We start from the raw sequence: 57671 nt of genomic DNA, 5'->3' as shown, positions 1-57671 counted from the left end.
GCCATTGTATAAAAAGATAGTGCCCTCAGGAATAAAGCCGACCCCTTTACGTTATTATAAGCCTTCGTTCCCGGCGTGGTGTTAATGCCCGTAAGTGTTTCCAATACAAGGTTAGAATAATTGATCCTTGTATATCCTCCCCAGTCTAATGTTAGATCAGTTGCGGTAAAGATCTCATTTCCCCATATGTATGCATTGCGTTGTCCATTTGTTGACAATGAATTAAATCGTACATCCGTTATGTAGTAGTTGTCAGCGCCAGCTTCCGTATATGCCGGTATGTTATTATTATTAGCATCTGTATTATCCAGCAATGCCTGCAGATCTTCCAGGGTCTCTGGAATAAGCCTCGACTCATCAGGTTTGAGATCTAATTTTTTCGTACAAGCCTGAAGAAACAGATACATAAAGAGAAAGAAGAGGTATTTGTACATGATCCTATATTTAAATTAGAAACTGAGCTTACAGCCCAGCGACAAAGTACGGGAGACCCGGTTTCCTATAAGGTAGTCAGGATCTATATCTGATTTATTAGCCTTCCAGATAAGCCCGGGATTATTGGCGTATAGGTAAACCTGTATATATTCTGCTCCGATTCGTTTTAACAGAACGTTATTCATATTATAACTCAGTCTGATATCCTGTAATCTGATATGATCTCCTTTCTCAATGAGGGCAGCAGAATACTGATAAAACACATCTCTGTTTGCATCAGCAGGATATACCATTGAAGGTACATTTGTATGGGTTTCATCTCCCGCCTGCTTCCATCTGTCAATAAAATCTTCATGTCCGGACCAATTGCCGAAAAGGTTACTGTATGCAATAGAAGTACGTCTGAAGTAATACCTCATTTTAAATGCAAAATTTATTGACAGCGTTAATCCTTTATAGGCGATCGTGTTACGTAATGCACCAAATATGGTTGGTCTTGCCGGACCATAATACTCAATATCAGCAGCGTTATTCGTACGGGTGATATTATTGTATTCTTTACTGATCTTTCCATCCAGATAGCCTAAAGGATCACCGGTTTGCGGATCAAGCCCCGCCCACCTGTAAGCATAAATTCCATATACCGGTCTTCCCAACACAGGATATATAGTGGAGATAGTGCCATCACCACCTGCAATGGCTCCCCTATATGGTCTGACGTATTTAAAGCCGGTAATCTTATCCCAGTTATAGTTAAACAAAAAATCAGTAGTCCATGATATCCTACGGTTAATATTTATAGAAGATAAAACAATGTCTAACCCGCCTCCCTTCATGTTTGCTGAATTGTTGGTGATCACTGTAGTACCAACCTGACTTGGTAATAATTGATCTCCTATTAATTCTTCTCCCTTCTTTTTGTAAAATTCAATGCTTCCGTTTATAACATTATTTCTGGTTTCAAAATCGACTCCTACATTAAACATAGCCGACTTTTCCCAACGTAGATAAGGGTTAGGTTGCTGGCCGACTACCGCTGCAGGTATTCCAACTATAATGGGATTCTCATAATAACTAATCACCAGTTTACCAGACATATTCGGATCGTAATTCCCATTCTTACCATACGTTGTCCTTAATTTGATCAAAGGCAAGGCTTTCCATTTATAAAATTCCTCATTGCTGATATTCCAACCCAATCCCGCCGACCATAAAGGCACTCCCTTCTGATTAGTAGAGACTCCCCAGATATTACTCTGGTCCAGACGGGTGCTGGCAGTCACTATGTATCTGTCATTCAACTTGTATGACGCATCGCCATAGTAAGATATAAATACATTATTGTATCGGTTTATGCTCCTCTGACGAGGAATATAACCTGCTTCGCCGAGATACATATATCCATCATAATAACGGGAGTAATCCAATGCGGAACTATACGCATTTGTTTCCTTATTATAACCGAGATAATTGAAGCTTCGTCCCTCATTTATCGTCTCACGCTGTTCTACTCCAGCTATTGCAGCAATTACATGACGACGCCTGAAACTTTGGTTAAAATTCAATTGTGCCCGATAGTTATTGGTAGTAAGCTCATTACTAATCTCATCCAAAATAGCACCAACAGGTATAGGATGTAGCACTGTACCATTTTCCACCTGCGTAAAAATATTGATCATAGATCGGGGGCTATAACTGGCAAGGCTGTGATACTCCTTCGTTCTGGATAACTGTTTTTCAAACTGGTACCTGATCTCCGCAACCAGGCCTTTAAAGATGTTAACCTTCAATCCCGGATTCAGACGAATGTGGTATTGTCGTGTCATATTATCCGCCAACTTTAACTCGTCTAATGGTCTGTATGTCCAGTCCAACAATCCCTCCTCATGCAGATTACTGATAAAACTATAACGGAAATCCTTTGGTAAAGCCAGTGCATTGCCGTTAGCGTCTGCCAGTTGCGCATAAGGATAGTATACACTTTTTCCTCCACCCGGCGATATCAGATCCATCAGTCCCGCATTACTATTATTCATCACAAACGATACCCCTGTCGATAACTCCACCCTATTCCAAAAATTAAACGTACTGTAGTTATTCAGCGTAAACCTATCTGACGAAGCTCCCACCTTATTACTTAGATTCCTGTCATATCCTACCGACAACATATACGCGCTTCTGTCCCCTCCTGAAGTGATATTCACCGCATACTGCTGACTCACACTATTCCTGTACATATACTTTTCATAATCCTTTCTGATGTCCAGATGTCTATATTTATCAATGGCAGCATCGGCTTCCGCTGCAGATATTAATCCACTTCTCTTTTTATCCAGTAACTCTACTACCGGTGAGATAACAGGATAAGTAAATGTATTAGACAAATCATCATCGTAGAATCCCTTATCAAAAAGGAATTGCTCCACATCTATAAATTCATTCGCAGGCAGAAAAGCACGATTGTAATAAAGATCAGGCTTCGCGCCGACAGTAATGTTCATATTGGCTTCCACCTTAAGTGGCTGATTCAGTTTACCTCTTTTAGTCGTAATCACGATTACTCCATTTCCTGAAAACGCGCCCCAGATAGATGCGGCAGCCGCATCCTTCAATACGGTGATATTATCCACATCATTAGGGTTTAGCAGGTTGATATCGCCTGTGTAAGGAAAATTATCTACGACGATCAGTGGTTGCGCATTGGCAAGAATAGTGCTTCTGCCACGTACAGAAATATAGGCTTCATTGGAATAGGGAGGAATATTTTTATTGGGGAATAACACGCCACTGGCAATACCTTCCAGCCGTTCCAGTACAGTGGCACCTACTCTGCGGTTGAACAACTGATTATTGATCTGCACAAAAGATCCTGTTGCCCTTTCCTGTGGTATCTTCTCATAACCGTTGCTTCTCACAGCGACTACGGCCAGATCTGTGATCATGGGCTGTAGTACAACATTGGTTGAAACCCCTGATTTCAGGTTGATCTCCTGAGACTTAAAACCGGTATAACTTACGCGGATCAGCGTATCACTGCCATTTGTATTAAAGAAGAAAAGTCCTTTTTCATTGGTTCTTGTAATGGCTGCACCTGTAGCTGCTACACTGATACTGGCGCCTTCCAGTGGCGTACCATCGGACATACTGATGATACCTCTGGCAGTATACACCGGTGTTTTTACATCTTTGCGCTCACGTTTATTATCGTTCTCTCCTTTATAAATGAAGATCTTACCAGCCTTCACTTTCCACGCATATCCTTTTTCAGGTAAGATCTTTTCCAGCACCTGTTGTAACGGTACATTATCCATATGTACGGTCACTTTAAGTTGCCCGTTAACAATTTGATTATCGTAGAAAACAATATATCCTGTCTGTTGCGAAATGATATGGAAAAAATCAGCGAGTGGGATGTTATCATATTGCAGGGATACTCTCTGCTGGCTGCTTTGGTCCTGTGAATGTGCAGGATGAATAGGGATGATAAGTAAAACAAAGACCCCGAGGCTGTATAAAATACAGTCCCAACAACGGTGATACATAATTATCAGAAATTAGAGTGGTCAATAAAATCGTTTACTCCACAATTGCACTGGTCTGATCTGATGATACTTTACATGGTAACAGTGTGTCAAGTAGTATTGTGACATTTTATCCAAAAAAGCTTTAGCGAAAAAAATTTTCTTTTTTTGGGCAAACCTTAAATCCAACTCCGGTGTTTTAACGTATATATACTCAGTGCCATAACAATCTCAATAAAAGACATCCACGATTACTAGCTTTACCCAAAGAATTAGAAGACAAGCATTTACAAGACTGTAGCATTGTTAACGTACTTACATCAGGATCGTATTTACAAATCATTAACATGAGTACCCATAAGTTAATTTCAAAATAACATCTATGTGTTTAGTACTTTCGCCCCGCTTTTTAAACAGCAACATCAGCATACAACGGGCATTCAGCATCACATTCGTAAATAGTAAAGGGGTTATATAATGCGTCATGCGAATACTAACGATCTGCAAATGGCAGACGATAATGTCACATACGAGACTATATTCCAAAACCATGCAAAAGCCCTTTGGGCAGAAGCTTACAGGCTATTGAAAGATAGTCAGGAAGCCAAAGACATGGTACAGGACCTGATTATTGAAATATGGGAAAAACGTTCATTGGCAAACGTACAAACCAATATAAGGTCCTACCTGTTCCAATCTCTTCGTTACAAATGCTATAGGCATATCAGAACAAAAGACTCCGAAGAGCATAAGAAAAATGCATGGTCATTCTTCCAGGATTTTGTCACCAAAGCAGAAAGCAGCCTGGAAAGGGAAGAACTTAAACGTTCCATCTCAGCAGCAATTAAAACATTGCCGCTGCAATCCTCCAATATCTTTACACAAGTATATATTGAAGGAAAGAAAAGAAAAGAAGTTGCACTCGATATGGGTCTCTCTATTAATACTGTGAATGTACATATTCACACCGCCTGCAAAAAACTACAAGAGAAATTAAAAAAAATCTTATAAGTACTAAAGCTTTATTACTGGTATTGTCACATTGAGAAGTACATGCGCGAAAGAAATGACATATACGAGTTATTATTGCTTAAGCTTACAGGCGGTTTGAATGCCGAAGACGAAGCCAGAGTCGATGCGCTCATCCAAAAAGATGCAGCAGTAGCCGACAAATGGAAAGAGCTTCAGCAGTTCTTCCAGGAAGATGAGCAGCGCAGGAAAGATTTTGAGACAATGTCCTCCGCCGAAATCATGGAGGGCGTAATGGAAAGAAGGGCGTATTACAAACCTACCCCCTTTCCATTTAAAAAGCTATTAATCGCAGCCGCTCTCCTCGGAGCAGGGGCATTTGGAATATACCAATTCACAAAAACCAACCATACCTCTAAAGTCCTGGCTGACAGTCATAAGCAGATTCCGCCGAAAAGTGTCTACCTTGAACTCGAAAATGGTGAGATCTGTGATCTCTCCCGCAATGAGCAGCACTATAGCATTGAAGAAGGAAACGTGATACTCAACACCAGTAATAATACGCTGACTATCATTGCGGATAAAAACAACAGCGGACTAAATAAACTGATCGTACCTCCCGGTAAAGACTATTCCATCGTACTTGCAGACGGCACAGTAATTCGTATGAACGCAGGTAGTACCCTGCAGTTCCCCTTCGGATTCAATGGCCACACCCGTGAGATTACACTCAGTGGAGAAGCATATGTGAAAGTAGCCACAGCAGCAGAACAGCCGTTTACAGTACACACACCCACAGCCACCATACAGGTGCTTGGTACTGAATTTAATGTAAATACTTATAATGTGGATAAAGCGGCCATTTCCCTCGTACAGGGCGCCGTTAAAGTCCTGGCAGGTGAGCAGGAAGTAGTACTCAAACCCGGCTTTGAAGCAGAATATACTACTCAAAAAGGCATCAATACGCGTCCATTTGATAAAAACAACGTACTTTCATGGCTCGAAGGGAAATATACGTTTAACAAAACACCTCTCAAAGACATCATTCCTATATTAGAGAGGTGGTATGATGTTAAAATCGTACCTGACAATCCCGCCGTTGCAGAAAAGACCATTAATGGACAAATCGACAAGTCTGAAGGAATTGAGTCATTCCTGGAGACACTGAAGATCATCCGAAGTGCAGAATACTATTACAAAAATGATACTATACATATTAAATAGTAACTCCCGGTGTTTTACGGGGCAGATACTATAAACTTCGTTTACGAACAATGCAAAATGAAATACCGGTACTTTATTCCTTTAGTGCCGGTTTTTTTTATGCCCCTTCGTAAACGGATCTATATCAATCAATAAGCTGGTCGCTTTCTTTTGGTCTTCTTTTCAGGATTCTCTAATCGCTCGTCCAGTTGCTCATCTGTCATCTCCCACTCAGCTTCATCAGCGGCGGATTCAGTTTCATCAAATGCACCTCCCGATCCGGTATGTAGTATCTCTTCCTCATTACCGGTTGCGGATTTCTGCTCATTGTCCCTGTCTGAATATAAATAAAAATCTGTCATACACATATTGAATGGGCTATTCCTATCATTCAACTATTAATTTATGCTTTTTTTTCGTTACCTGAGCGCTTTTTTATCTCCGCCACTGAAAATGAAAACTACTTCCATGCCCCAATATGGACTCTACCCAGACCTTCCCACCCTGGGTTTCTACCAGTAATTTCAGGATGTTGAGCCCGATACCAGTGCCTTTGTCGTCCTCATTATCCACCTTTTCAAAAAGCTTAAAAATGCGCTCATTGTCCTTTTCCTCTATACCCGGACCATTATCCTTAACGTAAAATTCATAGAAATCCCCGTCCGGTTTTCCTCCGATCGTAATCTCTGTCTTCTCCTTATCATTGTACTTAATCGCATTACTCAGCAGATTCTGAAAAACCTGCTGTAACTTCTGGCGACTTGTATGTATCACCGGCATTTCCCCTTCCACCTGTATCTGCACCTTCGCAGGCGGGAACAACAGTTTTATCAGCTGCTGTAACAGCTCGTTCACATCCACATCCTCCTCCTTATGCCGGAACTGTGTCTCGCGACTGTAATCCAGTATAGCTGTGATCATATCTGCCAGCTGGGTAGTGGCGTCGATCGCCATATCCGTATATTCTGACAGGAATGTTGACCTGATAATCTCTTCTTCTTCCTTCATCAACAGTAAAAGACCGGCAATACCGGATAAAGGCGACTTCAGATCATGCGCCACCACATGCATAAAACGCTCCAGCTGACCATTGATCAGTTCTTTGTCTCTTAATGCCTGCTTTAATTCATGTTGAAAGAAAAAGAGTCGCTCGAAAACGTCTACCTTGGCACGGGTCACGTTAATATCTAAAGGCTTGGACAGGTAATCCACCGCTCCCTTCTCAAACCCCTTCAGCACATAATATTCGTCCTTATTGATCGCTGTAACGAAAATGATCGAAATATCACGGGTTTTCGGATTCGCTTTTAATAACCGTGCTACCTCAAATCCATCCATGTCGGGCATCTGCACATCCAGCATAATCAGTCCTATATCTTCATTCTTCAATACCTGCCTCAGTGCGTCATTTCCCGATGTAGCCTGCAAAAAAGCCCTGTTATCAGCAAGCAGCATCTGTTCCAGAGACAGCAGGTTTTCCATCCGGTCATCCACCAGCAGAATAGTAAATTTCTTAGTCATCCTTCTAAATTCTTTTAACGGCTATTTTGATCCTATATACGACGATTTATACATTTACGTTTCACCAATTATAAATTTTTTAATATCTTCCACCCCCATGGGCAGCACTCCCGGACACATATCTATAGCAGCCTGCGGCATCGCATCAAAAGAAGCCGTACGCGGATCCTGTACCAATCCGGTTCCTCCCGCCGCCATTATCTGACAGAGCCCTTCCGCTCCATCTTTATTGGCTCCGCTCAGCAAGATACCCAAAGTCCTCGCTCCATATACTTCAGCGATACTACTAAATGTCACGTCAATGGACGGACGACTATAATTCACCAGTTCAGAATAATCCAGCATAAAGGTCCGCTCCGCTTCCACCATCAGATGATAATTCTGTGGCGCAAGGTAAATACAATGCTCCCGCACAGGTTCTTTGTCCTCCGGTTCCACGATCTTCCTCCTGCTCGATAATAAACGGCCCATTTCACTCTGCACATTCCGGAGACGATGCAATACAATCACAACCGGAGGCGCCAGTTGATGAGGTAATGCATCAAGGATCTCAGTCAGCACTAACAGGCTACCTGCCGATCCACCAATGACTATAACGTCAAATCTGTTGTTCATACACGGTAATAATCTATAGTCTGCTACTCTTTACGCCGGTATATCTTATGCTGGGCATGTACTACTTCAAACTTCCGGTGAATATCCGCAAAACGCATCGTTTCCTTGATGCCCATCGCCAGATACCCACGGGGAGATAAACTGTCGTAAAACAACTGCAGGACGGCGTTCTGCAATTCCCGGTTAAAATAAATAAATACATTCCGGCAGCAGATCAGCTGAAATTCATTAAATACTTTATCTGTCACCAGGTTGTGCTGGAAAAATACGATATGCTCTCTCAGTTCTTTTTTGATCAGCACATTGTCATATCTGGCGGTGTAATAATTAGAAAAGTCTCCCAGTCCGCCGGACTGAATATAATTCTGTGTAAAGTCTTTCATGTTGTCCAGCGGAAGAATCCCTGTGACAGCTTTTTCCAGATTAACAGGATTTAAATCAGTCGCGTAAATCTTCGTACGGCTTAACAGCCCGGCCTCCTGCAGGAGGATGGCCATGGAAAACACTTCTTCCCCGGTAGAACAACCAGCATGCCATATTTTGATATTGGGGTAAGCTGCCAGTTTAGGCAATACCTGTTCACGTAATGTACGGTAGAACTGGGGGTCCCTGAACATTTCCGTAACATTCACTGTGATGTACTGTACCAGTCTTGAAAAGAATTCCTGGTCATTAACCAATCTGTGCTTCAGATCAAAAACGGAACTTAGCCGCATATGCCCCATAAAACGGAGTAAACGCCGTTTTATGGATGCCTGTGCATAGCCGGTGAAATCGTACCCGTATTGTAACCTGACAATGTTAATGATATCCAGGAAATCTGCATTTGAGATATCCTCTTTCATAACAAACAATAAGATTTACACCATCCACACACGCATGAGTGATAAAAGTTTACTGCTATCAATCGGTTTGGCAATATAATCAGAAGCACCTGCTGCAATACATTTTTCCCGGTCGCCGGCCATTGCCTTCGCAGTGAGGGCTATCACCGGCAACGACTTATAACGGGCATTTGCCCTGATCCTGCGCATCGCTTCATAGCCATCCATTTCAGGCATCATAATGTCCATGAGCACCAGCCGTATGTCATTGTGCTCTTCCAGCCGTTCCAGTGCTTCCTTGCCGTCTGCCGCTGTGATGACGTCGATTCCCTGTTCACCCAGAAGGGCACTTAGAGAAAAAACATTACGCATGTCGTCATCTGCCAACAGTATTTTCTGTCCTGACAATGTGTTTTCTGATGCTAACAGTTCTGCTTTCAACTGAGGGGTCGTCTCCTGCAACTTATACAGGAACAGTTCCAGTTCGTCCATTAGTCTGTCGGTCGAAAACGTAGAATTTCTTACAATAGCTGCTGCTTCCTTTTTCAGTTGCAGTTCATCTGCTTCTGAAATATCATGATCAAGATAAACAATAATAGGCATTCCTTTATTTGTAGCCAGCTCTCTCAGCCTGTGCAGTTTATTCAGACCATCGGCTATGTTGGTCCCTGCATCCAGTATGACCGCATCATAGCTCTTCTGCTTCAGTTCCCGGCCCGCCGCCTCCAGATCACTTACACGATGATACTGCGTATGCAACTGCCTTTCATCACTCATCGATTGTAAGGATGGATGATGCAACAATACGCCATCAGAGACAACCAGTACTTTCTTAAACCTTGCCTGCAACCGCTCACTGATACCAGTAAATACAGACTCCATATCTGTCACCTGCAAAGGCTTCTGCGTATAGCCTTCCACTTTGTCTCTTACCTGCAGAGAAACCTCCCCGGCCGATATGACATGAACGAGTATATGCTGCAGATCTTCATTGCTCTTCAGGATCTTCAGAATGCTGTTGCCATCTATCAGAGGTAAGGTCATATCTAATAATATGGCCGCCGGCAGATATTTACGGGCAAAGAACAATCCATCATTTCCGTTTAAAGCCACAATCGTCTTATATCCTTTCTCTCGTGCAAAGTCCCGCAGGATCGTTGCAAAACTGATATCATCTTCAATGATCAGTACCAGCTTATCCTGCTTACTCAGCCTATCCCTGTCATCATCCACCTGAGGCGCCTCTGTTGCAGGCGGCGGTGTTACTGTCACTGGCAGGGGTGCCGGTACCTCTTTTACAGGTGGCGGAGCCGGAACAAGGGGCTTGTCAGTTGTTTTTTGCACCGGTACTATCCCATCCATTTTCAACACAACCGTGAAGGTACTGCCCTGTCCTTCCCTGCTTTCCAGTCTGATCTCCCCTCCCAGCCTTTTCATCAGCTCTTTGCTGATAGAGAGGCCCAGACCGGTACCACCATACTTGCGGCTCGTAGATCCATCTGCCTGACGGAAGGCCTCAAAGATCAATTGTTGTTTTTCCAGAGGAATACCGGTACCGGTATCACTTACCGCAATATGTACCCCATCTGCTGCTGCTGTCACCCGCAACTGAATAGTCCCATTTTTGGGCGTAAACTTGAATGAATTGGACAACAGATTCTTAACCACCTGTTCCAGACGTTGCCTGTCCGTCTGCACGGTCGCAGGCACACCTGCGGCTATTTCCGTAGAGAAATGTATACTCTTTTCGTCTGCCACCACCCTGAACAATTGCTCGAGGTCACCCACCATTGCGCTCACAGATACCGGTTCTATCTGCATCTCTACTTTACCGGCTTCTATCTTCGAAAGATCAAGAATATCATTGATCAGTTTGAGCAGGTCTGATCCCGATTTGTGAATAATACCGGCATAATCCACCTGCTTGCTACTCAGATTACGGTCTTTATTCTCTTCCAGTAACCGTGCCAGTATCAGTACGCTATTCAGCGGTGTGCGCAGCTCATGCGACATATTCGCTAAAAACTCCGATTTATAGCGGCTGCTCTGCTCCAGTTCCTCCGCTTTCAGGGAAAGCTCCTGTCTGGCAATTTCCAGCGCCTTGTTCTGTACCGTCATCTCATCATTGATCTGACGCAATTCTTCCTCCTGTACGCGCAGCTCTTCTTCAGAAGCCTGTAATATTTCCGACTGACGGGTCAGTTCTTCATTAGATTGTCGCAATTCCTCCTGCTGGGTTTCCAGAATCTCCTTCTGCTCCTGTACCCGCTCCAGCAGTTGCAATATGCTGGCGCGGCTGTCTGCCGCATTTATCGCTACAGCGATAGCATGTGAAGTCGTTTTCAGCAAGTCAGGAGTACCGGGATATAATTCTCCAAAAGCCACCAGTTCCATCACACCTATCAGTTCCTCATTGTGCCATAACGGCAAATAAACAATCGATCCCGGCTGGGCACTGCCGCCACTTGTTTCGATATTCCAGTAAGTGGCCGGAATACGTTCTATAATAGTGATATCCCGTTTAGTAGCCGCATGACCGGTTATGCCTTCACCCAAAACATACTCTTTTTTCACATTTGCCGGCAAAGCGATACCCGAACACAACTTTAACGTATTGTCATTCTTTTCAAAAATATAAAAAGCACCCGCAGGTACTTTCAGATACTTTACCATTACTTCAAGACAACGGGTCGCAAGGACACGTGTCTCCATCTCCCCGGTCAGACTATCATTGATATCAGATACTCCTGTCAATAACCAGTTCTTTTCACTTGTCTGCTGATTCAGATCTTCCACATCTTTCAGCCGTCTGCGCAATTCCTGCTGGATCTTCATCCTGCTGGATAACTCCCGGAAAGACACGATCATCAGGGCAGCAGCGATCAACAGGATCAGCACCGTATTTACAATGAGCATGGTCATCGCCCTGCCAACAGACACTTCGTTGGAAGCTGTTCTGCTGATCAGCAGAAAACGCTCGTCTGATATGATTTCCGTGATCTGTGCATGTACACTGTCCAGATGCTGACGTTCTTCCTGTGTTACCTTCATCGGATTGCCGAACATATTCACGGTATCCTTCCGAAGCCCCTCCCAATAATTCAGCAATGATATCACACTGTTCTCCAGTCTGCCCGCCTTCCTGTACTGAGGCGCATTATCCGCAACCAGCTTCCGCAGATCACCCGCCATAGGCAGCACCTTGGGACTCGTCTGAAAATAAGGTTGCAGAAATTTATTAACACGGGTACTGCGGTAAGCAGCCCCCGCCGACTCGATTTCATAGATGTACCGGTTAAGGCGCTGTGCAGTAGTGATGACCTCGTAAGAATGCTCTACCCACTTTCCCTCAGTTCGCTGATGGTTGAAAGTGACATATGAAAAAATACCCCCGGCGGTCACAAAAATAAGCGCTAAAGCGAAGCCAAGATACAGACGAAGTTTTAAGGTATTTTTCATATCAAGTAAGCGTGCAAATAGGATGATGACAATACGACCGGACAAATATAGGGAATAGTCGCTGGCTGTGCTACTCCACCTTATGTGCCATATATATTTCTAAGGATAATATGGATATCTTTAAAGATAGCCGCGTAACTTTGAAGTCTGATTAACGCAACTGATACATCCAATACCTCCAATAAGTTATATTTTTTTACAATGTAATTGTATTATTAATTTTTTCGTTTTGGTAAATCCCTGGACGGTGTTTTTCAGTATATATAGGGATTAAGCCATTAAGACTTTTTGAAAGGAATACTCCCCTGTAAATGACAGATTACAGCAGATACTTTCAGCCACTAACATTGACACTTTAATACCTTTGAACAATGCTGAAGGATCAAAATTTCCACCAGCTGCTCTTTACACAAAAAGCCAATTTATGAGTAACAGAATTCTGCTCGTAGAAGACGATGAAGTAATGCCTAAAATCATGGAGAGGATACTTCATAAAGAAGAATATAAGATAGAACATGTAACAAACGGAAAGGAAGCTTTCCAGCGGCTGGAAGACAATAACTACAACTATGATCTGATTATTACAGACATCATGATGCCATATGCCAATGGTTTCGAAATTCTCAGCAAAGTAAAAACAAGGAAGGACGGCAAACCAATTCCCGTAATAATTGTTTCAAATGCAGGGAATGAAGAGATGATTCTGGAGGGTTTTAAACTCGGCGCAGATGACTTTCTTAAAAAACCGGTTATTCCCGGCGAATTACTGATACGTGTAAAAAGACTACTTATACAATATGCCGCTAAATAAAAGCGGGCACTCATTCATTGTTTACTCTCCTTTGTGAAACCTTTTACCAATTGACCAGTCCTTTATGGAATACAGCCTTTATGACTTCAGGGGTGCATCCCTGAACATTCAGATTGCCATTATTTTTATATTTATTGCAGTGACATGTACGGCAATAGCTTACTTATCTATCCTTACAGGCAGGTACCGGGCCCATAAAAGGGAAAAGAAACTTGCCGGACTCCACCCTATTATTGATAACCTGCTCATGGAGCATATTTTGCTTAATGACGAACTGGCCAGTAACACACCAGCTGATCAGGTAATCCTGCCCATAGAAGTGTTCCGCCTGCCCGTATTTGAAAAGAAATGGGCCCGTGAGGCCCTCATCGACAGACTAATAGAATACCGTAACAACGTAAGAGGTTCTATGGGAGAACAACTCAGAAACCTCTATATCCAATTGGAACTCGACAAGGATTCTCTCAGAAAAATGAAATCCCGTAAATGGGATAAGAAAGTACAGGCACTGGCTGAACTCAGCAACATGAACATGTCCATTGCTGACGTGACCATTCTGCCACTGACCAATAGCCGTAACCGTGAGTTACGTGCCGCCGCGCGTCATGCCTATATCAAACTCAGTAAAAACGAGCCCTTCAAGTTCTTCGACGTCGTAACAGAACCTCTGCTGATGTGGGATCAGGTGGAGCTTTTCAAAATCATCTCTACGACCGAACATATCGCCATTCCCAACTTCGCACAATGGATCACCTACTCCTCCAATAAAAGTATCGTATCCTTCTGCCTGAAACTGGTTGTACACTATAATCAGGTCAGCGCCGTACCGGCCGTAGTAAGACTGCTCGATACAAAAGATCACTATCTGCGGGCAGATGCCATCAATTGTCTGGGCAAACTGAAGATCGAAGACGTAGAAGAGAAACTCCTGCATATGTACAACAGCCAGCCATTGAACTGCCGGCTGGAAATACTCAAAGCCATCGGCCGTATTAACAGCGGACGTAATGTAGACTTCCTCCGGCAGGAATTCCTGCATGCGACAGACTTCGATGTACGCAAGCACGCCGCCAAGTCACTCATCAGAAATGAATGGGCTGCCAAAGGACTTATCCAGGAACTGATTGATACCGCTACTGCAGAGAACAAACTGATCCTCAAACATAGCATGAACCCGCTAATTAAATTCTAATCGTCGAGATGGAGCATAATATCTGGGAAACGATAGGGAAATTTTATGAAAGCACTGTTTTCATTTACGGCACCGTATTGCTGATCACTTACGCATTGCTGGCAGTGTTCTCGATGATAACCGTGCGGGCCTATGCAAGAAAAGACAAGTTTCATCAGGAAAATGTCCTTCTCAGCTCTCCCCTTGCGCCCGGCATTACCGTACTGGCGCCTGCCTTCAATGAAGGCCTTACCATCATCTTCAACGTACGCTCCCTGCTCACGCTCAACTATCCGCTGTATGAGATTATTATCGTCAACGACGGAAGTACGGACAACAGTCTGGAGCAGATGATCGATGAATTTGAACTGGTACCTGTCGATTTTGCCTACAACGCCAAGATACAGACCAAACCTGTCAGAAAGATCTATAAATCCACCAATCCTGCATATGCCAAACTGATGGTCATAGACAAAGTGAATGGTAAAAGTAAGGCCGATGCCGTAAATGCCGGTATTAACGCCGCTCTCTATGACCACTTTGTATGTACAGATGTGGATTGTATCCTCGATAAAAATACCCTGCTGGAACTGATTAAACCGGTCATGCAGGAAAAAAAGAAACGGGTGATCGCTACCGGCGCTACCCTCCGTATTGCCAATTCCTGTGAATTTGATCAGGGTGTGATGACCCGTATGCGTCCGCCGGCCCAGCTATTACCCCGTTTTCAGGAGGTAGAGTATATCCGCGCATTTGTATTGGGTAAAATGGGTTGGAGCCTGCTGAACTGTGTACCAAATGTGTCCGGGGGACTAGGCCTTTTCGACAAGGAAATTGCCATCCGTTCCGGTGGATATGACCACAGTTCTTTTGGAGAAGATATGGAACTGATGACCCGCATGTGCCGGTATGCAAAAGATAACAAGATCGATTACGCCATCCGTTATATACCGAAAACACTTTGCTGGACAGAAGCGCCTGCTTCCGTAAAGATATTCAACCGTCAGCGTACCCGCTGGGCAAGAGGTCTTGCACAGCTGATGTATGCGCACTTCGGTATGTTCATGAATCCCCGCTACGGAAAAATGGGCCTGATCATTTTCCCTTATAACTTCTTCTTTGAACTGCTGGCACCGATCATAGAATTTACCGGTATCATTTATTATATCGTCATGGCATGTCTGGGTCTGATCAACTGGCCTACGGCATTACTGCTGCTCGTATTTGTGTATACCTACTCGGTAATGATCACCACAATAGCCATCCTCTGGGATCAGCTCACCTTCCGGTATTACAAGACCTGGAAGGAAGTGGCATTACTGTGTACAACGCCTTTCATGGAGTTCTTTCTCTATCACCCTCTGATAATAATATTCGCACTACGCGGTTATTATTACTTCCTCACAGGTAAAAAAAGCACATGGGGCAATATGCAGCGACGCGGCTTCCAGACAACACAAAAGGCAGCGGCTACGGTCACCGCCAAATAATCATATAAAAACTCAAGGCAGATACTGTGGAACTGTTTAGAAATTTTTACGAAGGCTTTGTATTTGTGTATGGCTGTACGATGCTGTTCATGTATGCATTACTGGCTATCCTGTCTCTGCGGGGCATCATTAAGTTCCAGCGGAAGAACAGCTACGTGGATTATAATAAAATGCTCCAGTCACCACTGGCTCCGGGTATATCCATCATCGCTCCTGCCTTCAATGAAGGCGTAACGATCATCTCCAATGTACGCTCCCTGCTCACGCTGAATTACCCCCGTTTTGAAGTGATCATTGTCAATGATGGCAGTACAGATGATACCCTTACAAAACTGATCAATGAGTTTCAGTTACAGGAAGTAGACTTCGCCTATAATGAACGTATTAAATCCCAGCCCGTAAAGCGTCTCTTTAAATCTACCAATACTGCTTATGACAAACTGGTTGTCATCGATAAAGTAAACGGTAAAAGTAAAGCCGATGCTTCCAATGCCGGTATCAATGCCGCTGCATACGACTACTTTCTGTGTACGGATGTAGACTGTATCATTGAAAAAGATACTCTGCTGCGTATGATCAAACCGTTCATGGATGAGGAACATAACAAGATCAAAGAAATAGGAGACCCTTGTCCGGAATGTGGATATATACATGTCAGGGAAGATAGTGTACGCGTGATTGCCACCGGTGCTACCCTGCGTATCGCTAACTCCTGCGAAATTGATGAAGGGGTGATTACCCGTGTGCGTCCGCCGGAAAAATGGTTACCGCGCTTTCAGGAAATGGAATACCTGCGTGCTTATGTACTCGGTAAAATGGGCTGGAGCGTGATCAACTGTGTACCCAACGTATCTGGTGGTCTGGGTTTGTTTGATAAAGAAATTGCGATCAAGGCAGGTGGTTATGATAGCAAGTCCTTCGCTGAAGATATGGACATCGTAACGCGTATGTGTACCTACATGATCGACAACAAACTGAAATACGCCATCCGCTATATTCCGACCACCCAATGCTGGACAGAAGGTCCGCCTAATATGAAAGTATTCAGTCGTCAGCGTACCCGCTGGGGACGTGGTCTCGCAGAGATCATCACCATCCACCGTAAGGTGATCTTCAACCCGCGTTACCGTAAACTCGGACTGATCGTACTGCCTTATAACCTCTTCTTTGAATTCCTTGCTCCGATCATTGAATTCACCGGTATCATCTATTATATCTATCAGATCATCACCGGCAATATCAACTGGCATAATGCGCTGATCTTACTACTGTTCGTGTATCTGTACTCTGTGATGATCACGACGCTGGCGGTATTATGGGACCAGATCACCTACAAACATTATAAAACCTGGAGAGAAGTGATAGGGCTTGCCTCAATGGCATTTATCGAACCTTTCATTTACCATCCATTGATTGTATTCTTCGCGCTGCGCGGCTATTTCAACTTCATCACCGGTAAAAAACATACCTGGGGAAATATGCAACGTCAGGGATTCGGACAGAAGAAACCAGCAAATACTTAAACATGATGTCTCTTTTCAAATATATACTATCCGGAACAGTACTTTGTCTTTCATTACAGGTACAGGCACAGATTTTCAGCAAAGGAAAAGATGCTGATGAACTATACAGCGAAGCAGTAAAAGAAACAAAGCTGAATCATTATCAGAAAGCGATCCAGCTATCCAAAGAAGCACTGGAGAAAAGACCTGATTTCGTTGATCAGCAATTATTGCTCGGCAGATTATACATGCTGACGGGTAATGCGGACCTGGCAAGAAGGTATGTAAAACAAGTACTGGCGAAGGATCCGATGTACAAAGATGCATACCTGTATGCCATCAATATTGAACTGGGCGCAAAGAAATATGAAGAGGCTGAATGTTATGTAGATGAGGGCCTCTATCATTATCCGTCTGACAAGGAACTCATGCTGAAAAAGCTGGGTATCATGGATGCGGCAGAACGTTTCTTTCAGGGAGGTGTTTATGCCAATACCCTGTTAGATAAATATGCTGGTGATACCACAGTACAACGTGCCTATACAGGACATTACCTGCTGGCCGGACATTATTATCAGCAAAGAAACAACCAGCTTTTATCACAGGAAAACTATGAAAGAGCTCTGATGCTGGATCCGGATAATGAAGAAGCCAAAGCAGCCATCAATAGTATGTATGTAAAAAGCGGCAGCTATACCCGTGCTATCGAGCAGGTAAATGCAGCACTTGCCGCTAATCCGGGTTCCTATGACCTGATGATGCGTAAACTGGGCCTTCTGGGGGATATGCACGATTATGCCGGTGCTATTAATCAGCTGCAACAAATATTAAAACGCTGGCCGGGCGATGCAAAAGCGCGTAGTACTGAAACCGCTTTACGTATGGAAGCAGCTGCATGGTATTCAAATACAGATCCTTTCCTCTTATATGCAGGTATCGCAGAGAAGAACCCCGGTAACAGGGAGGCTCTGGATAAGGTGATCGGTATGAGTATGTCGCGTGGCGCGTACCGGGAAGCACTGGCGTGGATCAACCGCGGACTGAAAACCAATCCGAATGACCAACGCCTGTTATCACTTAAACTGGATGTACTGGAAAGCGATCGTAAATTCACAGAAGCAGCTCTGCTGGCTGAAAGATTGCGTTATAACTCTGCCGGCTCAGCGGATCAGAGAAGTCGTTATACTAATCTTAAAATAGCCAGTGGACGTGAATATCTGGCACAACAGCAGTACGACCTTGCACTGGCTGAATTTGACAAAGCCCTGCAGGCCGATTCCCGTGATACCACAGCCATGGACCTGATGGCCAATACCTATATCAATCAGAAAGATCACATACATGCATTGGAAGTATTGGACAAGGCACTGGCCGTTTATCCCGACAACAGCAGGTTCCTGCTCAAAAATCAAGCGTACTGGCAGAAACTGGTCAGTATGATGAAGCCGCTGAAATCGCTGCTCAGCTATTGAGTCAACACCCGCAGGACGCAAAGTACAATGCCAATCTGATAGACCTTCGTCTTACTGCAGGGCGTAAACTGATGCAGGCAGAAGAATACGATATGGCAGCCGGTGAATTCAGAGCCGTGCTGGCACAATCCCCCAACAATATTGAAGCACTCAATTACCTGATCAATCTGGAAACAGCCGTCGGTCAGTCAGACAGCGCTCTGGTGTATGCAGATCAGGCTTTACAATACTATCCGGATAATAAAGACCTCTTACTGAAAAAAGCAGGTATCCTGACTGATATGCAGAGATACAATGAAGCGAATGCTATTTCTTATCAGCTGATGCAACGTTATCCGTTCACGATTAAATATCGTACAGCCTATACCGATGGTCTCATTGCCGAAGGCAATACTTATCAGAGGAATAATGCACCGGATAGCGCACTGGCTTTATATAGACAAGTGTTGAATATCAACAGAAAAGATTCCCTTGCGTTGCTGTACAGCATCAATCTGTTGAATGGTAAACAGTCGTATGACAGCGCACTGGTGTATGCGAATCAGGGTATCCGCTACTATCCGGATAATGAATCATTTATACAAAAACGGGCAGTTACTCTGGAAAATAAAAAGATGTTTACCGAGGCAGCTTTGGCCGCAGATTCTGTAGTAAAACTGAATGGCAATCCGGTGAATGTGGATTATGCTGATTATCTGCACAGCAAAACCATGAAGAACCAGTTTGGCATGTTCTTCCTCCATTCCAGCTATGATTATCAGGATACTAAGTATAATATCGCCACCCTTGAATATCGTCATTTCTTCAAACGTGGTTCTTATGCGGCGCGTCTGAACTATGCGGGTCGTCAACAGGGAACAGGCTTACAGGGAGAGGCGGAATTGTATTACACACACAATCCAAAACTCTATTCCTACGCGCTGGCCACCTACTCAAATGAGGTAGTTTTCCCCAGAACAAGGCTGGCTTACTCTATTTTCAAGACATTCAAACATGATATCGAAGGTGAACTGGGCATACGTTATCTGAATGCAGACAGCTCCAACAGTATCTCCGGTGTGGCATCCATCGCAAAGACGTGGAAGGATTTCTGGGTGAACTTCCGGGCTTATTTCATCAGTGATTCTCCTGAATTCTACACCTCCTACAACCTGACGACCCGCTATTATATGAACCGTCAGCAGGATTATATCTCATTTACAGCAGGTCTCGGTACCTCTCCGGATGACCGCAGCCGGCTGATACAGTTCCCTAAACTGGCAGGATTGTTGACAAGAAGTGTTGGGGCAGGTTATCAGAAGACGTTTAAATACCGTACCACCGCCGGGATTTTCGGCACGTGGATCAATCAGAAAATCACTACCAGTGAATTTCAAAATCAATACGACATCTACTTAACTTTGCAACGAAAATTCTAATCACTTTTTCATTCAATGTTCAGAACAATGTATCACTTACTTCTTTTACTGACTTTTCTGGTACCAGGTGCTTGTCAACCCGGATATGCGGATATCGGTATTGTTTCAAACGGTTCTTCCAGTTATGTGATCGTACTGCCGGATGACCCGACCCAGAATGAAACAAAAGCAGCTAAGGTATTACAGGATTATCTGAAACGCTTGTCAGGTGCAAACCTGAATATAGTGGCTGAAAAGAATTATCGCCAGCAATCCGGCATCTTTATAGGAGCGACCGAACACACCGGCGATTTCAATGCTACCAAACTTAAAGCAGAAGGGTTTTTCATTGCCACTGACGATAAAAATCTTTATATAAAAGGAGGAAGCGGTAAGGGCGTACTCTATGGCGTGTATACGTTACTGGAAAATTACTTCGGATGCCGTAAGTATGCCGCAGATCCGGTGGTGGTACCTGTCAGCAAAACCCTCCGGCTGCCACAACGCCTGATGGACAAACAGGAACCAGACTTCGTTTTCAGAGAAGTATTGTATCCTTCCTCCTTCAATGATGAATTCCTCGAATGGAACAAATTGCACCGTTTTGAAGATCTCTGGGGATTATGGGCACATTCCTATTTCAAAATGATCCCTCCTAAAACATATTTTAGCAGTCACCCTGAATATTTTGCACTGGTTGGTGGGAAACGTCAGGCGACACAGTTATGTCTCAGCAATGATGATGTATTCAATCTGGCAGTAGCATATCTGCGTAAAGCAATGGCTGCCCGTCCGGATGCTATGTACTGGTCTATCAGTCAGGAAGATAATGCAGGGTTCTGTCAATGCGACAAATGCCGGAAAGCTAATCAGGAAGAAGGCGGCTGGCAGGGACCAGTGATCAGATTCGTCAATCGTATCGCAGCACAGTTCCCCGATAAACAGTTTGCTACACTTGCTTACGTGTATACCTCTCATCCGCCAAAGAAAACCAAACCGGCGCCGAATGTCTACATCATGGTAAGTACGATCAATGCCTCCAGACATGAGCCATTGTCCTCCTCCCCTTCAGCTGCTGAATTCAGACAGGATCTGGCAGGCTGGAAGGCACTCACAGACAAGATCTTCATATGGGATTATACGACGGAGTTCTCCAATTTCCTCGCTCCTTTCCCTGATTATGATAATCTGCAACCTAATATACAATACCTGAAAGCGCAGAATGTAAAAGGTATCTTCTCTCAGGGTAGTGCAGACACCTATAGCGATATGGCCACCTATAATTGTTATCTGCTGGCCAAGCTACTCTGGACCCCATCTCTGGACGAGAAGAAACTGACAAATGACTTTCTGAATGGTTATTATGGTAAAGCAGGTCCGTATATCGGTCAGTATATGGATGCTTTAAGTAACAATGTACGTCGTACCAATGCACGTCTGGGAATCTATGATAATCCGATTAATAACTATAAGAATTATCTGTCTTCGGATGCGATGGATCAATACAAGAGTATCCTCGATAAGGCCGAGAGTGCAGTAGGCAATGATAGTGTGCTGGTAAAAAGGGTACAGACAGCCGCCTTGTCTGTAGAATATACATCTTTACAGCAATCACGTTTCTACGGTACTGAAAAGAAAGGCTACATGGTAGCTATGGGAAGAAGTTATGCGGTAGATCCGAAATTCCCTGCCCGTGTAAACAAATTTATTCAGAGAAGTAAAGCTGCCGGTGTAAAGGAACTCTCAGAAGGAGGCGCCAATCCGGACGATTATCAGCGTCAGTGGCTGGGTCTTTTACCCGTAAATGGGAGAACAGCATCGCTTTACATGCGAATGTAAGTCTGAAAAATCCATTCTCTGAAGATTTTCCGGCCAAAGGACCTGCTACTTTAACAGATGGTATGCTTGGTGATAAAGATTTCAGTACCAACTGGTTATTCTTCTATGGAACGGATATGGTAGCAACCATCGACCTTGGTGAGAACAAAACCATTAATCAGGTACAGATGAATTTCCTGCAGGATGCCAAACATTTCATCTTCAATCCTACAAACATCATTGTAGAAACTTCGCAGGATGGCAGGAATTTCAAAACCGTTGGCAAACAACAACCGGATCCTTTACAGGATGGGGATTATAATATAAAGCCTAATAACTACAGTTTTAAAGTTTCAGCAGTACAGGCGCGTTACGTACGCGTTACCGGCACCTGCCTCCCTGCTCTCCCATCATGGAGGCTCTGGGGTAATAAAAAACCAGCCCTTTGCTGTGATGAAATAATCGTGCTGTAATAGCCATACAGCCCTTTCAACGCTATACTTTCAAAAGATTTTTACGGAAAATTTCCGTTGTTGCATTCCTATTTATATATTTGTCTACAAATTCACTAGACTAATAAGCATTCTGTTGCCTATCATTGCCATGAGCCACCAGCATGTCAATTCCGCGAGCAACAGGAATGCGTATCAACCTGTAGTATGCAGTCTGCTACATAACTAATTATTGACATGAGCCACCAGCTTGTCAATTTCGCGGATTAAAATTAAATACATACTGTAAGCCTGTAGCATGGCAGTTGCCTGTATGCTCCGCTATCTGCATGTCTGTACCCAAAACACGTTTGAATTACTATCACCTAATATGTTTTAATTATGCGAAAATCATTACTCTTCCTTATGCCAATTTTACTTTTGGCCGGCACGGCATTTTCTCAGAATGCTGTTGTAGGCGTGATAAAAAATGGTGAAGGGACCTCAGTTGTGGGGGCAACTGTAGTAATCAAGGGCACCAATGTTCACGCTATTGCAGATACAAGCGGACGATTTAGTATTCCATTGCGCAGGGCATTTCCATTCACCTTGTTAATCAGTTCTCTGGGTTATAAACTGGAGGAAGTAAAACTGACCAGTCTTCCTGCGGGACCGTTGGCCATCACCTTATCCAGTGACAATAGTCTGTCGGAAGTTGTCATCTCTTCCCGCCGGCGTCTGGAAACAGCTCAACAAGTACCTATTCCCATCTCGGTAATCAGCGGATCACTGGTGGCAGATGCTGGTGCATTCAACGTAAATCGGCTGAAAGAGATCGTACCTACTGTACAATTATATTCCTCCAATCCCCGGAATACAACCCTGAATATCCGGGGTGTCGGTTCTACCTTCGGTCTGACGAATGACGGTATTGACCCCGGTGTGGGCTTCTATGTAGACGGAGTCTATTATGCGCGTCCGGCGGCTACCACGCTTGACTTCATCGATATAGAACAGGTTGAGGTATTACGCGGACCACAAGGTACGCTCTTCGGTAAAAACACCACCGCAGGCGCCTTCAATATCACTACAAGACAGCCCGGTTTTACGCCGGAAGCCAATTTTGAAGTCAGCTATGGCAATTATGGATATATACAGGCAAAAGCGGCTGTATCCGGCCCGCTCAGTAAGAAATTTGCTGCCCGCGTATCCTTTTCAGGAACACAGCGCGACGGTACAATCTATAATGTAGTTACACAAAAGCATATCAACGACCTCAATAACCTCGGTTTGCGCGGCCAGTTATTATATACGCCTTCAGATAAGGTAAAGATCACCCTGACTGCCGACAATTCCGAGCAGCATCCGGAAGGTTATGCACAGGTAGTCGCAGGTGTAGCGCCTACCTTACGCCCTGCTTACAGACAGTTCAAACAGATCATTGCTGACCTGAATTATAAACTGCCCAGTGAAAACCCATTTGATCGTCTGGTAGATCATAACACACCATGGCGCTCTGGCAATGAACTGGGGGTGTAGCCTTAAATGTAGACGCTAAAATAGGTGGTGGTACACTGACTTCCACGACCGCATGGCGTTACTGGAACTGGGATCCATCCAATGACAGAGATTTTACGGGACTGGCGGTATTACAGTTATCACAGGCAACTTCCAAACACAAGCAATGGACACAGGAGATACGTTATGCCGGTGACCTGACTTCGCGTCTGAGCGGTGTTATAGGCGTATTTGGTATCTGGCAGGACCTGAAAACAGATCCGGCGCATATTGAGGAGTCAGGAGATGCCCAATGGCGTTTCTCTCAAAGTACAACCAGTGAATTATGGGCTACCCCGGGCTTATTTGACGGTTATGGTATAAAAACTGTATCCCGTCTAAAGACATTTGGAGGTGCTGTATTTGGTCAGTTAGACTGGGCGATCACTGATCAGATACACGTATTACCCGGTCTGCGCTATAATTACGATAAGAAAAAAGTAGATTATGACCGTAAGACATATGGTGGTCTGCAGACAGACGATCCGGACCTGATCGCGCTAAAAAACATTGTATATACCAATCAGACCTTCAATGCAGATGTGGATGAAAGCAATGTCTCCGGGCAGTTGACACTTGCGTATAAACCTACAAAAGCCATTAACGCATTTGCGACTTATTCTACCAGTTATAAACCAATCGGTGTGAATCTTGGTGGCTTACCAACGTCAGGAGGTAAAGTGATGACAGAACTGGCGAGAATCAATCCGGAATCGGTAAAACACTTTGAAATAGGTGTTAAAACATCTCCGGGTAAGAATGCCACAGCAAATATTGTCTACCACAGAACAGATATCAAAGACTATCAGACGCAGGTGCAGACCGCAGAAGTGGGTGTAAACCGTGGTTACCTCGCCAATGCTGAAAAAGTAAGAGTACAGGGTGTGGAACTGGATGCAAGTCTCCGGATACGCAGTGCGGTGTCTCTCTATGGTTCACTGGCTTATACAGACGGGAAATACGTGTCTTTTAAAAATGCACCGGTGCCATTGGAAGAAACAGGCGGCTCTGCTGCTTTTAAAGATATTTCCGGCGGAGAATTGCCCGGAGTTTCGAAATGGGCGGGGTCTATTGGTGGAGAGATTGTTTCCAATCCGGGTATCATTCTGGGTCAGAATGCCCGCTTTTTCGTAGGAGCAGATGCCTACTTCCGTTCTTCCTTCTCATCCAGCCCCTCACCATCCAAATACCTGAATATTGACGGTTATACATTATTCAATGCCCGTGCAGGCTTCCGCGCATTAAACGGACTAACTGTTTTTGTATGGGGACGTAATCTGCTGAACAAAGACTACTTTGAACAATTACTACCTGCAGCAGGTAATGCCGGTCACTATGCCGCAGTATTGGGCGATCCACGCACTTATGGCGTCACGATCCGTTACTCTTATCATCAGTAATACCTTCTGGTCAATTATTCATTATAAAAGAAAGGCTGTCCGCATTCCGCAGACAGCCTTTCTTGTTCTCTGTGCTACCCTCCAGGGTAATATCTATACCGATTTATTTCAGTTCCAGTACGACAACAGATGCAGGCGGCAATTCAGCAACCAGCTGATCACCCTGTTTCTTTGCGCCGTTGAATTTCTCTATATGAATTTTGTTGGGCTGATCGAATGTATTCACATCTGTTACTTTGCCGGAGGTCAGTATCTGACCACTCACTGTTTTCCACTTTACATCCTGTAAACTGGTAGATACAGTGATTTTCTGGTTAGGGTTCAGGTTCACCAGTGAGATATGTACAACACCCGTTGAATCCAGTGAAGCAGATACATTCACAGCAGGTATCTGCTCATTGCCGGAGGTATATGCAGGGCTATTCAGTTGAACCGGCAGGTATTGTGCATCATGATGCACTTTATACAGATCAAATATGTGATAGGTAGGCGTCAGCAGCATCTTTTCCTTGTCTGTCAGGATCAGTGCCTGCAGTACGTTAACCGTCTGCGCCAGTTCTGCCATTTTTACACGATCACTATGATTATTAAAGATATTGAGCGTGGTACCGGCGATCAATGCATCACGCAGGCTATTCTGCTGATAAAGAAAGCCCGGATTTGTACCCGGTTCTACATTCGTCCAGATACCCCATTCGTCCACGACAAGGGCTACACGTTTTTTAGGATCATACTTATCCATGATAGCCGAATGCTTAATGACCAATGAATCCATGGCAAGGCATTTCTTCATGGTGGTAAAGTATTCCTTTTCGGAGAAGCTGGTCGCAGAACCTTTATTATTCCAGGTCAGAGGTACTGTATAATAATGCAGACTAACACCCCACATCTGATGCAAAGGCACCTGTTTCATGATCGTCTCTGTCCAGTTAAAATCAAAATCATTCGCGCCGCTGACAATCTTCTTTAATGGAGCTCCGGGATAGTTACGCGCATAGGTGGCGTATCTTTTGTATTGGTCTGCATAAAATGCAGGCGTCATATTGCCGCCGCAACCCCAGCTTTCATTCCCTACGCCCCAGAAACTTACTTTCCATGGTGCTTCGTGTCCGTTCTGTTTACGGATAGCGCTCATCGGACTGATACCATCGAAGTTGAGGTATTCAACCCATTTGGCCATTTCTTCTACGGTACCGCTACCCACATTCGCAGAAACATAGGGCTCACATCCCAGCAGTTCGCAGAGTTCCAGAAATTCGTGTGTACCAAAGCTATTGTCTTCTGTTACACCACCCCAGTTGGTATTCACCATTTTCGGACGTTGTTCTCTCGGACCGATACCATCGCGCCAGTGATATTCATCTGCGAAGCAGCCACCCGGCCAGCGCAGGTTAGGAATATGAATCTTCTTCAGTGCATCTACAACATCGAGGCGGATGCGGTCTTTCTTTTGTACGTTCAATGCAGGATCAACCCAGAAACCATCATAGATACAGCGGCCGAGATGTTCAGAGAAATGCCCGTAAATATGACGGCTGATCGTATGATCTGACTTAGGCTGTATGACCAGACTGGCTGTGTTTTGTGCCTGTGCGGCGAATGCACACAGCAATAATAACAGGAAGGACAACTTGCTCTTCATAATATAGAATTTATGTACAATTGACTTAGGCAGATCTTTTGTGAAGACGTGGAATGCTTGCTAAGATAGAGAAAATAAATGTCAATCATACAACTATTTTATTCCCTCCGGTGTATCCATATCAGCATGCATCACGTGGTTTTGACGGATGGGTAAACACAACCTATTTGTGTTGCGCAACCATGCAGGATAGTCAGATAAAACATTGATAATTTTCAGGTCTGGTATACGAAAACGTTGTCGTCCTTTAAAAAATATCATGAAAGATAATATCCCTGACTCTGTCATACATACGCCTTCAAACACTTTAGGGCTGAGCATTTCAGCCGGCAAAAGAACAAACATTGCGATAATCAGTCCGATATATATTGCATATTTTTCTGAAAAAACTGCACAAATATTTTGTGGTTTCAAACAATGTTGTACATTTGCAATCCCAATCGCGAACAACGCGAACGGAAAACGAAAAAAGCTCTTTACAAGACATTCAGTTTTAAATACGCAATCGCTATATTAAAATTGATTTTTTCACCCGCGGAAGTAGCTCATTTGGTAGAGCACGACCTTGCCAAGGTCGGGGTGGCCGGTTCGAGCCCGGTCTTCCGCTCTCTCTTATAAAAGTTCTTACAAATAGTAATCAGTTCAGGTAGTTCATCACTACATAAAATTGATTCTTTTACCTGCGGAAGTAGCTCATTTGGTAGAGCACGACCTTGCCAAGGTCGGGGTGGCCGGTTCGAGCCCGGTCTTCCGCTCTCTTTTAAAAGTCCTGGTGTTGTACATCAGGACTTTTTTATGCCCTTAAAGCGGCCTTTACTCCTTTCCTGACGGGCGTCTCCCCTATTACTGTTGCATACAGGTTTCCTGCTGAGGCCAGCATTTTCCAATCACGTAAACTATTGGTTGAATATCAATCAGATAGTGGAATGTGTTTATTTATGGGCCTGTTGTATATCGTATTGCCTTTATTCAGTAACAAAAAGATTGCGTCAGGCACTTATCTCCTTTGATAAAGCTCCCGTCTTCGTAATAAGCTTATTTAAATAATTATCAGTCTTTGTGGCCCGCTGCATGTACATCTCTACTATGAGGCTCTTCCATAGCATTATATCACGCGGTCTATAAGAACTTTACACTTATGTAAGGACCAGCCCCTAACGTTTTTCTGTATTAAGACACCTGTAAAGCGCCCGCTGAAACAATCTCTCACTTGTAAAACAAATACTGCATTCAATAGGTCAACCTTAAGATTTTTCCGGACTAAAACAAGTCGTTCTTATCCCGTTTGCATCAGGAAGATTTTTCGGAGATGACCCGTAGATAAGCCGTATATAAGCCGTATATATTCCATACCTATAGGAACGGCTTATCTACGGGTTATCTACGGCTTATCTAGGGATCGTCTGCGGGAAGCCTTCCTGATAGAACTAATACCCGGGCGAAATAAAAAAATCCCGGAAAACAGTATAATAAACCTTCATATGAGAGGATAATTCACAGGCGAAAGCTTGTTATACAGATCACCCGGCTCATACACGGCGTATACATGAGACATACACGGGACATATACGACGCATCCCGCTATTTATAGATTGATCAGTATGCGGATATACGGCGATTACCCGGATGTTCCGGGCGATATAATGAGAAGATTATCAGTACTATACGTGAATTTCGTGTGGACCAGACGTGGACTTGATCAGAAGATCTTTTGAAATGATGCGGGACTGGTGTATTCCAAAGGCGGGGATATGCAAAAAAAAGCCTCCCGGTAGTACCGGGAGGCTTTCACCAATATAATTAAGTCTCTTATTTATATTTCGGATTGTACAGTGTATTCTCTGGTACAGCAACTTCAGGTTTACCCTTATAACGATGCTTGAACAGATTATAACATCCACCTAAAACAAATGACAGCAGGCAGAAGATTGTCACGTAAAACAGGAAACGGGAAGATGATACCCAGCTACCGGTAAAGTCGCTCTTATTTTCAACAGTATTGTGTTCCATAGCTATTTATTTCGCATTGCAAACTTACATCATGTCAAATAATATTGCAAGTTATTTTTCCAAAGTCCCGAAAGTCTTACGATTCAGGAAGTAATAACGCCATATCATGATACCATGAAAAACCCCTGACAGTTCCAGCAAACGCTTCTGTGGCAGCCTGTCAGACGATAATTTATACGTTCTCCGCCAGCGACGGTAATCCATATAAGCTTTGAATATCGCCTTCATATCGGCAGGTTTACCTGCTACCAGACTCTTCACAGCCGCCAGCAGGTCCAGAAAGAAACGTTGGGATAATACAATCCAGCGATCAGCCGGATGCAGGTTTTTCCACAACATCATCAGGTTATTCCGGAAATTGAGGTATAGTTTACGGGGATTTCCCTGCGGCAGACTCCCTCCTCCCACATGATATACAATAGAATCCGGACAATAGCAGATCCGGTAACCGGCTCTTTTCAGTCGCCAGCAAAGATCCACCTCTTCCATATGGGCAAAGAAGCTGGCGTCAAAACCACCTACTTCATGAAAACAGGCCGAACGGATAAACAGGGCTGCTCCTGTGGCCCAGAAAATATCCTGTGCATCATTATATTGCCCTTCGTCCAGTTCCGTTGTATATAGTATTCTGCCCCTGCAGAAAGTGTATCCTAAAATATCCATCCACCCTCCTGCTGCTCCGGCATACTCAAACTCCTGTTTGTTATGATAAAAACGCAATTTAGGCTGACAGGCGGCTACGTGGTGATCGCGCACCATCTGGGCAACAACCGGCTCAATCCAGCCCGGTTCCACTTCTACATCCTGATTCAATAATACATATATATCAGCCTTTACGTGCTGCAGGGCCATATTATAGCCTCCTGCAAACCCGTCATTGGTGGGATTCTGAATAATGCTGACCTGCGGAAATTTTTCACGCACAAATGCCACACTATCATCTGTCGATGCATTATCCGCCACATATAACTGCAGGTTCCCATAAGTAGAACCGCACACCGATGGCAGAAATTTTTCCAGAAAACTACGTCCATTCCAATTCAATATAACAACAGCTACCGATGGTAATACAGACAAAAGCACTCTTTTACGCGTGAATAATATTTTTTCCCTTACAAATATGCAACAAATTATAATAGCTTCTGACTACACTACACTTATTGCACATTATACTTAATTTAGACCCCAGTATGTTTAAACAGGTTATAGGCTGGAAGTTTGTACTGGTATCCACAGCGGTGATCATCATTGTGGGTACGATCTGGTACGTAAGCAGCATCGCCAGCAAACTGGAAGAAGAAGAAACCAAGAAAGTAGCCACCTGGGTGGCTGCCAACCGGGAATTGCTCCAGGCTTCCGATGAAGCGAACCTGAATCTGGCTGTAGAGATTATCACAAATAATACCAGCATTCCCGTTATTATCACCAACGAGAATGGTCACATCATCGACTCCCGTAATCTTGATACTACCAAACTGGCTGGTAATCCCAAATACATGGAAGACCAGCTGACTACTTTTAAGAATCAGCACCCGCCGTTTATTATGGAGATCGACGCTAAAAACAATCTCTATAACTACATCTATTACGGAGATTCCCTGATCCTGAAACAGGTACGTTATTACCCCTATATTCAGCTGATCGTTGTAGCTCTGTTTATCAGTATCGTACTGGTCGCACTGTCTACCTCCAACCGCGCCACCCAGAATCTGCTCTGGGTAGGTATGGCCAAAGAGACCGCCCACCAGCTGGGGACTCCCCTCTCTTCCATAGAGGCATGGATAGAGATCCTGAAAGACAATGAAGGCAATGAACTCGTAGCAACAGAATTGCGCAAAGATGTTGACAGACTGAAACTTATCACCGAACGTTTCTCTAAAATAGGCAGTGTACCGCAACTGGAAGAACGTGATGTAGTCAGTCAGGTGGAATCTATGGTCACCTATATCCGTAAAAGAGCACCACAAAAAGTAATACTGACCATGCATTGTCAGGAACATGAGATTCCTGCGATGATATCGCCGTCATTATTTGACTGGGTCATTGAAAATCTGCTGAAAAATGCGCTGGATGCCATGGAAGGAAAAGGTACCATCGATCTTTATATAGAAAATCATCCTACAAATATCGTTATTGACATCACCGATAATGGAAAAGGTATCCCGAAAGCTAATTTCGACAAAGTGTTCAAACCCGGCTTTAGTACCAAAAAAAGGGGTTGGGGCCTCGGATTATCCCTCGCAAAAAGAATTATTGAAGAATATCATAAAGGGCGGCTAAATGTACGCTGGTCGGAGCTTAACAAGGGAACAACCTTCAGAATTCTGCTAAGAAAATGATGTTAATTACTAATTAAATTTGTTCGTTATCAAAAACCGATTAATTTTGCACCACTTCAGAGCTGCGGAGGTGGCGAAATTGGTAGACGCGCTACTTTGAGGTGGTAGTGCCTGAAAGGGCTTGGGAGTTCGAATCTCCTCTTCCGCACGAAAGCGAAACGGTTTAGATCGTTTCGCTTTTTTATTTTAAGCCGGGATGGTTATTGGCCTGTTTACCCGCTCTTGCGGTTTCACTTCCGGCCTCATTAACAGCCATTTTTATACACCCGGCTCTTCTTTATCGTTGAAATAAGGGTAAATACTCCGCATCAATCTGAAAACATTGTACACCGGCACCTTTTAGCGCGGCTGCCTGCTCCGCTGATCTGGATACCGCTTCTCCCGGTTGAAATGCCCACGCATTGATCACACCCACCACCAGCATATGACGACGGTGTGCCCATTCATAATCCTCTCTGCTGATCTTATCGGAAAAAAGATAATAATTGGATGCCTTGTAGTCAGGTCTGTTGATATTGGTTTCCAGCTGCTCACGGGTACAACTGAGCCTGATCTTCCCGGTGAAGTATTCGGTGGATTCGTCTGTACCGATCATCAGTGCGCTTTTGTACAGGTCATATTGCTGCAACAATGTGATCAACCGGGTCCAGACAGCTGTATCATTTCCCTCCAGCTTATTATCTATCATGACTCCCAGTTTCCCTTTACATTGTGCCAGCACCTCCTCAAACCGCTGTACACGATAGCCATTGGCATTGCGTAGTTTACTGATAGCCTCCCAGGTCATAGAAGAAACGGTGGCATCCAGACCAAAAGAATGACGAAAATTCTTATCGTGGTGAGTGATCAGTACACTGTCTTTAGTCATCCGCAGATCAACTTCGACCATCCAGTAGCCTTCGGCAATTGCCCTGATCAGGGCCTCTTTACTATTCTGATCGGTTGTACTATCTACAACGCCGCCCCTGTGGGCAATCAGACGCCAGGATTTTGCAGGGGGCTGAGATTGGGCATATAACTTTACACTTGCCAGTAAAAGCACAATAAACAGGAGAGATTGAACTGATTGTTTCACATCGTAGTTTTTGAACATTCACGATCATGCTATACACAATAAAAGTAAACGCATTCTTCCTGCTATGCAATACCGCAACATTTAATTAACGTTGGCGGGGATTAGTCACTTACACTATAATTTCTTCAAATGATACATTTCAACATTACAGGAAATATCCACCGTGTCATTCACCCCTATATCTTTCCGGGCTGATTTTAACCGTAACATACCACTCTCTACCTGTACGAGCACCTCTCCATTCGCGGCTACAGCTACTACCCTTCCCTTCAATCCGGAACTATCTTCACTATTCATAAAGAATGCTGCCGGAGACGCCTGCTGCTGAAACCTGCCATTCTCGAGGTGAATCACCGTATCTGCTAATTTCACCATTTCCTCTGCATTATGACTCACCAGAATAGTAGTCAGCCCATAACGTTTATGTACGTCCAGTAAAGTCTCCTGTAATTGTGCACGCATACCACTATCCAATGCAGATAAGGGCTCATCCAGTAATAATAAAGCCGGCTTTTTGGCGATAGCCCTTGCCAATGCGACACGTTGTTGCTGTCCACCGGAAAGGGTCTGTATTTTTCTCTTTGCAAGATTCTTCAATCCGGTTAATTCAAGCAGTTCATCCACGATAACACGGGACTCGTTCTTTCGCAATGCGAAAGCAATATTCTCTTCCACATTCATATTGGGAAACAGGGCATAATCCTGAAATACAAAGCCGATACTCCTATGTTGTGCCGGCATATGAAACGCTTCTTCACCATAAAACCAAAAGTCGCTCCCCACTTTTATATAACCATTATCCGGTTTCATAAACCCCGCCAGCATACGCAATACGGAAGTCTTTCCTGCCCCTGATACCCCATACAAGCCTACAAATTGCCCTCTTTCAATGCGTGCGCTGACATTGAATGGCATTTCTCCCTCTGCAGTATGTAAAGTCTTCTGTAAAGCGAAATCAATCATAAGCTGTATATAGCTATTGGAAGATTAATAAAATTTTGACTGTCCTGCCTTCCGGTTGAATGCATAGAGCACTAACAGGATAGAAAAAGACAAGGCCAGCAGGATACCGGCATAAACATTCGCATTGTGGTAATTGAAGGCTTCTACTTCGTCGTAGATAGCGATAGAACCTGTACGGGTTTTACCGGGTATATTCCCTCCGATCATCAATACCACACCAAACTCACCCACAGTATGTGCAAATGTCAGTACGATACCTGTTAATAAGGATGGTTTGATATTAGGTAACAGTACTCGTAAGAAAGTCTCCCATTTCGACTTGCCCAAAGAGTAACTGGCTTCTCTCAGACTTGGTGGTAATGATGAAAAACCCGATTGAACAGGATGCACCATAAACGGCAGACTATAAATAACCGAAGCAATCAGCAAACCACTATAAGAAAACACGACACGTACGTCAAACGTCTCCTCCAGCCAATGACCGAAAAATTTGCAGGGCTAAACGCCAGCAGGAGATAAAAGCCGATCACTGTCGGGGGCAATACCAGCGGCATACTGACGATGGCTTCAATCAGGAGACTGAACACCGTCTTCTTCACAGCTAACAAATAAGCTAAAGGCACTGCCACAATGAACAATATCAGTGTCGTGTTCAATGCCAGTTTTAAGGTAAGCCATATAGGATCCAGTTCTATCATTTTACGATATATCCAAACTGATGATAAATTGCTTTGGCTTTCGCTGAATACAGAAAATTATAGAACTTCTCTGCGGCGGCCTTATTGTTCTCCTGTGCATGTTTGAGTAAGGCAGCTGATTGTTCAATAGCCGGATAGTCTTTCGTATTTAATTCCACCCAGATACCCTTCCCTTTCATTTCTTCAGAAATGACAATCGACTTTGCAGTAAAACCAATATCCGCATTTTGTGTGGCAATAAACTGGCTGGTCTGGGTAATACTTTCTCCTCTTATCAATCTGGTGGCAACTTTGTCATAGAGGCCATATTTTTGCAGGATTGCTGCTGCGGCACTGCCGTAAGGAGCCGTCTTCGGATTGGCGATCGCGATGCTTTTAATGTTTGCACCCAGCAATACTTTCATAGCAGCATCCGGACGAATACCGGGCTTTGCACTCCATAACACCAGCAACCCCTGCGCATATACTTTTGGCGGCAATAGTGTAAAACGGTTCTCAGCCAGTTTTTGCGGAAAGTCTTTGTCCGCCGATACAAAAATGTCAAAAGGAGCCCCGTGCATGATCTGTTGGGTGAGACCACCGGAAGCGCCTGTCACCACATCTATCTTTGTTTTGTCTGTCTTGTTATATTCTGCTATCAGGGCCTTGATCGTGTATTGCATATTCGCAGCAACAGCGACGGTTAGTTTCGCCTGTGCGGATAATTGTATTACAGCAAGGCTGAGTATAAAAACAAAGAATAGTTTCTTCATAATTTGTAGTTCTGGTCAATAAATCGGTTAGCATACCATGTTTACCGGCCATTTATATACCAAATTTAACAATATTAATAACGACAAAGCAACTCATTACTTCAGGAGTCAGCATCCACGACATCAACGACGGTGCAGGCATCAGGCTGTAGTTATGCATTATTGCGCGTAGCGCTGATAAAAATCGTAATTTTCAGTATGGAAAAAGATGTGCCGCGCCTTGGGCTGGAAAGTTTTGCAAATGAAAATTTCAAAGTTCCCTTTCTAAATGTGGAACTCTATCCGCTTGATGCAAAATACTTCAGTGTGGAAAACAGGGAACGTTATCCTGTAAAGGACTACATCTCCCCTAACCGCCGGCAGTTTTACAAGATCTTTCATATGACAGCAGGAACGGGTGTTCTTACTGTCGGCCTGCATCAATACCTGATGAATGCAGGGGAGATTGCCTTTCTGCATCCTGATGAAATCATGTCATGGCAGACAACATCCGCAGAAACGGGCGGACACTTTTGCCTGATCCATCCCGCATACTTTACACAGGAAACACATTTACTGCAACTGTTCAGGAATTATCCTTTCTTCCAGCCAGCCAATGCTGTCATTCAGCTGACGGAGCAGCAATCGGTCAATATCAACAGGTCATTTGAACTGATATGGGAAGAAGACCGTGGACAAAACGAAGATAAAAAACAGGCCATCCTGCTGCATCTGCAGATGATATTGCTGGAAAGCCAAAGGGCGGGCAGAAACCTCGTCAATTCGGCCGTTCCGGATAATTATCGGTATATACACGGTTTTCTGTCGTTGTTGGAAACCAATTTTCAGGTAAAACGCCGGATGACGTTGTTAAGATGAAAACAGCCGGAGAGTTTGCCGACCGGCTGAATGTACACCCTAATTACCTGAATACGCTGGTGAGGAACCAGACCGGCAAGACCCTGCGGGAACATATTCAGGACAGATTACTATATGAGGCCAAAGTACTGTTACTGCAAACAGACTGGGATATCAATGCCATCAGTTATGCGCTTGGGTTCTCAGAACATGCTGCCTTTACCTCCTTTTTCAATAAAAAAGCACATGTCTCTCCTTCCAGATTCCGGAAAAATGCCCTGTCGCAGGTGAATATTTGAAACTCACAAGTATTGTTACGGTTTGATCAAGCCCCGGCCGGGTGAATGTCTGTTCCTTTGTGTCATAAAATTAAAACATCAGAATTATGGACACACAAAGAAAAACATGGTTTGTAACAGGCTGTTCGCAGGGTATTGGTCTTGAACTGGTGAATCAGTTACTTGCAGCAGGATATAACGTAGCCGCTACCGGCCGTCACCTCGATACATTAAAAAAAGCGGTAGGGAATAATTCCGCACAGTTCCTCCCTTTACAGGTTGACCTGAATGATGAAACAAGCATTGCAAAGGCGGTAGATGCCACTATCGGACAGTTCAAATCTATTGATGTACTGGTGAATAATGCAGGTTATGGTCTGATAGGTGGTATAGAAGAAACGTCTGCCAAAGAAGCGCAGGCTATTTTTGATATCAATGTGTTTGGGCTGCTGAACGTGACCCGTGCCGTATTACCACACATGCGTGCGGCAGGCAGCGGTCGCATATTCAATATCTCCAGCGTATTTGGATTGATTGCAGGTGGTGGCTGGGGCCTCTACTGTGGCAGTAAATTCGCTGTGGAGGGTATTTCTGAAGCACTGGCACAGGAAGTACAACCATTCGGTATACAGGTAACCATTATCGAACCCGGATATGTACGTACAAACTTCCTGAGCAGCGGTTCTATTACGGTTCCGGAACATCCGATAGCAGCGTACAGCGCTATTCAGGAGGAGAAACGTAAACATAAAGAGGAAGTACCCGGTACACAATTGGGCGATCCGGCAAAACTGGCAGCAGTCATGATTGCTACCTCAACAGCTGCAGAAGCCCCTTTGCGTCTGCTACTGGGTTCGGATGCACTGCAGTTTGCCAATTATAAGATAGATATGCTACAGAAGGGCATTGCGGCTAACCGTGAAGTAACCCTTTCTACAGATTTCAAATAACTTTCCTTTCGGCCCAAAGCCGCTGAACCACCCGCTGTACGACTACAGCGGGTGGTTTTATTATAGAGATATCCACACGAAAAAAAAGACTACTTTATATTAAAAAATAGAATATATTTGTTGAGTACTAGAGAGTAAGGTCGCATTTATACCGATATATATTCACGTATGACAGGTCGTTTTACCCCTTTTGTCATTGACGACGATCAGCACAAGGCAAACAACCTGCAGCATAATATCTGGCACGTGTTGCTCCTGAAATCCATCAACAATTCGTTTACTCAGTTGCAATGTTGATATAGCCTCGTGTTCCTTTGAATGCGGGGCTTTTTATCAATTATCAACTATATTCATGCAATACTCCCATTAAATACCTATAGCTTATGGCTGTAATTACGTTCATCCTGCTAATTGTAATCCTGATCATTGTTATTAACACGGGGAACGCTCTCAAAAGTAAACTCGTGGAGCTCGAATATAAACTGGAGCGGCTACTGCGACAACAACAGGAAACAGGTCCACCTTCCGCCAGCGAAGCGTATACACCACGCCATGATTGGGACAGACAAGCAACTGTCAGACCGGAGTCCAGACCTTATACACCACCACCTATTGTTGAAGATGTACCCCCTCCGCCTCCACCACCGGTAACAGTAACACCTGTCATAGACATCCCGGCTACCCCGGAACCAGTATCTGCTACTCCTGCATCAGAAGCAGCATTTACTGCTTATGACGCAACGCCGGTTGAAAACGAAGCATCCGGCACTGCAGATATTTCCGGTGTATCAGAACAGGCCGCCGCCTTTACGCCCGCGCCACCGATGGAACCTACACCATCCTTCTGGGAAAAAAATCCGGATCTGGAGAAATTTATCGGGGAGAACCTGTTCAACAAAATTGGTATTGCCATACTCGTTATCGGTATCGGTTTCTTCCTGAAATATGCGATAGATAACAACTGGATCAATGAAACCGGTCGTACCTTCATCGGTATTCTTTGTGGAGGTATCCTGATCGGCGTTGCACATCGTTTGCGCAAAACATTCAATGCTTTCAGCTCCGTGCTGGTAGGCGGTGGTGTAGCTGTGTTATATTTCAGTATTACTATTGCTTTTCAGCAGTATCACCTGATCAGTCAGACACTGGCTTTTATCATGATGATACTGATCACCGCATTTACAGTCGTACTTTCACTCAGCTATGACAGAAAGGAGCTGGCCGTATTTGCTATATTAGGCGGATTCTCTTCTCCTTTACTGATAAGCACCGGTGCAGGCAATGCAACTGTTTTATTTAGTTACATACTGATCCTGAATGTGGGTATGCTGATACTGGCATACTATAAGAAGTGGAATATTGTTAACATTATCAGCTATGCGGCGACCATCATCCTGTTTGGTAGCTGGTTATTAATCGGAGCCGTCAAACAGGCAACACCTCCTTATATAACGGCGCTTGTATTTGCAACACTGTTCTATATCATATTCTTCCTGATGAATGTGGTGAATAATCTGAAGCAGCGCGTACCATTTAAGGCGACGGAGATCATAGTCCTGCTGAGTAACACCTTCCTGTATTATGCAGCAGGTATGCTGATACTTTCACACATACAGCATGGCATGTTCCAGGGTTTGTTCACTGCATGCATTGCCATATTCAATTTCATTTTTGCATACTCTCTGTATCGTAATCAGCATGCTGATAAAAACCTGATCTATCTGCTGATTGGTCTTACCCTGAGCTTTTTGAGTCTTGCGGCGCCGGTACAGTTGAATGGCAATCATATCACCTTATTCTGGGCAGCGGAAGCAGTATTACTACTATGGTTATTCATGCGTTCACGCCTGCCTCTGATGAAATACGCAGCCTGTATTGTATTTGTGCTGATGACATTCAGTCTGCTGATGGACTGGGAACAGGTATACGGCGACTTACGTTATGCACAATCCCACAATATGTGGCCATTCCTGAATCAGGGCTTTATCACCGGGGCTGTATGCACAACAGCTGTCTTTATGATCAGACATTTGCTGAAGAAAGAAACGGAAGAAAAGTTCCTGCCTGAGATACCGGCATCTGCGGTAAGATATGCCTTTGGTTTACTGGCAGTGATCCTTATTTATACCACAGGCATACTGGAACTTTATTACCAGACAGATGTGCACTGGCCGGCCATCAACCCTATCTGTTCGGGGATTTACAATTACGCGTTTCTGGCTTTTGTATTGTACCGTAGCAGGAAAGAGCATGCGTTGCTACAGCTGGCAGGTATTATACTTTCAGCAATATCCTTTATCGTATTTATCGCATATTATAACTGGGTGATCATCGATGTGCGTACCGCCTATCTGGAAGCAAATAAACCACTCGCACATTTCCTGCTGTCTTATCTGTTGATGGTGGGTCTGCTGACCATGCTGTATCAGGCATATCTGACCGTAAAGGCATCCGGTAAGAAGGACGTTATACACATATTTCAGTGGGTAGCCACCTTCGTATTATTGTATGTATTGAGTGCTTCACTTGATCATATAGTGGCGCTGGCAAGCTACCGTCCGGGCATACAACATGCAGAACTGGAGAATACCAGTCAGCGTATGGGATATAGCATATTATGGGGTGCTTTTGCCTTTGTCCTTATTTACCTCGGATTCAGATGGCAGTCAAAACAGGTGCGTATTATCTCTATCAGCCTTTTCGCACTCACATTACTGAAGCTTTTTGTATTCGATCTGCGCAATCTTTCAGAAGGAGGCAAGATCGCTGCATTTATTTCCCTTGGTATACTGCTGCTGGTCATTTCATTCATGTACCAGCGCCTGAAAAAAATACTACTGACAGATGAAGACAAGACAGCCAGCTAAGTTCCTGCAGTTATTTATCTTATTACTGACGATAACAGGTTTGTCTGCCACCGCTCAACAATTTGCGTGGCAGGCGGACCTGCCGGTCACACCCGATTCAGGGTTTTATAACATCCCTGTAACACCTGCATTGGTGGCTAAAAGTAATGGCGCCGATCTGCGGGATATCCGGATCTATGATCAGCAAAAAGTGGTTTCCTATATACTGGGCTGTGACAGCAACCAGTTCATTGCTTTACCGGCTCCTGTCATCACACCCGTAAAAGAAGCGCCTGCAACAAAGACAGTGCTGCATCTTCAGTTTGCCGCAGCATCCCTGATCAAACAGTTACAATTCCAGATCAATACGCCCGGTTATTACTACCGTATAGCCTATATTACCGACGACTGGCAATCAGGTATTGCATCCGGCGAGCGGTTTGCACTGGCTACGGGACAAGCCAATACCGTTAAACTGCGTACACCTGTAAAAACGACGGAGTGTTACATCGTGATAGAAAACGAGGACAATCAGGCACTCAAAGTACAAGCGGTTCGTGCGTGGCAGGCGGCTTATCACCTCACCACTTGGCTGGAAAAAGGAAAAAGTTATGTCGTAAAGACCGGTAATCCGGCGCTGAGCGTACCAGTATATGACCTGCCTTATTTCGCAGGAAAACTGCCCGCCCGTATTCCTGTATTAAAAGCAGACAATATCATTGCTGCTCCCGGCGTTATAACTGCAAAGCCAACTACAGTTGCGAACGAAGAACCTACAATCTTTAAAACCAAAGGATGGATCTGGGCCGGAATCATAGGTATCATCATACTCATCTCATTGCTTACCATCAGATTACTCAGAGATATGCGTGAAAACAAATAAGCCTGATTTCTGCATCATTGCAACAATTTATATTTTTCCCTAATTTATAAAATACATTACCTTTATCCACATGAATACTGCTGCTACTAAAAATTATTCCAACCTGGTCTTTGATCTTGGCGCCGTGCTGATAGATTGGAACCCGCGTTATCTGTACAACAAGATATTTGCGACAGCAGCAGAAACTGACTTTTTTCTTTCTAATATCTGTACTTCCGCCTGGAATGAAGAACAGGATGCCGGCAGAAGCCTGCAGGATGCCACAGAATTGCTGATTACCCAACATCCGCAATTTGAGGCCGAAATAAGGGCCTTTTATGGTCGTTGGAAGGAAATGTTAGGTGGGCAGATCGAAGAGACCGTAGAGGTGCTCAGAGAGCTGAAAGAATGCAATCAGTTTAAACTATACGCACTGACAAACTGGTCCAATGAAACTTTTCCGCTGGCTTTGGTAACTTATCCGTTCCTGCAATGGTTTGACGGTATTGTTGTGTCAGGAAGAGAGAAGATCCGTAAACCGGATGCGGCGTTCTATAACCTGCTGCTGGACCGTTATGATCTGGATCCTTCTTCGACTTTATTCATTGACGATAACGAACGTAATATCCGTGGTGCAGCTGCCTGTGGCATTGATGGTATTCATTTTACTTCTGCCATGCAGTTAAAAAGTGAGCTGGCAGAAAGAGCCGTTTATTTATCCGCAGTACATTCATAAATTTTTATAGCTGATAAACGGCGATTCAGGTTATACCTGAGTCGCCGTTTTCTTTTATAGAACTTTACTGTATTCACTGTACTATTACCTTGCTCAGCATTATCATGCAACCGGCGGGCCGTCCGATATCCTTGTGTTATCCTGCTCTCAACACCCAATCCGTAACAACTCATCCCCTGTTGTGCGGTCAATTGTGCTCATTCTGGCAGCATGCTCACCTTATATCTGAAGAAATTTAATACCAACTGTACTTCCTGTAATTTTCAATTCTTATGCGTTACCAATGCTGAGCGTGTTTTATGAATACCTTAACATTTCCCGGATAAACCTCATGTAACATCAGTTGTTCAAATACGTTATACAATTGTGCTATTACAAACTGCGGAAGCCATTGGCACATTTCATGTATCTGTAATTTACAGAAGGTCTCATTTCCTCCCTTTACCTACTGAGAGAACAACAAAATAAAACCCGTGAATATGAAAAGAGTCATGTTATTAATGTGTGCCGCATTAGGCGTACTGTCATTCAGCAGCTGCAGTAAAGATCCGCTGAAAGATATGACAGAAGAAGAATCAAGGATCTATGTAACTAACTACGACGACAGCGTAAATTTCTCATCCTATAAAACGTTCAGCATCGTCGATTCGGTGGCCGTGGCAACGAATTCCGGCGAAGGGCGTGCGTCAACTGACTATGATAAGAAACTGATCGCAGACGTAGCTCAGGCGCTGGAAGCCCGGGGTTACACGCGTATTGACAGGGCTGCAAAACCAGACCTTGCCATCAATCTTACCCGTATTGACAATACTTACAGCGCTATTTATTATGATCCGGGTTACTGGACAGGTATTGGTGGTTATTATGATCCGTTTTATTGGGGCTATCCCGGTTATGGTTATTACTGGCCGACTTATTATCAGGTCTATCAGAAAGAGCGTGCCGTATCAATCGATATGGTTGACCTGAAAAATCCGCATAACAATCAGCTGGTAGCGGTATGGAACGCGATGTTGCGCGGTAGTGGCGTATGGAACATCAACAATGTGGACAGTATGGTATCGGCTGTTTTTGCACAGTCTACCTATCTGAAAGCAAGCAACAATTAATGAATTCACTTTAAAAGAGACTGAGATGAAAAGTATAAAGCTCTGGATATTGCTGATGATTGCCTCTCTGGGCGTACAAAGCGCTTTTTCGCAGGTACGTTCCCCTTTATCCATCAACGTAGATTATTCGATCGCACAGCCTTTTGGCTCCCTGAAGAACTATACCGATAAAACCAGTTTCCGCGGCTGGCGGGCAGGTCTGCAATATCAGCTGAACGATCAACTGGCTATTGGCCTCAGAAGCGGATTTCAGGAATTTTATCAGCGTGTGCCACGTGCCGTTTATTCCGATAAAGGAACAGATATATCTGCTGTGCAGACACGTACTTTACAGGTAACACCGATACTGGCAACCGTGCAATATCAGCTGACAAAACCTGATGCTGCTATTATTCCTTATGTAGGTCTGGGCGTAGGTACCGTGAACATGCTTTACAATAAATATTACGGTCAGTTTACCGACAGAGATAACAGCTGGCAGTTTGCCGTTTCTCCTGAATTAGGGATCAACATTCCATTTGGCAAAGGTTCTCCGTTATTGTTTAATGCGAGTGTGCAATACAGCTACTCTCCTTACAAACAGCAGGAGATTACAAGTTATAACGTGCTACAGGCAAATGTGGGGCTGAGATTTCACATCAACTAAGTATGCTATATACTATAAAAAACCACTTTTCAGGGAGGTTCCGTACATGCACGGAACCTTTCTATTTATAATGTGATCATGTTCTTATACCCGGCGGAAAACGCAACACTGATTTTACCTGTTTCGTCTTTGTAGATGAAATACGCCTCTAAACCGTATGCCGGGTGTTTGCTGACAAATTCGAGTCCTTTATCCACACCCATCAGGATGAGTGCATTGTCAAATCCATCTGCTGTGATCGCATCTTTCGCCATTACTGTCACTGCAATAATATTACTATGTAAAGCCTCTCCGGTAACCGGATCAATGCTATGGGCAAAATGTGTTCCTCCCTGTTCAAAAAATCGACGATAGTTGCCGCTGGTGGTGATGGCCCGGTTATCCAGTTCAAGTAAGGCCTGCGCAGGGGCGTCCTGTACCTGTGCGGATGGTGTTTCTATACCGACTGTCCAGATCTTCCCCCGCTGGTTCTTTCCGTTAGCAGCCAGTTCCCCGCCTACATCTACGAGATAGTTGGTAATACCTTTCTGCTGTAAAAAACGGGCGATGACATCAGTGGTATATCCCTGCGCAATACCATTACAATCAATCTGCACTTCTTTCTTTGCTTTCGTAAGGGTGCGGCCGTGTACTTTCAGATATTTGTAGCCGATATAGTTGAGTATACGTTTCAGGGTGTCAGCAGAAGGTACCGTCCTGACAGCAGGTCTATGCACGCCAAACCCCCACGCATCTACCAGTGGTTTCACCGTAATATCAAATGCGCCTTTGGTTGCTTTACTGATTTCTATGGAACGATGTACCACATTGGCCATGTGTTCGTCCATCTCAACGGACGTCTGTTCGTTGAAGCGATTGATCAGCGAGCCCGGTTTGTAGAGCGAAAGTGAATTATCGATAACGTTGAAGATGGAATCTATCTGCGGCCGCAGACCAGCAGTGTCATCTGAAAGATATTTTACAATAAAATAGGTACCCTGTGCAGGCCCTGATAATTCCTGTAATTGTTGTGCGGATGCGGGTACACACGTACCTAAAATAATACACAGGAGGATATTCCATCCTGCAAAAGCCGATCTGCCGGTCATTATAGTTAGCTGTTGTTTAATAAATATCGGAAACTGTCATCAGTGAAATGCGTCCAGTCCGGTGATATCCTGTCCGGTGATGAGCAGATGGATCTCATGTGTCCCTTCATATGTGATCACACTTTCCAGATTCATCATATGGCGCATGATCGGATATTCTCCTGTGATGCCCATTCCTCCTAATATCTGACGTGCATCTCTGGCAATACGGGTGGCTATTTCACAGGCATTCCGTTTGGCCATGGAGATCTGTGCAGCGGTAGCTTTCCCTTCATTTTTTAATACCCCCAGACGCCAGTTCATTAACTGTGCTTTGGTGATTTCGGTGACCATTTCCGCCAGCTTTTTCTGCGTCAGCTGAAAGCCGGCAATAGGTTTACCAAACTGTATGCGTTCTTTCGCATAACGCAGGGCCGTATCGTAACAATCCATAGCGGCCCCTGTTACTCCCCATGCAATGCCATAACGCGCGGAGGAAAGGCAGCTAAGGGGCCCTTTCAGTCCTTTTGCGTCAGGCAATATATTTTCTTTCGGCACTTTTACATTGTCAAATACCAGTTCTCCGGTAGCACTCGCACGCAGACTCCATTTGCCTTTTGTTTCCGGTGTGGTAAATCCTTCCATTCCGCGCTCCACGATGAGTCCGCGGATCTTACCTTCCTCATCTTTTGCCCATACTACCGCAATCTGCGCGAAAGGTGCGTTGGATATCCACATTTTGGCACCGTTCAGGATCACATGGTCACCGGCATCTTTGAAGTGGGTGATCATACTTCCCGGATCAGAACCAAAATTGGGTTCTGTCAGGCCAAAGCAGCCCATCCATTCCCCGCTGGCCAGTTTAGGCAGGAACTTCCGTTTTTGCGCTTCGCTGCCATAGGTAAAGATCGGGTACATGACCAGTGAGCCCTGTACAGAGGCGGTAGACCTGACCCCGCTATCTCCTCTTTCCAGCTCCTGCATCATCAGGCCGTAGGCAATATGGTCCATACCGCCGCCGCCATATTCCTGTGGAATAGTCGGACCAAAGCAGCCCAATTCACCTAAGCCTTTGATAATCTGGGAGGGAAAACTTGCCTGCTGACAGGCATCTTCTATAATCGGGGATATTTCTTTTTTCACCCATTGGCGTACGGCATCGCGCACCATGAGATGTTCTTCGGTCAACAAACCATCTACGTGGAAATAATCGGGAGATTGAAACAGGTCTTTAAGCATGTGGAACACGTTTTAAGTCTGTCTCAATTTAATGATTCACTGACAAAAAAAGTCCATAGTCTGCGAACATTCCATGAAAGGAGATGAATGCTGACTATGGACTGCTATATTTCAGCCGCTGACAGGGGCACTGTCTACCGGACTGAATTAAGGAACGATGGTCTGTTTTACACTAAGATATTCGGCCATTTCCTGTTGCAGCTGTTGAGCGGCATTACGGGCATCCTGCGCGAAATCTTCGCCGTTACCGGCATAAATGATGGAGCGGCTGGCATTTACCAGTAATCCGCAGTCTTTGTTCATCGCCTGTGCGGAGATCTCCTGCAGACTACCACCCTGTGCACCTACACCCGGTACCAGGAAGAAGTGATCAGGTACCAGTTTTCGGATATATCCCAGCTGAGCGGACTGTGTGGCGCCTACCACAAACATCAGGTTGTCAGGCGTACCCCAGCTCATACCAGCCTTCATTACTTTTTCATACAGCATCTCGTCGCCTGCTGACTGTAACTGGAAGTCCTGACTGCCTTCGTTGGAGGTAAGACCCAGCATAATGGTCCATTTCTCGTTGAATGCCAGAAAAGGCAGCACGCTGTCACGTCCCATGTAAGGCGCAACGGTCACTGCGTCAAAGTTATATGTCTCGAAGAATGTTTTGGCGTATTGTGTGGAGGTATTGCCAATGTCTCCACGTTTTGCATCTGCAATGGTAAACAGCCCGGAAGGGATATATTCCACCGTACGTTGCAGGCTCTCCCAGCCACGGATACCCATACACTCATAGAAGGCAGTATTGATCTTATAGGATACACAGAGATCCTTTGTTGCATCAATAATGGCCTTGTTAAAAGCAAATACGGGGTCTGGATGGGAAAGTAGATGGCGGGGGATCTTTTGAAGATCAGTATCTAATCCCACACAGAGATAAGATTGCTTCTCTTTAATCAGATTCACCAGTTCCTGTCTGTTCATAAAAGATTGATTTGGGGCGCAAAGTTAAGTAAAACTTAAGCAATGCCGTTTGAAATGAAAATATTAATAAAATATGGAATACAGTATACAGTTCCCGGACTAATATAAATATAGGGAAAAAGTATCGGAAAGCGGCTGGCGGGGCGAATCTGCTCTTTTTCAGTCAGATAGGTGCCGGTGAATGGCAGTATCCTATAGTGACCTTTTGGATTTATAAAATATTGTTCCTAACTTTTAGCCTTCCCGTTCATGAAAAAGAAATTATGAAAAACTATTCCTGGCTGCTATTTTTTGCGATATTCCTGCAAGCTTTGCAATCGAATGCACAAACCGGATTACCAAAAGTTGGTGTCTGTACTTCCCGTGCAAATGACAGTTTACTACACGCTTCCGGCTATGTATATATAGAGGAAAGTGTACAAAAGCTCCTGTCTCCTGCCATACCGGAGGATACATTTAATGTACAACTGGCCCAGCTGCGAAAGATGCAGTGTCAGGTACAGACCTGTAATAGTTTCTTTCCGGCTGAAATCCGCCTGACGGGTCGGGAGGTAAACGAGAATAAGGTGCTGGACTATGTAGAACACGTCATGACAAGGGCCAAACGGGCTGGTATTGAACTGATTGTATTAGGAAGCGGTAATTCGCGTAAACTGCCGGATGGCTATAATAAAGACACGGCCACCATGCAATTTGTCGATCTGTGTCGCAAAATGGCGGTTGTAGCCGGGAAATATGGTCTGGTGATCGCGATAGAAAACCTGAATACGACGGAGACCAATTTCGTGACCACACTGGAAGAAGCGAATGCCGTCGTAATGGCGGTGGGTCATCCCAACTTCAAACTGACCGCAGATATCTATCATATGCTGAAGGAGCATGAATCGCCTGAAATGTTGAAAAAGGCGGCTAAAAATCTGGTACACTGTCATATTGCCGAAAGAGAAAAACGCACTGCTCCCGGCTCCACCGGAGATGATGTAAAGCCTTATATCGCAGCACTGGGTAATATCGGCTATACCGGCCGGATTTCACTGGAATGCCGTTGGGACAATATGCAGGCACAGACCCGCCCTACTCTGGTGTATATGGAGCAGCAGATCAACAACGCTTACAAAAAACAATAACCACTTTAAATCTCATATAGAATGAAATCACGTCGTGAATTCCTGAAAGATTCCCTGCTTACCTCCGCAGGTATAACACTCAGTGCCATGGGCCTTCCTGCCAGCAGCTATGCCCGTATTATGGGCGCCAATGACAGGGTCAATGTAGGATTGGTAGGCTTTTCTGACCGTGCAAGACAGACGTTACTGCCCTGTTTCTTTTCCAACCATAAAGAACTGAATTTTGACATGATCGCGGTATCTGATATCTGGAGCCGCAGACGTGAAGAAGGAAAGGCCTTCCTGCAGCAGAAGGCAGGTCATGACATCAAAGCCTGTGTCAATAACGACGAATTATATAAGATGAAGGATCTGGATGCGGTGATGGTTGCAACAGCCGATTTCCAGCACGCTTATCATACCATAGAGGCCGTAGGTAATAAAATGGACGTGTACTGTGAAAAACCATTTGCAGAAACCATGGACGATGCCCGTAAAGCTCTGAAAGCGGTAAAAGACTCCGGTAAGATCTTTCAGGTAGGTACACAGCGCCGTAGCGGTGATAGTTACCATGCAGCCAACAATTTCATCAAGGAAGGCAAATTCGGTCCGATCACCATGGTGGAAATGACCTGGAACGTGAATCAGCCCGGTCGTTGGCGCAGACCAGCACTGGTAAAAGAGATCCGTCAGGAAGATACAGACTGGACACGTTTTTTGGCTGGTCGTCCGAAAGACAACTGGGATCCGCGTAAATATCTGGAATATCGTCTGTTCTGGCCTTATTCTTCCGGCATTTTCGGTCAGTGGATGACACACCAGATCGATACTGTACACTGGTTTACCGGTCTGCAGCATCCACGTTCAGCAGTTGCCAACGGCGGTATTTATATGTGGAAAGATGGTCGTGTGAATGCGGATACGATCACAGCGGTATTTGACTATGGTCCGCAGAATGATCCATCCAGCGGCTTTCAGGTATCTTACAGTTCCCGTTTCTCCAACTCTTCCGGAGGTACCAAAGAAATGTACTATTCCAACGGTGGCACTATTGATATAGACAAGAACAAAATTACTCCGGCGGGTGGTTTAACAGAAAGAGAAGCGCAGGAAATGGGCCTTCATGCCAATCTGCTGCCGGAAATGACATTGGCGACCAACGAAACCAAAATAGCTACTTCCGCTAATATGGGCGGCGATCCGCTGACCAATGCCCACGTGCGTAACTGGATGCAGTGTGTACGTGACCGCAAACCGGCCAATGCGCCGATCGAAGCAGCTTACTCTCACTCTATCGCGCTGATCATGGCCAATGCGGCTTATCGTACTGGTCTGAAAGCAACTTTCGACGAAAAAACGCAGGAAGTGATGGTAGGTGGTAAGCCATTTATTATGTAGTGGTATCAGATGCGCTATAAAAACGAAAAAAGCCATCCGCTGAAAGCGAGATGGCTTTTTTATATAGAAGAACATTGATTGCTTATACAAAGACCTCAACGATCTTGGTAGGCGGCACATTCGCATTTCTCATAGCGATGTTACGCGCCACGATGCTGGCAGTACCCATAAAGGACAGTTTGGTTGGATTATCTCCACCCACCATCGCCGGAACACCATCATCACCACCTTCACGGATGCTTTGCACCAGTGGTATCTGACCCAGGAACGGTATTTCCAGCTGTTCTGCCAGACGTTTACCGCCTTCCTGACCAAATATGTAGTATTTATTATCAGGCAGCTCGGCCGGGGTAAAATAGGCCATATTTTCAATCAGACCGAGGATCGGTACATTGATCTGACCGCCACCAAACATAGCGATACCTTTTTTGGCGTCAGCCAGTGCCACATCCTGCGGAGTGGTCACCATTACCACGCCTGTTACCGGTACGGTCTGTACCAGTGTCAGGTGTACGTCGCCTGTACCTGGAGGCGTATCTATTACCAGGTAATCCAGTTCGCCCCAGTTTACGTCTGTGAGGAACTGTCTCAATGCGCTGCTGACCATAGGGCCACGCCATACAACTGCCTGCTTCTCATCTATCAGAGACCCGATTGACATCAGTTTGATGCCATGTTTTTCTATCGGGACAATCATGCCTTTTCCTTCTACAGTTTCCATCATCGGGCGTTCTCCGCGAATACCGAACATGATGGGCACGGACGGACCATAAATATCTGCATCCATCAGTCCTACCTTTGCACCGCCTTCGGACAGTGCCAGGGCCAGGTTAGCTGCTACAGTGGATTTACCTACGCCTCCTTTACCGGAAGCTACAACGATGATATTTTTCACGTTAGGTAATACACTCCGGGCATCTTTCCTGTTGGAGTTTACGTTGGCTGTCATATTCACTTGAACTTCCGCTTCCTTACTTACAAGGTGGTGAATTGCATTCACACAAGCATTCCTGATCAGATCTTTCAGCGGGCAGGCAGGGGTAGTCAGGACAACGGTAAATTTCACCTTATTACCATCAATCTCAATGTCTTTCACCATATTCAGTGTTACCAGGTCCTTCCCCAGATCAGGCTCTTCCACATTGCTCAAAGCCTTCAATATCTGCTCCGTAGTGATCATAAATAGTTGTTAATTTTAATTCCAGGATGCAAAGTTAACCCAATTGGGAGTTAATTTGTCCCCGCTGTCATAGTTTTTGTCGATCTCGTTTCCATTCATCCTCTATATTGACTGGAACACAATCCTATGGCCAAGGTTTTAAAACAAATAATTTATCTTAGAGGCGGCATGAATAAAAAATGTACCTACATACTGTTGTCTTTCCTGTTTCTTCCTTTCCTGGTGAAGGCCCAGCTATCTCAATTTAAAGACAGCATCATCCAGATTTCCGGTATTACCATGACAGCAGACAGCCTCCGGGCAGTACCTGCAGTAAGTGTATTGGTAAAAGGACAACGCCGTGGTACTATTTCCAACAGCCAGGGTGTGTTTTCAATCGTTGCTTTTAAAGGAGATACCCTGACGTTCAGCGCTGTAGGTTTTAAAAAGAAAGACTATAAGATCCCGCTGACCCTGCCGGGAAACAATTATTCCATGATACAACTGCTGGTGGATGATACCACGTATCTGCCGGTAACCATTATCAGACCCTACCCTACCAGAGAAGAGTTTGATAAGGCATTTGTAAGCACCGACATTCCGGATGACGAATATGAACTGGCCCGTAAGAACACCGAGAATGCCCGTATGCGTGCACTTTCCCGTTATACACCACCGGATGCGCGCGAAGCAACCAACATGTTCCTGAACAAACAGGCGCAGTCACTGTACTACGCAGGTCAGGTCCCTCCACAGAATATCCTCAACCCTATGGCATGGGCACAGTTTATCCAGGCCTGGAAACGGGGTGACTTCAAAAAACAGAATAATAACAACTACAGCTACGGCGGTACCGATTATGGTTATTAGCCGGATGGCCTGAGTACCATCTCTTTAAATCAATACACCATGCAACAAATTGCTGTCATCGGCGCAGGTACCATGGGAAATGGTATTGCACACGTATTTGCACAGAACGGTTTTAAAGTGAACCTCATTGATGTTTCTGCCCCCGCGTTGGAAAAAGCGCTGCAAACTATTGACAAAAACGTGGAGAGACAACTGAGCAAAGGAACTATCACAGAAGAGATCAGACAGCAGACCCTGCAGAATATCGCTACATTCACCGATATTCCTAATGGCGTGAAATCGGCTGAACTGGTTGTAGAAGCAGCTACAGAAAATACAGACCTGAAGCTGAAGATCTTCCGTGAACTGGACCAGCATACAGCTCCTGACGCTATTCTGGCGACTAACACCTCTTCCATTTCCATCACCAGCATCGCGGCTGTTACCAAAAGACCCGAAAAGGTCATCGGTATGCATTTCATGAACCCGGTGCCGGTTATGAAACTCGTAGAGATCATTAATGGCTACGCCACCACCAGAGAAGTGACCGACGCCATCGTTACACTGTCTGAAAAATTAGGCAAAATACCTTGTGTCGTCAATGACTATCCGGGCTTCATCGCCAACCGCATCCTGATGCCGATGATCAATGAATCCATCTATTCGCTGTATGAAGGTGTGGCTGGTGTCGCTGAAATTGATACCGTGATGAAACTGGGTATGGCCCATCCGATGGGACCATTACAACTGGCTGATTTCATCGGACTGGATGTATGTCTTTCTATCATGCGCGTACTGCACGACGGCTTCGGTAATCCGAAATATGCTCCTTGTCCGCTGTTAGTAAATATGGTGACAGCAGGCTATCTGGGGGTGAAAAGCGGTGAAGGATTTTATAAGTATGAAAAAGGCAGTAAGGAGCTGGTAGTCAGCAGCCGGTTCTTAACTAAGCATTAGGAATCAGGAATGCAGCAGAGATTACCGCGAATGTTACATAAAATAAGAGGCGTCCATTACTATGGGCGCCTCTTATTTTATACTCATGACTTATAAAATATAATTCCTACTTCTTCTCTTTCATCTCCTTGATCTCCAGTCCCCTGATATCATTCAGCTTCAGCAAAGTATGCTCCTGTACAGCTTTCGGCACTCCGATATCCATCGAACAAAACAGCTGTAATTCCTGTGCGTATATTGTACAGTTCTGTTGTTTCACAACTGTCATAATTTCGTTCAGAATCGTATAATCAAAAGTGAGATGATATTTTGCTTCAACATTCTTTTGCACTGCCGGTATAAGTTGCAGGACCATTGACGTAGATGCTTTATAAGCATTGATCAGGCCCGGGGCACCCAGTAATGTACCACCGAAATAACGTACTACCACGACCAATACATCTGTCAGTTGCTTGCTGTCTATCTGTCCCAGAATGGGTTTACCTGCCGTACCTGAAGGCTCTCCGTCATCATTGGCACGGAACTGTAATCCGTCAGTTCCCAGTCTGTAAGCAAAGCAGTGATGCGTTGCCTTCGGGTGTTCTTTCTTGATCTCCTGCAGGCATTCCTTCACCTGATCTACTGTTTTCACAGGCCAGGCATAGGCCAGGAACTTACTGCCCCTGTCCTTGAATTCTGCCATTGCAGACTTTTCTATTGTATAGTAAACTTCCATGCGTTATTTTTTTCGGGGTTTCCCTTTTTCGGGTTTGCCGGCAGAAACAGGCTTCGGCTCATATACGATCAGCAGCATATTATTCTGCTTCATATTTGTCTTAATGCTCACAAATCTACGTAAAGCACCGGCTACAATCCGCAATACTGCTGTATTAGGAGGAATACTGCCCAGATTATCTGCTACCATAATCAATCGGTTCTCTCCTTCCTGCAGCGTAACTTTCAGTAGCTGGCGTTTCTTTTTTACCGGAAATCCAGTCACCACTTCCTGCCCATTCAGACGAATAGAAATACTGTCTCCATCTTCTGCCGCATCATCCCAGAGTTCCAGTAATATCTCTGATTCCTGTACTTTAAATGTCTTTTCCAGCAGACTGTTCTTACGCTCTGTGATACGCTTATCATCAATAGGTTTCAGCAATACCGGTTTAACCGTATCCCATGCCGGATGGGCAGTATTTTTGCCTCTCAGAATGGTCATATCTCCATGCTGTGTGACTGTTGTTTCTGTTGAAGAGGATGGCTGTCCGGTAGTATTGGCTGTTGTATTATCGGTCGGACTTACGATCTTCCCGTTTACTATAGATGACCCTTGTCCTGTTATATTCGTATTTACATCATTCGTGGCTTCCCGGGCATCAGCACTTAGCTTATTAAGATGAATCTGCTGTGTGCTATCAGTAACAGGCTTACGTGGTATACGGTTCAGCTGCGCGACCAGGAAAGTGGCGTACCGGTTAGGACGATCAGTAAAATCGTATATGTACCGGCCAGTAGAACTCTTTATACGAAACGAGCCGGTATTAGGCGGAAGACGGCCATAATTATCTGCAAAAAAAGTAACGATGTTAATACCTGTATCCAGCGGCAACTGAAACACCTTACCTGTTTCATTGATGTAAGCTTTATCCAGTAACACTTTTCCGTTGTGCAGCAGTGTTACAGTATCTTTATCGACCGCATCTTCATCCCGGATAGAAAGCGGTACAATGCTATCGTAAATATCTACTTTATCATAGATGCCGAAATAGATGGAATCGCCTTCCGGATGCAGTATACGTTGGATGTCCTTGTGTTGCCAGGGGATATTATTGATTTTCTTCAGTGCAATTTCCTTTCGGGAAAGCAATTCTCGCAGCAGGTCTTTCATGTATGCATACATCTCATCATCATCATATAGTCCCTGCATGTACAAGTCCTGCGAGTTGATCCACATACGCTGTACGGACAGTTCCGGTGTACTCTTTGCCTCATAGCTCAATGTACCATTCAGGTAGAGCATCCATGCGCCCAGCCGGAAAGGCACCTCTGAAATGGGATACTTATTGCGGCCAATACCCAGCTGTTTGTCATTCTTCTTTGCCAGTAATACCTCATAGGTGCCTGAGAAAGGCGGGTAGATCACTTTCAGTTGAGCAGGATACAAAGTATTATATACAGGGTTGCCGATCTGCAACTGCATTTTTATGCCACCCGTAGTTGGCCATGGTTTATAGTCCATTGACCAGGTACCCACCCATTTATCTTTCTGGGCGCTGGCCGTCAGCATACAGCAACAAAATATGGTCAACAGGTATACAGGACGCAGTATATATCTCATGCCGTCTTTTCCTCCTTTATATTCAGGTAAAACAGTATCTGATCACCTTCCAGTGTTTGTGTTTTTTTCAGCAGTGAATGCGATAATACAGGTGCTTTTACACTCTGCGCCAGTGGATTATTACCAATGATAACACGGGCTTCATCCCACAATCCAGCTCCTGTCATTTCTCTTAACACATGTGCACCACCTTCTACCAATACACTAAGCATGCGTCTGTCATGTAAGATCTTCATCAGCTGTGGCAGCAGAGGTTGAGAGAAATCGGCTGTCACCATTTCTGCGTCAGTCTGTTTTCCTTCTGGTTCACCAGTAACAAATAGTGTGGCAGGTCCATGCCATAAATGATAGTCACGCGGTGTTTTTAATGTACGGTCTATGACAATTCTGACAGGATCTTTGCCTGTCCAGAGGCGATTATTCAGTCGGGGGTTATCCGCAACAGCGGTATTTGTTCCTACCAGTATACCCATTTCTTCACTACGCCAGCGATGTACCAGTCTGTCAGTCAGCGGATTAGAAATACGTACCGGTCTGCCGTCAGCACCTGTCATAAAACCAGCTGCATTTTGTGCCCATTTCAATATGATATACGGCCGTTTTTGCTCATGGAATGTGAAAAAACGGCTGTTCAATTCACGGCAGGCTGCTTCCAATATGCTCGTCCGTACAGTAATCCCTGCGGCCTTCAATATCTCAATGCCTTTACCGGCCACCTGAGAAAAGGTATCCACACAACCGATCACCACGGTGCCTATTTTCTGCGATACGATCAATTCTGCACAAGGAGGCGTTTTGCCATAATGCGCACAGGGCTCCAGACTCACATACATGGTAGCTGCGGGAATCAGGTGTTTATCTGCCGGTTTTACGGAATGCACACAATTTACCTCTGCATGTGCAAAACCATACTGCCGGTGATAACCTTCACCAATAATACGGCCTTCATATACCAATACAGCCCCTACCATTGGGTTGGGCGCTACATTTCCTGCGCCCAGCTTTGCCAGTTGCAGACATCTTTGCATGTAAAATTCATCGGAAGAGCTGTCCATGATCGCGTCTGATATTATACATTTGTGTGCAAAAATATCGTTTCAGCAGGGATTTTCCCTGTAAGACCCATTTTTATATGACTATACAGACCGCCTTTACACATATCGTCACCTCACTGGAACCTATACAGGGTCAGCGTGAAGCTGCCAATATTGCACATATCGTCATGGAGTATGTAACCGGTATGTCTAAGATGGACAGGATCGTATACAAAGAGCGTATGCTGACAGCTGAACAGACTACACAGTTAACAGCTGCAGTAAAAGCCCTCCTGGCACATGAGCCTGTACAATATGTAATCGGCAGCAGCTGGTTTTACGGTATGGAACTGCAGGTGAATCCGCATGTACTGATCCCCCGTCCGGAAACGGAGGAACTGGTGGAATGGATCGTGCAGGATGTCCGTGCTACACATGCCTCACAGCCACGGATATTAGATATTGGTACCGGCAGCGGCGCCATTCCTTTGGCTATTAAGAAAGAACTGCCACAGGCACTTGTGCAGGCAGTAGATGTAAGCGAAGGCGCTATACAAACAGCGAAGGATAACGCTGCAAAGCAACATCTCGATGTTACTTTTGAACTGGTGGATATTCTTAATAAAGCGGCATGGGCGCATTTACCGATATTTGATATTATCGTAAGCAATCCACCGTATATATGTCAGCGTGAAAGTGCGGATATGCAGGAACAGGTGGTATCTTACGAGCCTTCTCTGGCGTTGTTTGTACCAGATGATGATGCGATGTTGTTTTACAGAGAGATCGGGTTGATGGGTAAAGAGAAATTACGGGCTGGCGGAGTCTTGTACTTTGAGATTAATGAAGCGTTTGGCAAAGAGACAGCCGCAGTGTTGGAAGGTATGGGATATGTGGAAGTGGAGATTAAGAAGGATTTGTTTGGGAAGGAGAGGATGGTGAAGGGAGTGTGGAAATAAGGAATAACGGAATTTATTCGATAAATTTATCATTGAACGAAAGAACACGTATGCTGGACAATATCAGGATCAGAAACTTTAAATCAATTGACGATCTTTCCATTGATCTGGGACGGTTCAATGTTTTTATCGGGGAAAATGGATGTGGGAAGAGTAATATTGGAGAGTATAGTATTTGCGGCAGCAGGATTAAATCATAATGTTGAAAATGAACTCCTTTCAGCAAGGGGGGCCAGAGCATCTGACCCACAATTAATGAGAGGCGGTTTACTGAGGATAATAGCAATCAGGATATTTTAATTACGCTTAAAACTTCTGACAAAACTATAGATATCACCTTTCAGAATGATAATCTTCCATTTTCAAAATGGAAGACATCTTTATTAGCAAATGATGGGGCATTAAACGTCGATTTATCTGAATTAAATGATAAAAAAGTTGCAAGCAAAACATATGAGTTATATAGGCAACTATTACAGAGTTTCTTAAGTCTGGAAAAAAATAGCACAATATCTGAAAATGACATTAACGATATTCGCAAACAGCTGGAATTGCTCTCACCCTGGCTTGATCCTACAACTACGCACATTGGACACACTGATATAAGTGGATTTATAATTTTCTCACCTGAAAATTATTTTCTCAGGAACTTCCATCAGGAAGAAACATATGTTGAACCTCTCGGTTCTAAAGGAGAAGGACTGTTAAAACTTCTTAAGGTTATCAAAAAGGAGAAGCCGGTACAATACGAAAGTATAAGAGAAAATCTTTTACTGATTGACTGGTTTGATTCTTTTGATATAAAAGAAGATGCTTCTTTCGGAGATACTGAATTCTATATAACCGACAAATATCTGGAAGATGGTCTGAAATCTTTGACATCAGAAACGCCAATGAGGGTTTTCTATATCTGCTTTTTATATAACTTTATTCACAAGCGACTATACGCCGTCGTTTTTCGCTATCGACAATATAGACACTGCATTGAATCCCAAATTATGCAGTAAATTAATTACCATTTTATCCCAGCTTGCTGTTGAACACAACAAGCAGGTGATCATCACAACACATAATCCGTCAGTACTGGACGGATTGAATCTAAATGATGAAAATGAAAGACTGTTTGTTATCGCCAGAAATGCAAATGGCCACACACGTGCAAGAAGGGTCGAAAAAAAGACACCACTTGATGGGGAACATCCGTAAAGTATCCGAACAATTTCGAGAGGATACATAGGAGGATTACCCAAAAAATTTAAGTGAAAACATTCGGCA

At 44.5% G+C, this 57671-nt stretch carries 50 protein-coding genes and 3 tRNA genes (1 of these 53 running past the window's edge); 31 read left to right on the top strand and 22 right to left on the bottom strand.

From position 1 onward, the window contains the following. A protein-coding gene (locus tag FEF09_RS22920) for a RagB/SusD family nutrient uptake outer membrane protein (RefSeq protein ID WP_146307270.1) crosses the window boundary here: on the bottom strand, positions 1–434 show its 5' portion. 241 nt of this gene lie to the left of the window's left edge; the window shows 434 of its 675 coding nt (coding positions 1–434); it begins with the start codon at positions 432–434; its stop codon lies beyond the left edge, outside the window. 15 nt (positions 435–449) lie between these two features. Continuing rightward, positions 450–3977, bottom strand: coding sequence for a SusC/RagA family TonB-linked outer membrane protein (locus FEF09_RS22915; RefSeq protein ID WP_146307269.1), 3528 nt, complete (start codon positions 3975–3977; stop codon positions 450–452). Between the two features lie 456 nt (positions 3978–4433). On the opposite strand from FEF09_RS22915, the gene FEF09_RS22910 reads away from it, so the two are divergent. After that, positions 4434–4967 (top strand): sigma-70 family RNA polymerase sigma factor, encoded by a 534-nt coding sequence (locus tag FEF09_RS22910; RefSeq protein ID WP_146307268.1) that lies wholly within the window; start codon positions 4434–4436, stop codon positions 4965–4967. Positions 4968–5042: 75 nt separating this feature from the next. After that, positions 5043–6149, top strand: coding sequence for a FecR family protein (locus tag FEF09_RS22905; protein ID WP_186774470.1), 1107 nt, complete (start codon positions 5043–5045; stop codon positions 6147–6149). A 128-nt stretch (positions 6150–6277) separates the two neighbouring features. Here FEF09_RS22905 and FEF09_RS22900 read toward each other — a convergent pair whose 3' ends face one another. The 5 genes from FEF09_RS22900 to FEF09_RS22880 all read right to left on the bottom strand — a co-directional run bounded on the left by FEF09_RS22900 (position 6278) and on the right by FEF09_RS22880 (position 12547). After that, positions 6278–6490 carry a hypothetical protein gene (locus FEF09_RS22900; RefSeq protein ID WP_012789928.1) on the bottom strand — a complete coding sequence of 71 codons (213 nt, stop codon included), beginning with the start codon at positions 6488–6490 and terminating at the stop codon, positions 6278–6280. A gap of 73 nt (positions 6491–6563) precedes the next feature. Then, positions 6564–7649: a sensor histidine kinase gene (locus FEF09_RS22895; protein WP_146307266.1), complete on the bottom strand. Its 1086-nt coding sequence runs from the start codon at positions 7647–7649 to the stop codon at positions 6564–6566. 54 nt (positions 7650–7703) lie between these two features. Continuing rightward, positions 7704–8264: a chemotaxis protein CheB gene (locus tag FEF09_RS22890; protein ID WP_146307265.1), complete on the bottom strand. Its 561-nt coding sequence runs from the start codon at positions 8262–8264 to the stop codon at positions 7704–7706. A 23-nt stretch (positions 8265–8287) separates the two neighbouring features. Continuing rightward, entirely contained in the window at positions 8288–9109 is an 822-nt protein-coding gene (locus FEF09_RS22885; RefSeq protein ID WP_146307264.1) for a CheR family methyltransferase, read from the bottom strand. Positions 9110–9124: 15 nt separating this feature from the next. After that, positions 9125–12547: a response regulator gene (locus FEF09_RS22880; protein ID WP_146307263.1), complete on the bottom strand. Its 3423-nt coding sequence runs from the start codon at positions 12545–12547 to the stop codon at positions 9125–9127. A 424-nt stretch (positions 12548–12971) separates the two neighbouring features. Here FEF09_RS22880 and FEF09_RS22875 point away from each other — a divergent pair, with 424 nt between their 5' ends. The 10 genes from FEF09_RS22875 to FEF09_RS33475 all read left to right on the top strand — a co-directional run bounded on the left by FEF09_RS22875 (position 12972) and on the right by FEF09_RS33475 (position 25596). After that, the gene (locus tag FEF09_RS22875; protein WP_146307262.1) at positions 12972–13358 is read left to right on the top strand and encodes a PleD family two-component system response regulator; all 387 of its coding nucleotides are present in this window, start codon (positions 12972–12974) and stop codon (positions 13356–13358) included. A gap of 64 nt (positions 13359–13422) precedes the next feature. Then, on the top strand, positions 13423–14550 hold the full coding sequence (locus FEF09_RS22870) for a HEAT repeat domain-containing protein (RefSeq protein WP_146307261.1): 1128 nt from the start codon (positions 13423–13425) through the stop codon (positions 14548–14550). Between the two features lie 8 nt (positions 14551–14558). Beyond that, entirely contained in the window at positions 14559–16019 is a 1461-nt protein-coding gene (locus tag FEF09_RS22865; protein WP_146307260.1) for a glycosyltransferase family 2 protein, read from the top strand. A 26-nt stretch (positions 16020–16045) separates the two neighbouring features. Continuing rightward, positions 16046–17542, top strand: coding sequence for a glycosyltransferase family 2 protein (locus FEF09_RS22860; RefSeq protein WP_146307259.1), 1497 nt, complete (start codon positions 16046–16048; stop codon positions 17540–17542). Between the two features lie 2 nt (positions 17543–17544). Further along, positions 17545–18993, top strand: a complete 1449-nt coding sequence (locus tag FEF09_RS22855; RefSeq protein ID WP_146307258.1) for a tetratricopeptide repeat protein — start codon at positions 17545–17547, stop codon at positions 18991–18993. Next, positions 18990–20411 carry a YaiO family outer membrane beta-barrel protein gene (locus tag FEF09_RS22850; RefSeq protein WP_146307257.1) on the top strand — a complete coding sequence of 474 codons (1422 nt, stop codon included), beginning with the start codon at positions 18990–18992 and terminating at the stop codon, positions 20409–20411. Before FEF09_RS22855 ends, FEF09_RS22850 begins: the two co-directional genes overlap by 4 nt. 27 nt (positions 20412–20438) lie before the next feature. Beyond that, positions 20439–22229 (top strand): DUF4838 domain-containing protein, encoded by a 1791-nt coding sequence (locus FEF09_RS22845; protein ID WP_186774469.1) that lies wholly within the window; start codon positions 20439–20441, stop codon positions 22227–22229. Further along, complete coding sequence (locus tag FEF09_RS22840) at positions 22172–22681, top strand: discoidin domain-containing protein (RefSeq protein ID WP_146307255.1); 510 nt, start codon at positions 22172–22174, stop codon at positions 22679–22681. Before FEF09_RS22845 ends, FEF09_RS22840 begins: the two co-directional genes overlap by 58 nt. A gap of 384 nt (positions 22682–23065) precedes the next feature. Beyond that, on the top strand, positions 23066–24178 hold the full coding sequence (locus FEF09_RS33480) for a TonB-dependent receptor (RefSeq protein ID WP_261387684.1): 1113 nt from the start codon (positions 23066–23068) through the stop codon (positions 24176–24178). A 20-nt stretch (positions 24179–24198) separates the two neighbouring features. Next, positions 24199–25596: a TonB-dependent receptor gene (locus tag FEF09_RS33475; RefSeq protein WP_315898179.1), complete on the top strand. Its 1398-nt coding sequence runs from the start codon at positions 24199–24201 to the stop codon at positions 25594–25596. Between the two features lie 103 nt (positions 25597–25699). On the opposite strand, the gene FEF09_RS22830 is transcribed toward FEF09_RS33475, so the two are convergent. After that, entirely contained in the window at positions 25700–27238 is a 1539-nt protein-coding gene (locus tag FEF09_RS22830; RefSeq protein ID WP_146307254.1) for an alpha-N-arabinofuranosidase, read from the bottom strand. 93 nt (positions 27239–27331) lie between these two features. Continuing rightward, entirely contained in the window at positions 27332–27652 is a 321-nt protein-coding gene (locus FEF09_RS22825; RefSeq protein WP_146307253.1) for a hypothetical protein, read from the bottom strand. A gap of 120 nt (positions 27653–27772) precedes the next feature. On the opposite strand from FEF09_RS22825, the gene FEF09_RS22820 reads away from it, so the two are divergent. Then, a tRNA-Gly gene (locus FEF09_RS22820) sits at positions 27773–27845 on the top strand. 75 nt (positions 27846–27920) lie between these two features. Next, a tRNA-Gly gene (locus FEF09_RS22815) sits at positions 27921–27993 on the top strand. Positions 27994–29047: 1054 nt separating this feature from the next. Here the strand turns inward: FEF09_RS22815 and FEF09_RS22810 are convergent. Together FEF09_RS22810 and FEF09_RS22805 are read right to left on the bottom strand one after the other, a co-directional pair. Further along, positions 29048–29248, bottom strand: a complete 201-nt coding sequence (locus FEF09_RS22810) for a hypothetical protein (protein ID WP_012789914.1) — start codon at positions 29246–29248, stop codon at positions 29048–29050. Positions 29249–29299: 51 nt separating this feature from the next. After that, entirely contained in the window at positions 29300–30331 is a 1032-nt protein-coding gene (locus tag FEF09_RS22805; protein WP_261387683.1) for a glycosyltransferase family 2 protein, read from the bottom strand. 107 nt (positions 30332–30438) lie between these two features. Between FEF09_RS22805 and FEF09_RS22800 the strand changes: the two genes are divergently transcribed. Then, positions 30439–31587 carry a sensor histidine kinase gene (locus tag FEF09_RS22800; protein WP_146307251.1) on the top strand — a complete coding sequence of 383 codons (1149 nt, stop codon included), beginning with the start codon at positions 30439–30441 and terminating at the stop codon, positions 31585–31587. A 64-nt stretch (positions 31588–31651) separates the two neighbouring features. Next, positions 31652–31735 (top strand) — tRNA-Leu (locus FEF09_RS22795). Positions 31736–31864: 129 nt separating this feature from the next. Here FEF09_RS22795 and FEF09_RS22790 read toward each other — a convergent pair. From FEF09_RS22790 to modA, 4 genes are all read right to left on the bottom strand, one after another. Further along, entirely contained in the window at positions 31865–32662 is a 798-nt protein-coding gene (locus tag FEF09_RS22790; protein ID WP_186774468.1) for a glycerophosphodiester phosphodiesterase, read from the bottom strand. A 114-nt stretch (positions 32663–32776) separates the two neighbouring features. After that, the gene (locus FEF09_RS22785) at positions 32777–33625 is read right to left on the bottom strand and encodes an ABC transporter ATP-binding protein (RefSeq protein ID WP_146307249.1); all 849 of its coding nucleotides are present in this window, start codon (positions 33623–33625) and stop codon (positions 32777–32779) included. A gap of 24 nt (positions 33626–33649) precedes the next feature. Then, on the bottom strand, positions 33650–34018 hold the full coding sequence (locus FEF09_RS33470; RefSeq protein WP_261387682.1) for a molybdate ABC transporter permease subunit: 369 nt from the start codon (positions 34016–34018) through the stop codon (positions 33650–33652). A gap of 301 nt (positions 34019–34319) precedes the next feature. Beyond that, positions 34320–35075, bottom strand: coding sequence for a molybdate ABC transporter substrate-binding protein (modA, locus tag FEF09_RS22775; protein WP_146307248.1), 756 nt, complete (start codon positions 35073–35075; stop codon positions 34320–34322). Positions 35076–35273: 198 nt separating this feature from the next. On the opposite strand from modA, the gene FEF09_RS22770 reads away from it, so the two are divergent. From FEF09_RS22770 to FEF09_RS22740, 8 genes are all read left to right on the top strand, one after another. Then, entirely contained in the window at positions 35274–35933 is a 660-nt protein-coding gene (locus FEF09_RS22770) for an AraC family ligand binding domain-containing protein (protein ID WP_222597078.1), read from the top strand. After that, positions 35930–36211, top strand: a complete 282-nt coding sequence (locus FEF09_RS31745; RefSeq protein WP_222597077.1) for a helix-turn-helix domain-containing protein — start codon at positions 35930–35932, stop codon at positions 36209–36211. The genes FEF09_RS22770 and FEF09_RS31745 overlap by 4 nt, the downstream gene beginning before the upstream one ends. Positions 36212–36297: 86 nt before the next feature. Continuing rightward, positions 36298–37140, top strand: a complete 843-nt coding sequence (locus FEF09_RS22765; RefSeq protein ID WP_146307247.1) for an SDR family oxidoreductase — start codon at positions 36298–36300, stop codon at positions 37138–37140. A 383-nt stretch (positions 37141–37523) separates the two neighbouring features. Further along, the gene (locus FEF09_RS22760) at positions 37524–40007 is read left to right on the top strand and encodes a DUF2339 domain-containing protein (RefSeq protein WP_146307246.1); all 2484 of its coding nucleotides are present in this window, start codon (positions 37524–37526) and stop codon (positions 40005–40007) included. Further along, complete coding sequence (locus tag FEF09_RS22755; protein ID WP_146307245.1) at positions 39985–40869, top strand: hypothetical protein; 885 nt, start codon at positions 39985–39987, stop codon at positions 40867–40869. The genes FEF09_RS22760 and FEF09_RS22755 overlap by 23 nt, the downstream gene beginning before the upstream one ends. Positions 40870–40939: 70 nt before the next feature. After that, positions 40940–41584, top strand: a complete 645-nt coding sequence (locus FEF09_RS22750) for an HAD family hydrolase (RefSeq protein WP_146307244.1) — start codon at positions 40940–40942, stop codon at positions 41582–41584. 479 nt (positions 41585–42063) lie between these two features. Further along, the gene (locus FEF09_RS22745) at positions 42064–42693 is read left to right on the top strand and encodes a DUF4136 domain-containing protein (RefSeq protein WP_146307243.1); all 630 of its coding nucleotides are present in this window, start codon (positions 42064–42066) and stop codon (positions 42691–42693) included. A gap of 25 nt (positions 42694–42718) precedes the next feature. Further along, entirely contained in the window at positions 42719–43339 is a 621-nt protein-coding gene (locus FEF09_RS22740; RefSeq protein WP_146307242.1) for an outer membrane beta-barrel protein, read from the top strand. 65 nt (positions 43340–43404) lie between these two features. On the opposite strand, the gene FEF09_RS22735 is transcribed toward FEF09_RS22740, so the two are convergent. The 3 genes from FEF09_RS22735 to pyrF form a co-directional block, all read right to left on the bottom strand. Then, complete coding sequence (locus tag FEF09_RS22735) at positions 43405–44427, bottom strand: FAD:protein FMN transferase (RefSeq protein WP_146307241.1); 1023 nt, start codon at positions 44425–44427, stop codon at positions 43405–43407. A gap of 39 nt (positions 44428–44466) precedes the next feature. Further along, a complete protein-coding gene (locus tag FEF09_RS22730) occupies positions 44467–45645 on the bottom strand; it encodes an acyl-CoA dehydrogenase family protein (protein WP_146307240.1) in 1179 nt (392 codons plus the stop codon). A 147-nt stretch (positions 45646–45792) separates the two neighbouring features. Further along, positions 45793–46617 (bottom strand): orotidine-5'-phosphate decarboxylase, encoded by an 825-nt coding sequence (pyrF, locus tag FEF09_RS22725; RefSeq protein WP_146307239.1) that lies wholly within the window; start codon positions 46615–46617, stop codon positions 45793–45795. Between the two features lie 263 nt (positions 46618–46880). Between pyrF and FEF09_RS22720 the strand changes: the two genes are divergently transcribed. Together FEF09_RS22720 and FEF09_RS22715 are read left to right on the top strand one after the other, a co-directional pair. Next, positions 46881–47744 (top strand): sugar phosphate isomerase/epimerase family protein, encoded by an 864-nt coding sequence (locus FEF09_RS22720; protein ID WP_146307238.1) that lies wholly within the window; start codon positions 46881–46883, stop codon positions 47742–47744. 21 nt (positions 47745–47765) lie between these two features. Continuing rightward, positions 47766–49121, top strand: coding sequence for a Gfo/Idh/MocA family protein (locus FEF09_RS22715; protein ID WP_146307237.1), 1356 nt, complete (start codon positions 47766–47768; stop codon positions 49119–49121). Between the two features lie 82 nt (positions 49122–49203). On the opposite strand, the gene FEF09_RS22710 is transcribed toward FEF09_RS22715, so the two are convergent. Continuing rightward, entirely contained in the window at positions 49204–50301 is a 1098-nt protein-coding gene (locus FEF09_RS22710) for an Mrp/NBP35 family ATP-binding protein (protein ID WP_146307236.1), read from the bottom strand. A gap of 168 nt (positions 50302–50469) precedes the next feature. On the opposite strand from FEF09_RS22710, the gene FEF09_RS22705 reads away from it, so the two are divergent. Both FEF09_RS22705 and FEF09_RS22700 read left to right on the top strand, forming a co-directional pair. After that, positions 50470–51150, top strand: coding sequence for a carboxypeptidase-like regulatory domain-containing protein (locus FEF09_RS22705; protein WP_261387681.1), 681 nt, complete (start codon positions 50470–50472; stop codon positions 51148–51150). Between the two features lie 39 nt (positions 51151–51189). Further along, positions 51190–52086, top strand: a complete 897-nt coding sequence (locus FEF09_RS22700) for a 3-hydroxyacyl-CoA dehydrogenase family protein (protein WP_146307234.1) — start codon at positions 51190–51192, stop codon at positions 52084–52086. Positions 52087–52192: 106 nt separating this feature from the next. On the opposite strand, the gene FEF09_RS22695 is transcribed toward FEF09_RS22700, so the two are convergent. The 3 genes from FEF09_RS22695 to ribD are packed head-to-tail and all read right to left on the bottom strand — an operon-like array spanning position 52193 to position 55458. After that, on the bottom strand, positions 52193–52801 hold the full coding sequence (locus FEF09_RS22695) for an IMPACT family protein (protein WP_146307233.1): 609 nt from the start codon (positions 52799–52801) through the stop codon (positions 52193–52195). Between the two features lie 3 nt (positions 52802–52804). Then, positions 52805–54403 carry a hypothetical protein gene (locus tag FEF09_RS22690; protein WP_146307232.1) on the bottom strand — a complete coding sequence of 533 codons (1599 nt, stop codon included), beginning with the start codon at positions 54401–54403 and terminating at the stop codon, positions 52805–52807. Then, complete coding sequence (ribD, locus tag FEF09_RS22685; protein ID WP_146307231.1) at positions 54400–55458, bottom strand: bifunctional diaminohydroxyphosphoribosylaminopyrimidine deaminase/5-amino-6-(5-phosphoribosylamino)uracil reductase RibD; 1059 nt, start codon at positions 55456–55458, stop codon at positions 54400–54402. The genes FEF09_RS22690 and ribD overlap by 4 nt, the downstream gene beginning before the upstream one ends. Before the next feature lie 77 nt (positions 55459–55535). On the opposite strand from ribD, the gene prmC reads away from it, so the two are divergent. The 3 genes from prmC (at position 55536) to FEF09_RS22670 (ending at position 57602) form a co-directional block, all read left to right on the top strand. After that, positions 55536–56396, top strand: coding sequence for a peptide chain release factor N(5)-glutamine methyltransferase (prmC, locus tag FEF09_RS22680; RefSeq protein WP_146307230.1), 861 nt, complete (start codon positions 55536–55538; stop codon positions 56394–56396). A gap of 50 nt (positions 56397–56446) precedes the next feature. Next, complete coding sequence (locus tag FEF09_RS34920) at positions 56447–56596, top strand: AAA family ATPase (RefSeq protein WP_409994876.1); 150 nt, start codon at positions 56447–56449, stop codon at positions 56594–56596. Positions 56597–57302: 706 nt separating this feature from the next. Further along, positions 57303–57602 carry an AAA family ATPase gene (locus FEF09_RS22670; RefSeq protein WP_146307272.1) on the top strand — a complete coding sequence of 100 codons (300 nt, stop codon included), beginning with the start codon at positions 57303–57305 and terminating at the stop codon, positions 57600–57602. Positions 57603–57671: the final 69 nt, after the last annotated feature.

Origin of the sequence: Chitinophaga pinensis, assembly GCF_007896845.1 — a bacterium.
GTDB lineage: Bacteria > Bacteroidota > Bacteroidia > Chitinophagales > Chitinophagaceae > Chitinophaga > Chitinophaga pinensis_C.
This window is presented reverse-complemented; position numbering and strand designations above follow the sequence as displayed.

Excerpts from the sequence above, each read along its gene's own strand:
- FEF09_RS22915 (WP_146307269.1), bottom strand. The coding sequence starts at position 3,977 with ATGTATCACCGTTGTTGGGACTGTATTTTATACAGCCTCGGGGTCTTT.
- FEF09_RS22910 (WP_146307268.1), top strand. The coding sequence starts at position 4,434 with ATGCGTCATGCGAATACTAACGATCTGCAAATGGCAGACGATAATGTC.
- FEF09_RS22900 (WP_012789928.1), bottom strand. The coding sequence starts at position 6,490 with ATGACAGATTTTTATTTATATTCAGACAGGGACAATGAGCAGAAATCC.
- FEF09_RS22895 (WP_146307266.1), bottom strand. The coding sequence starts at position 7,649 with ATGACTAAGAAATTTACTATTCTGCTGGTGGATGACCGGATGGAAAAC.
- FEF09_RS22890 (WP_146307265.1), bottom strand. The coding sequence starts at position 8,264 with ATGAACAACAGATTTGACGTTATAGTCATTGGTGGATCGGCAGGTAGC.
- FEF09_RS22885 (WP_146307264.1), bottom strand. The coding sequence starts at position 9,109 with ATGAAAGAGGATATCTCAAATGCAGATTTCCTGGATATCATTAACATT.
- FEF09_RS22880 (WP_146307263.1), bottom strand. The coding sequence starts at position 12,547 with ATGAAAAATACCTTAAAACTTCGTCTGTATCTTGGCTTCGCTTTAGCG.
- FEF09_RS22875 (WP_146307262.1), top strand. The coding sequence starts at position 12,972 with ATGAGTAACAGAATTCTGCTCGTAGAAGACGATGAAGTAATGCCTAAA.
- FEF09_RS22870 (WP_146307261.1), top strand. The coding sequence starts at position 13,423 with ATGGAATACAGCCTTTATGACTTCAGGGGTGCATCCCTGAACATTCAG.
- FEF09_RS22865 (WP_146307260.1), top strand. The coding sequence starts at position 14,559 with ATGGAGCATAATATCTGGGAAACGATAGGGAAATTTTATGAAAGCACT.
- FEF09_RS22855 (WP_146307258.1), top strand. The coding sequence starts at position 17,545 with ATGATGTCTCTTTTCAAATATATACTATCCGGAACAGTACTTTGTCTT.
- FEF09_RS22845 (WP_186774469.1), top strand. The coding sequence starts at position 20,439 with ATGTATCACTTACTTCTTTTACTGACTTTTCTGGTACCAGGTGCTTGT.
- FEF09_RS33480 (WP_261387684.1), top strand. The coding sequence starts at position 23,066 with ATGCCAATTTTACTTTTGGCCGGCACGGCATTTTCTCAGAATGCTGTT.
- FEF09_RS22830 (WP_146307254.1), bottom strand. The coding sequence starts at position 27,238 with ATGAAGAGCAAGTTGTCCTTCCTGTTATTATTGCTGTGTGCATTCGCC.
- FEF09_RS22810 (WP_012789914.1), bottom strand. The coding sequence starts at position 29,248 with ATGGAACACAATACTGTTGAAAATAAGAGCGACTTTACCGGTAGCTGG.
- FEF09_RS22800 (WP_146307251.1), top strand. The coding sequence starts at position 30,439 with ATGTTTAAACAGGTTATAGGCTGGAAGTTTGTACTGGTATCCACAGCG.
- FEF09_RS22785 (WP_146307249.1), bottom strand. The coding sequence starts at position 33,625 with ATGATTGATTTCGCTTTACAGAAGACTTTACATACTGCAGAGGGAGAA.
- FEF09_RS33470 (WP_261387682.1), bottom strand. The coding sequence starts at position 34,018 with ATGGTGCATCCTGTTCAATCGGGTTTTTCATCATTACCACCAAGTCTG.
- modA (WP_146307248.1), bottom strand. The coding sequence starts at position 35,075 with ATGAAGAAACTATTCTTTGTTTTTATACTCAGCCTTGCTGTAATACAA.
- FEF09_RS22770 (WP_222597078.1), top strand. The coding sequence starts at position 35,274 with ATGGAAAAAGATGTGCCGCGCCTTGGGCTGGAAAGTTTTGCAAATGAA.
- FEF09_RS31745 (WP_222597077.1), top strand. The coding sequence starts at position 35,930 with ATGAAAACAGCCGGAGAGTTTGCCGACCGGCTGAATGTACACCCTAAT.
- FEF09_RS22765 (WP_146307247.1), top strand. The coding sequence starts at position 36,298 with ATGGACACACAAAGAAAAACATGGTTTGTAACAGGCTGTTCGCAGGGT.
- FEF09_RS22760 (WP_146307246.1), top strand. The coding sequence starts at position 37,524 with ATGGCTGTAATTACGTTCATCCTGCTAATTGTAATCCTGATCATTGTT.
- FEF09_RS22755 (WP_146307245.1), top strand. The coding sequence starts at position 39,985 with ATGAAGACAAGACAGCCAGCTAAGTTCCTGCAGTTATTTATCTTATTA.
- FEF09_RS22750 (WP_146307244.1), top strand. The coding sequence starts at position 40,940 with ATGAATACTGCTGCTACTAAAAATTATTCCAACCTGGTCTTTGATCTT.
- FEF09_RS22745 (WP_146307243.1), top strand. The coding sequence starts at position 42,064 with ATGAAAAGAGTCATGTTATTAATGTGTGCCGCATTAGGCGTACTGTCA.
- FEF09_RS22740 (WP_146307242.1), top strand. The coding sequence starts at position 42,719 with ATGAAAAGTATAAAGCTCTGGATATTGCTGATGATTGCCTCTCTGGGC.
- FEF09_RS22735 (WP_146307241.1), bottom strand. The coding sequence starts at position 44,427 with ATGACCGGCAGATCGGCTTTTGCAGGATGGAATATCCTCCTGTGTATT.
- FEF09_RS22730 (WP_146307240.1), bottom strand. The coding sequence starts at position 45,645 with ATGCTTAAAGACCTGTTTCAATCTCCCGATTATTTCCACGTAGATGGT.
- pyrF (WP_146307239.1), bottom strand. The coding sequence starts at position 46,617 with ATGAACAGACAGGAACTGGTGAATCTGATTAAAGAGAAGCAATCTTAT.
- FEF09_RS22720 (WP_146307238.1), top strand. The coding sequence starts at position 46,881 with ATGAAAAACTATTCCTGGCTGCTATTTTTTGCGATATTCCTGCAAGCT.
- FEF09_RS22715 (WP_146307237.1), top strand. The coding sequence starts at position 47,766 with ATGAAATCACGTCGTGAATTCCTGAAAGATTCCCTGCTTACCTCCGCA.
- FEF09_RS22710 (WP_146307236.1), bottom strand. The coding sequence starts at position 50,301 with ATGATCACTACGGAGCAGATATTGAAGGCTTTGAGCAATGTGGAAGAG.
- FEF09_RS22705 (WP_261387681.1), top strand. The coding sequence starts at position 50,470 with ATGAATAAAAAATGTACCTACATACTGTTGTCTTTCCTGTTTCTTCCT.
- FEF09_RS22700 (WP_146307234.1), top strand. The coding sequence starts at position 51,190 with ATGCAACAAATTGCTGTCATCGGCGCAGGTACCATGGGAAATGGTATT.
- FEF09_RS22695 (WP_146307233.1), bottom strand. The coding sequence starts at position 52,801 with ATGGAAGTTTACTATACAATAGAAAAGTCTGCAATGGCAGAATTCAAG.
- FEF09_RS22690 (WP_146307232.1), bottom strand. The coding sequence starts at position 54,403 with ATGAGATATATACTGCGTCCTGTATACCTGTTGACCATATTTTGTTGC.
- ribD (WP_146307231.1), bottom strand. The coding sequence starts at position 55,458 with ATGGACAGCTCTTCCGATGAATTTTACATGCAAAGATGTCTGCAACTG.
- prmC (WP_146307230.1), top strand. The coding sequence starts at position 55,536 with ATGACTATACAGACCGCCTTTACACATATCGTCACCTCACTGGAACCT.
- FEF09_RS34920 (WP_409994876.1), top strand. The coding sequence starts at position 56,447 with ATGCTGGACAATATCAGGATCAGAAACTTTAAATCAATTGACGATCTT.